Here is a 54,971-nt window from a genome sequence, read left to right as displayed (position 1 = left end):
GAGAAGGGCATGTTGTTCGGGTCGGCGCAGACCCTCAGTTCACGCACATTCGCTGTCGCCGGCAAGAGCAGCAAGGCGAGGGCGGCCATGCCGGTTGCCATCCGCTGGAGCGCCTTTCGCACCTGGCGCGAGGGCCGCTCGAGTGCCTCAGGGGAGCCGGAACACATAGAGCGTGCCTCCCGCCGTTGTCGCGTCCTTGAGATCCTTCATCGCGTTGACGAAACCGAGGGCAGCGGTGGCGTCGCGCGGATCGAGATCGCCGGACACGATGGCGCCGGCCCAGCCGCCTACACCCGACAGGATCGCCACATATTGGTGTCCGTCGGGGCCGCGATATGTGATGGGCTGGCCGATGATGCCGGACGACGTCTTGAATTGCCAAAGCAGCTCGCCGGTCTTGGCGCTGACCGCCTTGAACCAACCCTCCATGGTTCCGTAGAAGACGATATCGCCGGCGGTCACGACCGCGCCGCTCCACACCGGGAAGTTCTCCTTGAGGCTCCAGGCGGGCTTCTCCGCGGCGATGTCCCAAGCGGTGAAGGCGCCCCGGTTCCCACCAGGCCCGGGGATCATGCGCACGTTCATGCCGACATAGGGCGTGCCGGCGATGTAGTTCACCTCGACGCCTTCTTCGTCCATGCACAGATTGTTATGCGGGATGTAGAGCAGCCCTGTCTTCGGCGAGAAGGCGGAAGGCTGCCAATCCTTGAGCCCCGACGCGGTCGGGCAGATGTCGCGGACGACCTTGCCGGTACCGGTCTTCTTGTCCGGATTTTCGACCAGACGGCCGCTGTTGAGGTCGACACCCTTGCTGGAATTGACGGGGCCGTAGGGCTTCGCGGACAGCACTTCGCCGGTGGTCCGGTCGAGAATGTAGAGATAGCCGTTGCGCTCGGGCCGGACCAGCACCTTGCGCGGCTTGCCCTGCCAGTTCATGTCGAGCAGGACCTGCTCGTTGATCCCGTCATAGTCATGAAGGTCATGCGGGCTCCACTGGTAGAACCATTTCGCCGCTCCGGTATCGGGGTCGCGGGCGAAAATCCCTGACGTCCATTTGTTGTCGCCGGGCCGCAGATCCGGGTTCCACGGTCCGGGGTTGCCGGTGCCGTGGAAGATCAGGTTGAGATCCGGGTCGTAGGAAATCCAGCCCCACATGTTGCCGCCGCCGATTTTCCAGGCTTCCGGCGGCCATGTCGTGACGCCAAGGTCCTTGCCCTTGTCCATGTCGTAATGCGGCTTGAAATCGGGGCCGATCAGCACGTCCTTGTCCGGTCCGGTGCCGTAGGCCGTCCAGACGACATGACCGTCGCCGGCGTCAAGCGCCTTGACCCAGCCGCGGACGCCCATCTCGCCGCCTGAATTGCCGACCAGCACTTTGCCTTTCACCACCAACGGCGCCATGGTGATGGTCTCGCCTATGTTGATGTTGCCGATATGGGAGTTCCAGATCGGCTGACCGGTGTTCGCATCGAGTGCGATGGTGTGACCGTCCAGTGTGTTGAAGAAGATGCGCCCGTCCGCGAAAGCCGCGCCGCGATTCACGACGTCGCAACAGGCAACCCCTTGCGCCGCGGGTTCGGGATTGGGTTCGAACTTCCATTTCATCGGCGCGCCTGGCTTGGTGAGGTCGAGCGCGTAGACCATGTTGGGGAAGGGGGTCACGATGTACATCGTGCCGCCGACGACCAGCGGCGCCGCTTCCTGGCCTTTGTTGACGCCGGTGGAGAAGGTGAAGGCCACCTGCAGGTTCTTGACGTTGCCTTCGTTGATTTCCGTGAGCTCACTGTAGCGGGTCGACGCGTAGTTCTTGGCCGGCATCGTCCATTGCCCATCGTCGCGCGGTGCGGCGGAAGCCGGCGGCGAGATCGCCGACGGTGGCGGAGCTTCGGAAGCGCCCGTCAGCAGAGGAGTGCAAGCCAGCAGCAACCCCGCAAGGAAGCTCTGGAGATGTTTTCTAGCTGCCGCCGGGCGGTTTGTGCGTACCGCGTCGACGCAGGGCGTTGCACACCGCGCTGCTTGCTTCATTTCGGTGTCGCGCCTCCGACGCCTGAACCGATTTCCGCTGCGATGTCGGCCTCGGTGCCCGAGCATAGCGGGTGACCCCAGCCGGAGGCGCTTTTTCCGCCGGGATCGAGATCATAGATGATGGCATCCTTACGGTTGGGATTGACGCCTGCCGGGACCTTGTCGAGGCCGAGAGCCGCGCGAACGCGCCAGGCGACATTGTGGTCGGCGCAAGAGGAATCGCCACTGACGCCAAGCGCGCCGACGATCGTTTTGCCGTCGTAAAGGGCCAAGCCCCCGCCAAACACGACGACGCCGCCGATAGGCTTGCCGACCAACGGATCGTTGGCGCTGCCGAAGGTTTTGGGATCGCCCGCATAAGCCGCGGCTTGGTTGACGGGGTTGGTCGCCTGCAGCCCGAACAGCGGCCCACCCGGTTGCACGCCAGCGTAGAGATTGGCCGTCGACAGGGCCATTTGAGCCAGGCTGAGACCGTTGGCGGTGTTGGCTTTCTCCGCTGCGACGAGCCGACTGCCCGGCCATTGCGAATCGACTGCGGGGCCGCTGAACGCAATCGCGCAGACAGTGCCATCGCGGGCAACGATCGCGCCCCATTCGTTGGTTTCAAAGCCGCCATTCGCTGGTCCGCCGCTTGCCTTCACATTGGCTTTGAGGACTGTAAGCAGCCTATCGTGATCGGCCGGACAAGCCTGCTGCGCCATGGCCCTGTCATCGTGGAGCAGGTCGCCCATCAGCAACAGCAAACCAAAGGCAGATACGAAAAGCTGACAGCGATACATTGTCTTGGGCATTCGTTCGAACATCAAAGAGAACCCTGGCAGATCGTGGAACGCGAGCAGGCGTCGTGCCTAACTCGCACAATGCTTCTATGTTCCTGCTTTGGAAAAATTCGTGCAGTTGGATTTGAAGGCTGGTGTTCAGCCATGCTGTCCGTGTCATCCCAAGCCTCCTTTGGCTGGCGATAGAACCGACAACTAATGTGCTGCTTAATCCGGACAACTCATGTCATGTGCTTACGACACAGATCGGAGAGGGACTTGCCTACATCGCACATGTCGTCGATATGAAGGTCGATGAATTCGCCGAAGGGCTTCAGGCGCGCTATACGGGACTTTGTCAGCGTCTCACCATGATCGACTTGGCGTAAATTCGTGTGCACTCGGCAGGTTCTAACGATTTGATGTTAAAGAAAAAATGCTGAAAAATCAAAATCATAGAGTGGCCGTGGCCCCCATGATGGACTGGACGGACCGCCATTGCCGGTTCTTCCATCGCCAGCTGACGACACATGCGCTGCTTTATACCGAAATGGTTGTGGCCGACGCGGTTATCCACGGCGCGCGCGAGCGGCTGCTTGGCTTCGATGAGGTGGAACATCCCGTCGCCCTGCAACTTGGCGGCTCCGATCCGGCAAAACTTGCCGAAGCGGCGCGCGTTGGCGAAGCCTTTGGTTATGACGAGATCAATCTCAATGTCGGCTGCCCGTCCGACCGCGTCCAGTCGGGCACGTTCGGCGCTTGCCTGATGAAAGTACCCGACCTCGTCGCAACCTGCGTCGCGGCGATGAGGGCGGCGGTGACGGTGCCAGTCACGGTCAAGTGCCGCATCGGCGTCGATGAACAGGATCCGGAGCCGGCGCTCGATGCGCTGTCGAATGGGGTTTTCGATGCCGGCGCCGATGCCTTGTGGGTGCATGCTCGCAAGGCGTGGCTGGAAGGGCTGAGCCCCAAGGAAAATCGCGACATCCCGCCGCTAGACTATAACAGGGTTTATCGGTTGAAGGCTGGAAAACAAAGCAAATTCATAGGCATCAATGGCGGTATTCAGTCTCTTGGCGAGGTGCGGCTGCATCTCGATCATGTCGACGGAGCCATGCTCGGCCGCGCCGCGTACCACACACCAGGCATTCTGGCCGGCGTTGACGCCGCCTTCTACGGTGCACGGTCGGAAGCGTTCGATTTCGCGGCACTGATCGATGCTATGGCGGAGTATGCGGCGCGCCATATCGAACAGGGCGGCCGGCTCGGCCATGTCACCCGCCATATGGTCGGGCTGTTTCATGGGCTGCCCGGCGCGCGCCGCTATCGTCAGATCCTGTCCACCGACGCAACCCGACCCGGGGCCGGGGCTGACGTGCTGAAGACTGCTTTCGCGGCTGTCGAACTCGGTGGAGCGACCGCCGAAGCGGCCTGAGCTCAGTCCCTGAGGATCATCCGGTCGCCGCGCACGTCGAAGCCCGACAGCGAACCGATGAAGTTCATGCCGAGCAGGCTTTGGCTCAGCATGCCGGGAGCGGCGATCATCACCGGCATATCCTTGCGCACGATGCCGCCGATCGCCAGTTCGTCGGTTTTGACCGCCGCGGCGCGCGCCATGCCATTGGCGGTCGAAACCGGTATCGTGTAGTTGAGCGCCGCGGGATTGAAGCCTGCGGCCTGGGCGTCCTCCGAAGTCAGAACCGTGCTGGTGGCGCCGGTGTCGACAACGGCGCGAACCGGGTTGCCGTTGACCAGGATGCGCGCTTCGAAATGGCCATTGTCGGCCTTGTCCAAGGTCACGGTGGCGTGGCCGTCTTCGACACCGAGCGCCAGCGGGCTGCCGGGAACGAGGCCGGCGGTCACCCGGCTGGCGACGTCCTGCAGCTCGTAGCGATATTGATAGCCGGCGATCAGCGCGAGCACGATAGCCGCCCAGGCGCCGAGATTGCGGGCCATTACTCCCAGCGGAGCGGACCGCAGCAAGCCGGCGCCGATAAGGGCGCCGAAAGCCCCAAGCCAGATCAGCCGGCCAAAATCGTAATTCTCGACGCCGAACGTGCTGCCGGCGGAATCGTTGAGCATGAGCAGGGCTGCCCCTACACCGATCACCGCCATCACAACCCAGAACAGCCGGCTGCTCACTCGTCCCTCGCTAGAGTGCGTCGCGTTCGCGTGCCATGCGGGTGCGGCGCGTTTCCCGGCGCGGCCGGCGCTCGACGGTTTCGAGCCGGGCCGGCAGTTCGGCCATCACGCCGCGGCGCGTCTCGGGCGTCATCCCCATCCAGGCGCCGATCTCCTCGCGCGTGCGGCCGCAACCGAAGCAGAAGCCGGTTTTCATATCGATCGAACAGACCAGGATGCAGGGAGATTCGATGGCCGTCATGACTTTCTCTCGAGGGACCCGTTCGGAATCCGCTCTTTCATCTCCACATGGTGCAACGGCAAAGCCAATGCAAGCCCTCCCGATCGCGCCTTCCGTGGCTGCCTTTGCGGCAAATCAGGAAGGACGATCGAGGAGGTTGTGCCGGTCACGCAAGACAGCTATTCCGCTCCTCTGTTCCAGGAACGATTGTTCGCGACATGACCAGTGCACTGCCTTTCGACGATTTCCGCGACCTGCTCGGCAATCTGCCATTGGCCGACCTCAAAGCTGAAGCGCGCGTGCGCACACTGTTTGCCAAGGCCGACAAGCCTGGGAATTCGCTTGGCCGCGTCGAGGACATCGCCGCATGGCTCGCAGTCTGGAGCGGTCGCGCTCCGCCTGCCGTGACCAGGCCCCTGATGGCTGTCTTTGCCGGCAACCATGGCGTTGCCAGGCAAGGCATTTCGCCGAGGCCCGTGGCGGCGACCGCTAACGCGGTCGAGCTTTGCGCGGCCGGCGGTGCGGCGATCAACCAGATCTGCATTGCCAACGACCTCGGTCTGAAGGTGTTCGATCTTGCCCTGCACATCCCGACCGGTGACATCACCGAGGACGCGGCGCTCGATGAGCGCGGTTGCGCCGCCACCATGGCCTTCGGCATGGAGGCGATTGCCGGCGGCACCGACCTGCTTTGCCTCGGCGATCTCGGCGTCGGCAATTCCACCGTCGCCGCCGCCCTGCTCGCCGCGCTTTTGGGGGGCAGGGGTGCCGACTGGGTTGGCCCGGGATCCGGCGCCGACGCGGCGATGCGGGCTCGCAAGGCAGAGGTGGTCGATGCGGCGCTGGCCTTTCACGGCCGCCATCTCGAAGATCCGCTTGAGGCGCTGCGCCGGGTCGGCGGCCGCGAGTTCGCGGCGATAGCCGGCGCAATCCTTGCCGCGCGGATGCAGCGGATACCGGTACTGCTCGATGGCTTCGCGGCAACGGCAGCCGCGGCCGTGCTGCATGCGGCGAACCCCGCAGCCCTTGATCATTGTCTTCTCGCCAGCCTGTCGCCCGAGCCTGCGCATGCAAGGGCGGCCGAGCACCTCGGGCTGCGTCCGCTGCTCGATCTGGGGATCGGCCACGGCGAAGGGGCGGGAGCCGCTCTGGCGGCTGGGCTGGTCAAGGCGGCGGCGCTGATCAGTTCGGGTATGGCGGCGGCTGTGCGGGGTTGACTACGCGGCACCAGCGTTTACGGGGTCCTTACCGCCGTCGCGCGGCTACTGCCGCGGTCGGCAGCGCCGGCAGTTCTTCCATCACCCGGCTCAGCGGGAAGATGGCGATCGCCTCGGTGCCTTCGCGCAGCTTGGAATGAAGCTCGAACTCGCCGCCATGCATGGCGAGCAGCCCTTGGACGATCGGCAGGCCAAGCCCGGTGCCTTGCTCGGCGCTCTTGATGGCGATCGAACCCTGGCCGAAGGCTGAAAGCACGACCGGAATCTCGTCCTCGGGAATGCCCGGACCGTTGTCCTTGATCGAAATGTATTGTCCGCCGCCCGCCGTCCAGCCGACCCGGACGCGGATTTCGCCGCCGGTGGCGGTGAACTTGATGGCATTGGACAGAAGGTTGAGCGTGATCTGGCGCACGGCGCGCTCGTCGGCGAACAGCCGCGGCAATGTCTGTTCGAAATCCTGGAGGACGCGGATGTCCTTGTTGCGCGCCTTCAACTCCATCATGTGGCAGCAATCCTCGACGATGTTGAGCAACATGACCGGCTCCTCGTTGAGCTGGTAGCGGCCGGCCTCGATGCGCGACAGGTCGAGGATCTCGTTGATCAGGTCAAGCAGATGCTGGCCTGAGTCATGCACGTCGTGGGCGTAGTCACGATAGGTGGGATTGCTCATCGGCCCGAGGACCTCGTTCGCCATCACCTCGGAAAAGCCGAGAATGGCGTTGAGCGGCGTGCGCAATTCGTGGCTCATCGAAGCGAGGAAACGCGATTTTGCCAGGTTGGCGTCCTCAGCCCGCCGCCGCGCCTCGTCCGACATTGACTTCGCCGTCTCCACTTCGGCGATCAGCGCGTCCTTTTCGGAGCGGAACGACAACAGCAGCAGGGAGAAGCGATTGAGGTGACTGGCAATATAGGCGAAGAAAGGCAGCGACAGGACAAGCAACGCGGCCATGATGGCCTCGACCGGCATCCACGACTTGGTCGCGGCATAGGCGTAGAGCGCCACTGGAACCGCGAAGGTCGCCAGCAGTGCTCCGCCCAGGGACGAGGCCATGAGCGCCGTCCCTGCCATGGCAAACAGCAGCACCACCGCCTTGACCGCCTGGAACTGGTCGACCTCGCAGGCCCCGCAGCCCAGCCAGACGAACCAGGCCCAGCCCAGACCACAAAGGAAGTGGCCGACCAGGAATTCCCTTCGCGTTTGCAAGGCGTTAAGCTCGGAAGCTTCCGTGCGCTCGATGCGCCGCGCCATGAAAACGACGATCGTATAAGAGGTCAGCGTAAACAACGCCCAGAGCCCGATCTCATTGCCGACACCGGCCAGACGACCGGCCGCGGCGATCGCCAGGACGAGCATCGGGATGATGACGACGGCACCGCTGGTCATCGCCTGGGCATGGAGCTTCAGCAGCTCGCGGTCGAAATCGAGATTGCCGGCCTGCTGCGAAAGACGGTCGCGCGTCTTGCGAACCGCGCGCGCGACATCGCTGTTGCGATGCCGTTTCCTGCGGTCCACAATGAACTTGTCCGCCGTGTTCGAGCGTTGCAAGGGCATCAAAAGCTTCAATTTATGCGCGCAGCGATTTCAAGGTGTTAAGCTACGTTCGAATGATTAACCAACCGTTTGCCATATGAGCCGTTCGTGGTCGCCAAGGTCGCGCCCGAGGTACGCGGCAGCGCGCCCGAGAAGTCCGGGGCGAAAGCTGCTGGATTACGGGCTGACCGTCATCATTCTGGGGCTGCTGATCCTGCTTGCGGCGCGTCTCGATCGAGTGGAGACACGCAAGGCGCAAGGTACAGCCATCATCAATGACGGCGATTCGATCACGCTCGGCACCGAGCGCATCCGCATGCGCGGCATCGACGCCCCGGAATACACCCAGACTTGCCACAAGAACGGCGCCGATTATGCCTGTGGCACGCTGGCGCGCCAGTCGCTGGTACGGCTGATCGCCGGCAGGCCGGTCACCTGCAGCGGCTGGCAGCGCGACCGCTATGGCCGGTTGCTCGGCGACTGCAAGACCGGCGGCACCGACCTAAACCGCGCCCAGGTCGAGGCCGGCTGGGCCGTTGCCTATGGCGCTTTCGAAGGCGAGGAAGCAACGGCCCGCGCGGCCAGGGTTGGCATCTGGGCGGGCACGTTCGACCTGCCGCAGGACTGGCGCGATAGTCACCACGGCGAGGTCGTCGAGCGAAAACATGGCACACTGGCGTCGATCGGCGACGCGGCGCGCGAGATCTTTCGCTTCTGGTGAAGCGTGTCTGGCGGAAGGAAAAGGAGGATCGAAATGAAGCTGTTCGACGGCGGCCGGGCACCCAACCCTCGGCGGGTTCGGATTTTTCTCGCCGAGAAGGGGATCGCGGTTCCGTTGGTGCCCGTCGACATGGGCGCGCTGGAGCACAAACAGCAGCCGGTAAGCTCGCGCAACCCGCTGCGGCGCCTGCCGGTGCTGGAACTCGATGACGGCACCATCCTCACCGAATCCGTCGCCATCTGCCGCTATTTCGAGGAACTCCATCCCGAGCCGGCATTGTTCGGAAACGACGCGCTTGGCAAGGCAAAGGTCGAGATGTGGCAGAGGCGGATGGAGTTCAACCTGCTCAGCAGCGTCACGCAGGCTTTCCGCCATATCCATCCCGCCATGAAGGAATGGGAAATTCCGCAGATCCCTGAATGGGGTGAGGCCAACAAGCCGAAGGCGGTGGAGTTTCTCATGCTGCTCGATGCTGAACTCGGCAGCCGTGAATTCGTCGCCGGCGACAGCTATTCCATTGCCGACATCACAGGGCTGATCGCGATCGACTTCATGAAGCCGGCACGCATCAAGGTGCCGGAGGAATGCACCAATGTGTCGCGTTGGCATCAGGCAATCTCCAGCCGGCCGAGTGCCGCTGCTTGAGCGTGGAACTGGACAGATTCGCCGCGACGGTCCGCGCTTGCCGCATCTGCGCGGACGATCCCATCGGCAAGCCGCTGGCGCATGAGCCGCGTCCGGTGCTGCGACCCTCTTCCAGCGCCCGTATCCTGATCGCCAGCCAAGCACCGGGAACCAAGGTGCATCTGTCGGGCATGCCCTTCACCGATGCTTCGGGCGACCGTTTGCGGACTTGGCTTGATGTGACCAGCGACGAATTCTACGACATCGAGAAATTCGCCATCGTGCCGATGGGCTTCTGCTTTCCCGGACAGGATGGCAAGGGCGGCGACCTGCCGCCGAGGCGCGAATGCGCCCCGGCCTGGCGCGCGCCCTTGATGGCGCTGATGCCGCGGATCGACCTGGTGCTGACGATCGGCATCTACGCGCAGACCTGGCATATGGGCGCGGCGCGGCGCGCCTCGCTGACGGAAACCGTGATGGACTGGCGCGCCATCTGGGAGAATTCCGTCGGCCCCAAAGTGCTGCCGCTGCCACATCCATCCTGGCGCAACACAGGCTGGTTGAAGCAGAATCCGTGGTTTGAAATGGATTTGCTGCCTTTCCTGCGCTCGGAAATCCGCTATCGCCTCGGTTAGGCATTGAGCAAGAAAACACTCGCTTTCGACGCAAGCGGCAGAATTTTTTTCTTGTGAATGGCCCAAATAAAAGGGAATATAGCGAAACTATTCCACCAGGAGCCTCCGATGGATCGCCTCGACCGAAAAATTCTCCGCCTGCTGCAGGAGGACGCGACGCTCGCGGTCGCCGATGTCGCCAAGAAAGTCGGCCTGTCGACCACGCCGTGCTGGCGGCGCATCCAGAAGCTGGAGGAGGAGGGCGTCATCAAGCGGCGCGTCGCCATTCTCGACCACGAGAAGGTCAATGTGCGGGTCACCGTCTTCGTGTCGATCCGCACCAATTCGCATAGTCATGAATGGCTGCGCCGGTTTTCCGAGGTTATCCAGGAATTTCCCGAGGTGGTCGAATTCTATCGCATGAGTGGCGACGTCGATTACCTCTTGCGCGTCGTGGTGCCCGACATTGCCGCCTACGACGCCTTCTACAAACGGCTAATCGCCAAGATCGAGATCCGGGACGTGTCGTCGTCCTTCGCCATGGAGCAGATCAAGTACACGACCGAAATCCCGCTCGACTATATGGTGCTGGACAAGGAGTCGGGCGCGAACGCGGCCTGAGCCCTCCGTTCAATTCTTCTTCTTGTTGAGGAAGCTCCAGGGCGAGTTCACCGGCAACACAACGGAGTCCGGAACCGTGTCGACGCCCACGACATCTGCCTTGCGCACGGTATAGCCGGACTGGATGACGCTGACGCCGTCGAGAATGAACAGCTGGCTCTTCTCCATGTCCGGGTTCAGGGCGCCGGTGACGGCAACCGACTGGTAGGCCTCGGACATTTTGTAGGGACGGGCTGGTGTGACCAGCACGATCTGGTTGGGCGGAGGCGTCGGCATGTGGCTGCACGCGCCCGTCCATGGCACCAGCAGGAACTGATAAACGAGATCTCCGTCACGATCGACCGGCAATGCATAGCCGTCTAATTGTATAGTCTTGTCGTGCAGGGCGACTGAGAGTGTCTCGCCATGATCCGGCAGTTTCGCCGCGATCATCGGCAAGCCGGCGTCTTCGGCGATGGCCTGCGTCGCCGGGCGCAGATCCTTCCAGAAGATGTGCGTGGTCTCGGCCGAAGCGCCCGCGGTGGAGAGTGCAAGCGCGGCCGCAAGCGCCAGGATCGCTTTGAAATGGTTCATGGTCGCATCCTTTGCGGGCGAGTAAAGACGCCGCTGTCGGTGGCGTCAATGCCCGAGCCGCGTCACATGTCGGCGAGAACCGGCTGCGGCAATCCCCGCCTTGTCAGGTCTTTCTGGTGGCGAGACGTTCGTGGGTTTTGGCATGCGAGAGTTCTTTCACCGCATCCTTGCCGATCCAGCGCGCCGTCCTGTTCGCGGAGTTGGCAAGTTCCTGCGCCAGGGCAAGGGCAGGGCCATGCAAACCCACCGACCGTTTGCCGATTTGCCGCAGCGCCCAGTTGACCGCTTTCCTGACGAAATTGCGCTCGTCGCGGGAATGAGCCTCGACTAGCGGCAGGTAGGACAGAAACGTCGCGTCCGGCTCCTTTTTCAAATGCACTGACGCCCATGCCAGCATCGCGAAGGCCGTGCGGCGAACGAATTCGCGCTCGTCGGCGGCAAACTCCTCGACCAGCTGGCGCCAGAACAGCGTATCCACGAACAGATCCGAGACGGTGTCGACGATCTCCCAGGAATCGAAATCGCCGGCCCAGCGGCGGCACTCTCCGATGGTGATCTTTTTCGGCTCGCCGGTGAAGGCCGCCATCAGCCGTGCTTCGCGAACGCCGCTGTCCCACAGCGCCAGGGATCGCTCATGGTTGCGTTTCAGCTTGCGCGCCAAAGGCCGCAGATCCGCATTGGCGACACCGAGCGCGGTCGCGGTGTTGATACCGAACCGCCCCATGCCGGCGCGGACTTCCTCGGTTCCGATCGAATGCAGATGAGCGACGATGTCCTGCGCGGTCCAGCCTGGAACGGGCAGGGACACTGCGCCTACTTCTCCAGCCGCGCCAGCAGCGAGGACGTGTCCCAGCGCTTGCCGCCCATCGCCTGCACGTCCTTGTAGAACTGGTCGACCAGCGCGGTCACCGGCAGCCTGGCGCCATTGCGATCGGCCTCTTCAAGGCAGATGCCGAGATCCTTGCGCATCCAGTCGACGGCGAAACCGAAGTCATATTTGCCGGCATTCATGGTCTTGTGCCGGTTTTCCATCTGCCAGGAACCGGCCGCGCCCTTGGAAATCACCTCGATGACCTTCTCAATGTCGAGACCTGCCTTCTTGCCGAAATGGATGCCTTCCGAAAGCCCCTGCACCAGCCCGGCGATACAGATCTGGTTGATCATCTTGGTGAGCTGCCCGGCGCCCGCCGATCCCATCAGTCCAACCATGCGGGCAAAAGCGTCGATAACTGGCCTGGCCCTGTCGAAGGCGGCCTCATCGCCGCCGACCATCACGGTCAGCACGCCGTTCTCGGCGCCGGCCTGGCCACCGGAGACGGGCGCGTCGAGAAATGAGAAGCCGCCCGATTGCGCGGCTTCGGCCAGTTCGCGCGCGACTTCAGCCGAAGCCGTGGTGTTGTCGATGAAGACCGAGCCTTTCTTCATCGCCTTGAAGGCGCCCGCGGGGCCCGTGGTCACAGAACGCAGGTCGTCATCGTTGCCGACGCAGGAAAAAACGAAATCCTTGCCCTCGGCGGCCTGGGCCGGCGTCGCGACAAAGCCGCCGCCATGTTGGGCGACCCACCGCTCAGCTTTGGCTTGGGTGCGGTTGTAGACGGTCACGTCGTGGCCACCCTTGTTCTTCAGGTGTCCGGCCATGGGATAGCCCATGACGCCAAGACCGAGAAATGCCACCGATGCCATGCCTTGTCCTTCCGACGGAAAAGAGATTTCAGCTGCGGAAGCTCTAGGCCATGCGACGAATTCGTCAAGGCGCGCGCTGCGGCATCGACTGGCACAGGCCGATCAGGAACGGCTCAGCGATTGAGGTGGATCGTAATCCTGCGCTCGATCCATTCGACGCCATGGCGCAGGATTTCGACCATCACCAGATAGACGATGGCGACCCAGACATAGGCTTGGAAATCGAAGGATTTGGCGTAGGCAAGCTTCGCATTCCCCATTAGGTCATAGACCGTGATGATGGCGACGATCGCCGAGGCCTTGATCATCAGAACCAGTTCATTGCCGTAGGGCCGCAAGGCCACGATGAACGCCTGCGGCAGGATGACCTTGCGCAGCGTCTGCAGCTTGTGCAGGCCGAGCGAGGCAGCACCTTCCCATTGGCCCCTGGGCACGCTCTCGATGGCGCCGCGAAGGATTTCGGCCTGGTAGGCCGCGGTGTTGAGCGCAAAGGCGAACACCCCGCAGTTGAAGGCCTCGCGGAAGAACCACCACAGCCCGATGGACTCGAGCTGCAGCCGGAAAGAACCCAAGCCATAGTAAACGAGGTAGACTTGGACGAGCAGCGGTGTGCCTCGAAAGAAATAGACATAGCAATAGGCAAGGCCAGACAAGAACCGGTTCTTCGACATGCGGCCATAGGTGACGGGCAGCGAAAAGATCGCGCCGGCCACCATCGAGATCGCCACGAGCGACAGCGTGGTCCACAGTCCCTGCAGATAGGCGGGTGCATATCTGGCAAAGAACTCGCCATTCCAGGCGTAGACGAGATAGGCGAGGATACCGAGGCCGAAGAGGATCCAGAGGCCGACGAGTGCGTAACCGACGATGCGGGTGCGCGGCCAGCCGCGTGCCCGCGGCGGCGGGCGGTCGACCGAGATTGCTTCCGTGACGCTCATCGTGCCTCCCTCCGCCCCAGCGAGCGCAAGATGAACCCGGTTGCGATCGAGGACAGGATCGCCAGGACGAGGAAAACCAGTGCGGCGACGCTGTAGAACAGGAAGGAATGCTTGGTGACACGTGCCGCCACGCCGGCATTGCGCAGGGTTTCAGCGAGGTTGACGACCGAGACGAGGGCGGTGTCCTTGAGCAGGCTCAGCCAGCAATTCTCAAGACCGGGAAAGGCAATGCGCAGCAGCTGCGGCAGGATCACCTTGCGCATGGTAAGCCATTTCGACAGGCCGATTGCGTAGCCGCCTTCATACTGGCCCTTCGGAATGGCGCGAAAGGCGGAGAGGAATACCTCGCTGGCGTAAGAAGAAAAGATCAGCGACAGCACGATCATGCCGGCGATGAAGCTGTCGACATCGATCGTTGCCTCCGGCTTGAAGAGGCGGATGACGTATTGCAGCAGGATGGGCATGCCGAAGAAGAACAGGAACAGCGTCACCAATTCCGGCAGGCCGCGAAACATGGTGGTGTAGATGTTGGCGGCCAGCCGCAGCGACGGTTCTTCGGACTGCTTGGCCCAGGCCACGAAAAAGCCGATCGTCAGGCCGATCGGCAGCGTTGCAAGCGCGAGCGCGATGGTGACCAACGCACCATAGGCAATATCGTCACTCCAGCCCTCCGGTCCCCAACTGAGCAGTGTCCATATGCTTTGGACTGGCATTGACTGGCCTTACCCCACGGCGCTCCCGAGATGAACAAGGCGGCAGGGAAACCCCGCCGCCTTGGCAATGATGATCAGGACTCGGCGCCGTAGACGTCGAACTTGAAGTACTTGTCGTTGATTTCCTTGTATTTTCCGTTGGCGCGGATGGCGTCGATGGCGGAATTCAGCTTGTTGACCAGGTCGGTATCGCCCTTTCGAACGGCGATGCCGGCGCCAGGTCCGAAAATTTCGACAGGTTGCGGCGAGGGCTGGCCGAGAATCTTGCAGCAGGCGCCTTCAGGCGAATCCAGAAACTGCTGCAGCACGACAATATCGTCCTCGATGGCGTCGAGACGGCCATTGGCGAGGTCAGCCTGTTCCTCGGGGCTGCTCGGATAGCCCTTAATGGTGCTGTCCGTGTAGGTCTTCGAGGCATAGTTGAAATGGGTGGTGGTGGTGGCGACGCCGATATTCTTTCCGGCGAGGTCTTCCTTGGTCACTCCCTTGAGCGGCGAATCCTTCGGCACGGCGATCGCCGACGGGGTGTTGTAGTATTTGTGCGAGAAGTCGACCTTCTGCTGCCTCTCCGGCGTGATCGACATCGAGGCCACGATGGCGTCGAACTTGCCGGCCTGAAGTGCGGGGATGATGCCGTCCCAATCCTGGGCGACGAAGGTGCACTTGACCTTCATCTCATCGCAAAGTGCCTTGGCGATGTCGATGTCGAAGCCGACAAGCTGGCCATCGGCGGTGAGGTTGTTGAAGGGGGGGTAGGCGCCTTCGGTGCCGATCCGCAGGGTCTTCTCCTGGGCCTGGGCTACGCCGAGCGTCAGCAGCGCAGCCGATGCGGCGAGCGCGATACGCAGTGCAATACGCATGATAGTCCTCTCTTTATGGTCCCGGCCGTCGTTCCGAAACGGCTCTGTGGGGCGGTGCTTTTTGACCGCCCGCTAGGCCGATACTCCCACTCTTTCCAAGAAAAAAGCAACCGCAAAACCGCCGAAATCGGTAATGGGCTTCTACCGTTACGTTACTTCTCAAGCAACGAGGCCGGTCGTACGCTCGATGAAGTCGGCTATGGATTTTGCGTCATCGAGGTCGAACACCGGCAGGCTCTGGTCGGCGATGGCGAAATCCGCGGCGACGGCGACAATATTGGGATCATCCACCGCAAGCGGCGTCCGGTCCTTCGCTTCCAGCCGCCTCGTTTCGATCTTACGGTGGGATTCGCGCTTGTAGCCTTCGACCAGCACGATGTCGCAGGGGGCGAGCCGCGACAGGATGGCGTCCAGCGGCGGCTCCTGCTCGCCACGCAATTCGTGCATCAGCGCCCAGCGACTGCCCGATACGATCGCAACCTCGGTAGCACCCGCCTGCCGGTGGCGGAAGCTGTCGGCGCCGGGCTTGTCGATGTCGAAATGATGATGAGCATGTTTGACCGTCGAGACTTTCCAGCCGCGCCGCACAAGCTCCGCGACCAGCCTTTCCGTCAGTGTGGTCTTGCCGGAGTTTTTCCAGCCGGTGATGCCGAAGATGCGTCTGTTCATGGCGACATGCTCTGCAACAGCTGTTCAGCCTGGGCAAGATCGTCCGGCACATTGATGTTGAAGAAAGGATCGATTCCGGCGGATTGCGGGACAGGGAATTCCACGTCGACATGGCCGTGTTGTTCGATAAAGGTCGAAACGCGCCTGTTGTCCTCATCGACCAGGAAATGCCGCAAGGCTTCGCGGCATCCGGTTGGCCACAGCGCGAAGGTCGGATGCCGCCGGCCCGCCGAAGAGGCGACGGCGATCGAACCGGGGTGTTGATGCGCCGCCGCCGCAAGACGATCAACGAGATCCGGCGGCAGGAAAGGCGTGTCGCCGGCCGCTGTGACGATCGCCCTGCAAGGCGTGCCGGCGGCGGCCCATTCCAGGCCGGTCAGGATTCCGGCAAGCGGCCCGGCAAAGCCTTCGATGGTATCGGCAAGCACCGGCAGCCCGAACCGGGCGAACCGCGCCGGATCGCCATTGGCGCTGAGCGCCAGGGTCTCGAGCTGCGGGCCAAATCGCGACAGCACCTGGTCGAGCACGCAGCCGCCGCCCAGCGGCAACAACGCCTTGTCGCCACCGCCCATCCGCCTCGACTGGCCACCTGCCAGGATGAGCCCAGCAATATCCCGCTTCATGCTATCCAGCCTGTACGCCAGCCGCGGAAATCGCAAGCGGCTTCAAGGGGGTGCTAGAGTCCTTCCGGCGCCATGGCCGGGCCGGTGCTTTCGGCGACGATCTTTCGCCGGCCGACCATCCGCTCGCGATAAAGCGTATAGAGACCCGAGCCAACAACTATTGCCGCGCCGCCAATCATCGGCACGTCCGGTATGTCACCGAAAATAATCAAGCCAAGCAGTATCGACCAGAGGAGCGCCGTGTAGCGGAACGGGGCGATGAAGGAGATCTCACCCGATCGCATCGCCATGATGATGAATTGGTAGCCGATGAGCACCAGCACCGCGGCCAGCGCCAGCAGCGCCGTGCTTTTGCCGGTCATCGGTGTCCAGCCACCCATCGGCGTCAACAAAAACGCACCGACTACGGTCATGGCCAGCGCGGTGGCGGTCGAGACCAGCATCGTCGGGATGGCCTGGGGGATGCGCTTGGTGGCAAGGTCCCGCACCGTGCAGCAGGCGACGGATGCCAGCGCCACCAGCGAGTAAATGCTGAAGCCCTCGAAACCCGGCCGCACGATGATGATGACCCCGGCAAACCCGATGGCGATCGCCAGCCAGCGCCGCCAGCCGACCGCTTCACCGAAAAACAGCGCCGCGCCCATCGTCACCGCCAGCGGCAGCGCTTGCAGAACGGCCGAAACGCTGCCGATCGGCAAATGGGCGAGCGCGACCAGGAAGGACACCGTAGCGCCCGCCTCGCCCAGGACACGGACCGCCACCAGCGGCTGCAGCATCAGGCGCGGCTGAAAAAGTGCGCCACGTTGCCAAGCCAGCAGACCGACGAACAGCGAGGCGAACGCCCCTCTGATCAACATGACCTGCGCCATGTTCATCGACTCAGAAGAGTATTTGGTGATGGCGTCGTTTGAGCGTGAAGCCAACCATCGCTACCACCATGAACAACGCGCCGCGAAGATTTGGGGAAAGGGGCAAGACATCTACCGGTTGCTTTGGCAAGCAAGGCTGTAACAGCCCGCCACGAGACAGCAACGGCAAAGGGCTGGGCCAGGACCCGATATCCATCTTCGCCGGCGTGAAACCATCCCGGACGAGGTATGAATTCTGTCGGAAGGCGGCAACGCCTCCCGACACGGTGCGGACGAGGGATTGTCTACTTCTTGGGTGACAGCACCTCGGTGCCGTTCCCCTCCTTGCCGGCGATGGTCCACAGACCATGCAGCGACCCGTCATCCTCGACCTTGTAGACGACGAGGCCGATATCCTTGCCCATTTCGTAGCCAGCGGAGAATGCGTTGTCGTTGCGCATGCAGATGCCATCGGAAGAAGAACCGCCGGTCTCCCAGTGGATCGTGCAGGTGGTGCCGCTGGTCAGCGTGATGGTGGCTTCGCCGCCATAGGACGAACCATCGAAATTGGTGCCGGCAACGGTGTAAGTGCCGCCGATCGACTGGGCAGCCGCCGGCAGGGCAGCCAAGCCGAGCAAGGCGAAAGCGAGAAGAAGTTTGCGCATGATGTAATCCCCCAAAAATGCGATGAATCGCTACGGAACGGAGGGTAGGCGGGAAACCATGACCAGTAAATCAGACCGACATTTGCCGACAGAGATTTGTTTGCGGTGTGGCTAAAATACTCTTGGCTCGAACGGTTCATGGCCCCTTGAGGCTGCCAGCGATGGCGCCGACCAGCGGGTCATATTTCGATTTCAGCGCCGGCGGATAGTCGATCCAGATCGTGCGGATGACGCCATCCCCGCCAAACAGCCGCCGCTCGTAAAAAATCTTTCCGTCCTTCACGCCCGACAGCACCGCCCGATCCTTGCCGGCCTTGCCGTAGGTGACCTTGTAGCCAGGCTCCTTGCTCGCCTTTTCGCCGACGACAAAGTCTTTCGGCGTCTCGTGGTCAATGTTGAGGATGCCGGAGCATGTCAGGCTGGCGCCGTCCGCGCTCAGCCATACCTGACCGTCGCCATTCTCAGGCTCGGGCTGGCGATCGGTGAAGATATCGTCGGGGAAGGTGCAAACGGTGCCGAAGCGCTCGTTCACGTAGGTGGATTGCGCGGCAAACGCGGTATTCGCCGAGACCGCGGCAAGAGATATGATGATTGAGTAGAGCCGTCGCATGCCTTGCCCCGAAGCCGATGATTGCACGGCATTCTCGCACGGACAGGAGACAAGGTCAGCCGCCGGTGACACTCATATGCCGAGACACCGACGGACGGCTGGTGCGGCGGTCGATGATGAAGTCATGGCCCTTCGGCTTGCGGCCGATGGCTTCGTCTATAGCGTCGGCAACCAGTTCATTGCCTTCGGACGTGCGCAACGGAGCGCGTAGGTCGGCCGCGTCTTCCTGGCCAAGGCACATATAGAGCGTGCCCGTGCAAGTCAGCCTGACCCGGTTGCAGCTTTCGCAGAAATTATGCGTCATCGGCGTGATGAAGCCGAGTTTTCCGCCGGTCTCGGCGACTTGGACATAGCGGGCCGGGCCACCGGTCTTGAACGGAATGTCGGTCAGCGTGAACTGGCGCTCGAGTGATGCGCGCAGCAGCGACAGCGGCAAGTACTGGTCGGTGCGATCGGCGTCGATCTCGCCCATCGGCATGGTTTCGATGACGGTAAGGTCCATGCCGCGACCATGCGCCCAGCGCATCATTTCGGGCAGCTCGGCGTCGTTGAAATCCTTCAGCGCCACCGCGTTGAGCTTGACTTTCAATCCAGCCGCCTGGGCGGCATCAATGCCCGCCATGACCTTGCCGAGATGACCCCAGCGGGTGATGGCGTGGAACTTGTCGGCATCGAGCGTATCGAGCGAAACATTGATGCGCTTGACGCCGCAATCGGCGAGTTCCGCGGCGAAGCGCGAAAGCTGCGAACCGTTGGTGGTCAGCGTCAGTTCTTCCAGTGCGCCGCTGTCAAGGTGCCGGGAAAGCTGGCGCACCAGATGCATGATGTTCTTGCGCACCAGCGGCTCACCGCCGGTGAGGCGCAACCGTTTGACACCCTTTTCAATGAACACGGTGCAGAGCCGGTCGAGTTCTTCCAGCGACAGCAGGTCTTTCTTGGGCAGGAAGGCCATATCCTCGGCCATGCAATAGGTGCAGCGGAAATCGCAGCGGTCGGTGACCGACACTCTGAGATAGCTGATCGTGCGACCGAAGGGGTCGATCATGTTCATGTTCGAGCGTTTCCGTGGCCGTTAACGGCGCCGTTATATACAGCTATGTGATACGATCCAGCCCGCCATTCAAGATAGCCGACCTCGATCTTTGGTAACATTCCGCGACCGACATTGCGTGTCGGCACGATCCCATACCTTTTCGCTTGGCGCGAAGCAGCGTAGGGAAGGGCAAATTCAGGCAGGATCGATCATGACGGCTCCGAAAGAACTGAGGGTCTCCAAGGACCGCAAGCTGCTCACCGTGACCTTTCCCGGCCACCAGCCGTTCGAGTTGCCGGCCGAGCTGCTGCGCGTCGCCTCACCGTCGGCGGAAGTGCAGGGCCATTCGCCCGAACAGCGGGTGACGGTTCCCGGCAAACGCGATGTGGCCATCCTGAAGATCGAGCCGGTCGGCAACTATGCGGTGCGAATCACCTTCGACGACTTCCATGACACCGGCATCTTCACCTGGAATTACCTGCACACGCTCGGCCATGAGAAGGATGCGCGCTGGAATGCCTATCTCGCGGAACTCGCCGAGAAGGGCCTGAGCCGCGATCGTTAGCCGCCATTGCGTCGTCAAAACGTCACCGATCGGGAGTAGGGCGGCGGAACGGGAGACGGAAAAAAATGTCGGTCATCACCACAGTCGAACAACTCGAAGCCCTTTACGGATTGCCGGGCGAGGCCTCGGTGGTCAAGGAACTCGACCATGTCATTCCCGAATACGCCGCCTTTATCGAAGCCTCGCCCTTTGTCGCGCTAGCCACCAATGGCCCGGAGGGGCTGGATTGTTCGCCGCGCGGCGATCTCGCGGGCTTCGTGCGCATCGTCGATGTGAAAACGCTGATGATGCCGGACCGGCGCGGCAACAACCGTGCCGATTCGCTGAAGAACATCATCAGGGATCCGCGCGTCGGCCTTTTGTTCCTGGTGCCGGGCTCCGGCACGACGCTGCGCATCAACGGCCGAGCCCATATCACCACGGACCCAGCGCTGTGCGCGTCGTTCATGGTCGACGGCAAGCCTGCGCGTTCGGTCACCGTGATCGATGTCGATTCGGTCTATTTCCAGTGCGCTCGCGCCATCGTGCGGTCGGAACTGTGGAACCCTGCCAAGCATGTCGACCCGAAGTCGCTGCCGACACCCGGAAAGATTTTAGAGATCACCAGCCGCAAGAATATCGACGGCGAAACCTACGACAGGGAGTGGCCGGAGCGGGCGAAGAAATCGATGTGGTGATCGCCTGAAAGGGCGATCACGCCTCGTTCAGCACGTCATAGATCTTGCGCATCTGCTCGCCGATCATGTCGCATTGTTCCGGCGTCGACTGGCTCATTGCCTTCTCGATCAGCGCCATATGCACTTTCAGCGCCCGCATCAGCAGCGCCTCGCCGGTTTCGGTCAGCGTAAGCCGCAAGATGCGCTTGTCCTTCTCATCGCCTTCGCGCCGCAGCAGGCCACGCGTCTCCAACTGCGGCAACAGCATGGTGATGTTGGAGCGGCCGACGAGCAGCTTGCGGGCGAGGTCGTGCTGCGACATGCCCGGATGGCGGTAGAGGTTCATCAGCACGTCGAGCTGCGCCGGCTTCAGGTCGAGCGGCGCAAGTTTCACCGCCAGCGTGCGCTCCAGCACATGGCAGGCGCGCGCCACCGCGACCCAGTTGCGAAAACGCGGGTTGTCCCAGGGTAGCTCTTGTTTATTGTTCATCTTTGAACTATTATGTTCATGCTTGAACGTATGGATGGATTCTGACTATGGCATCATTCGGGCTGAAGGTCATCCGAGGTGTGTTTGGTGCGGCCGAACATGTCGCGCCGCGCATCACCGGGCGTGCGGCTTTCGAATTGTTCTGCCGTACGCCAAGCACCAGGACACTGACCGACGGCGAGCGCCGCGCCATCGACCGCGCCGCGGAGTTCATGGCCGAGGCGCGGCATCACCGGCTGAAGACCGCGACCGGCTGCGTCATGGTTCATGAATTCCGCCCCGAGCCGGGCCGCGAGTCCGCCGGCACCGTCCTCGTCATCCATGGCTGGCGCTCGCGTACCGAATATATGCGCGTGCTGATCGAAGGTTTTCGCGCCGCCGGCTACAAGGTCGTCTCACTCGATCTTCCCGGTCATGGCCATTCGCAGGGCAGGCACCTGAACATGGTCAATGCCGTCGAAGCCGCAAGAGTGGCCGGCGAATGGTTTGGGCCGTTCGTGGCTGCCGTCGGCCATTCCTTCGGAGGTGCCGTTGCCGCCAATGCCATCGCCGGCTCCGTCAAGGACATCCCGCCGCTGTCGGCCGCACGTCTTGTGCTGATCGCGGCACCAAGCTCGCTGCCGGCAATCTTCGCCGACTTCAGCCGCATGCTCAATGTCGGTCCCCGCTCGCAGGTCGCCATGGCTGACCGCGTCGAATATCTCTCCGGCCGGCCGTTGCACGAATTCACCGGTGACCGGCAGCTCGCCCAGGCGCCCGTGCCGACGTTGGTCATCCACGCGCCCGACGACCGGGAGGTGCCGGCTGCACATGCACGACGCTATGCCGGCGCCGGCGACCATGTACGGCTGCACTGGGCCGACGGGCTCGGCCATCGCCGCATTCTGGCCGACAAGGGCGTGGTTGAACGCGCCGTCGGCTTCGTGACCATGCAGCAGAACCCGTCGCTGCTCCACTGAGCGGCACTCAGGCTATTTCTTCTTGTCTCCGGGCTCTACAGGCAGTCCGGCAGCCTTCCAGGCCGTGTAGCCGCCGAGGATGTGTTTGACCGGGGAAAGACCCATGTCCTGCGCCGTCTTGGTGGCCAGCGCTGAACGCCAGCCGCCGGCGCAGAAGAAGACGAAGCTTTTTCCGGAAGCGAAGAAGGGCTTGTGGTAGGGGCTTTCGGGATCGATCCAGAACTCCAGCATGCCACGCGTGACGTGCTTGGCGCCGGGAATTCTGCCGTCGCGTTCGATTTCACGAGGATCGCGCAGATCGACGAAGATGGTGTCTTCGTCCTCAAGCAGCCCTGCCGCTTCCTCGGGCGAAACCACTTCGATCTCGGCGTTGGCCTCATCCAGCAGTTCGCGATACCCTTTTTTCACGTGGTTCCCTCCGGCCGCAGGTTTGCTGGCAAGTCGGATTTCGAGCACAACGGATGGTGTTTGTCACGCCTCGACGGTGCCGGCCATGGTCTTCCAAGCGGCCATTGCCCCGGCTACCGTCGCCATCAGGGCGGCGCGGGAAGCGCCGTCACGCGCCTGAATCGACATGCCATGCTGGACCGTTGCGAAAAAGGTCGCGGCTGCAAGGCAATCGAAGTCGGCGGGCAATTCACCCTCGGCCACGCCGCGCTGCAGACGCTTCTTCAGCGCGGCTAGATTCTCGGCGCGCCGGCGCCGCAAATCCGCGCAGATCGCGCCCCGGCTCGAGTCTTCGTGCAGCGCACCCAGCGTAATCAGGCAGCCCTGCGGACGATCGCTTTGCGAATAGGCCTTCGCGGTCCGGCGCAAGAACCGCTCGATCGCAAGCCGCGCCGTTGGCGCCTCTTCCAGCGCGAGCCAGATGTCGGCGCCCTCAACGCGGGAATAGAGATCGGTCGCCTCGAGGAACAGGGCCTCCTTGCTGCCATAGGCGGCGTAGAGGCTCGGCGAATTTATGCCCATTGCCACGGCGAGATCGCTGATCGATGAGCCTTCATAGCCCTTGGCCCAAAACACGTCCATCGCGCGCCGCAAGGCCGCGGTTCGATCGAAGGTTCGTGGACGGCCTCTTTCCGACATGATGCTCTTTTCTGTGTTGATCGATACATAAATGAGTTGACGCGGCCAGGCAAGGCTGGCAGGTATTTATGTATCAATCGCTACATAAATGGAGAAACCGATGTCATCAGGAAATTTGAACGGCAAGGCAGCACTCGTCACCGGAGGCAGCCGCGGTATCGGCGCGGCCATTGCACGAAGGTTGGCGGCGGAGGGGGCCGATGTGGCGCTGACCTATGTGCATGGCGAGGAGCAGGCTCGGTCCGTCGTCGCCGAGATAGAGACCAAGGGCGGTCGCGCCATCGCCATTAAAGCCGACAACCGTGACGCCGAGGCCATAGACCAGGCGGTGGCCGATGCTGTGACTGCCTTCGGCCGGCTCGACATCCTGGTCAACAGTGCCGGCATCTGGCGCGCCGCGCCGATCGATGCGCTGTCGCTTGCCGATTTCGACGAAACCATGTCGATCAATCTGAGAGCGCCGTTCATCGCCTCGAAAGCGGCGGCAAGGCACATGGGCGAGGGCGGCAGGATCATCTCGATCGGCAGCAATCTGGCCGAGCGGGTCACCGACACCAGCCTGGGCGCCTACTCGGCCAGCAAGGCGGCGCTGGTCGGCCTGACCAAGGCATTGGCCCGCGACCTCGGGTCACGCGGCATCACCGCCAATGTCGTCCATCCCGGTTCGACCGACACCGACATGAACCCGGCCGACGGCCCGCATGCCGAGCATCAGCGCCAGAAGATGGCCACCCCGCGATTCGGCGAAGCTGACGATATCGCCGGCATGGTTGCCTGGCTCGCCGGACCGGAGGGCAGGTTCGTCACCGGAGCCGCGCTGACCATCGATGGAGGCGCAAACGCGTAAGCCACAGGGATTCCCGGGCCGGCGCGACAGTTCGGTCGCGCCGGCCGTCACGATGTTGTGAAACCGTTCTGCAACAGCCCTGCCGAAATTTATGAAAGCTTAACGAAATCGGTATGAATCGGTATAGTCGCGCCTTACATCCGCCATGCGGTGAGCGGGACGGTCTAGCGTGCGGAACGGGAACCGGTTGCGACCGGAGCGGGTGATCCATGAAATTCCTCGGTAAAAAAGCAACCGTGATGCCGCTGGTGGCGGTTACGGCGACGCTGGCTTTCGGCATGCCTCAGGCAGGGGCCCAGGGATTTTTCGACATGCTGTTCGGCGGGGGCATCAGGCATGAGCCGAAAGGCGAGTTTCCGCCTCCTCCGCCGAAGCACAAACCCAAGCCGAACGCTCCGGCCGGCGGGGGCGGTGTGAGGATCAGCAGTCCGTCCTACTATACTTACAAGGCCGACAAGCTGGTGCGTGTCGACTTCTCGACGCTGGCGACGGCGCCGCAGCCGGCTACACCGCAAGATGCCGCTTTCGTGCCTTCGGCCACGGGTGCTGCCTTCCATGAAGCCATTGCCGGGCTCGCCGACTATGAACTCTATGCCGAGCCCGACATCGCCAAGGCGCTGATCGCCTATTACTCGGCCAACCCGGATTTCATCTGGGTGACCGGAACCACCCCGAACAACCGCGCCCAGGATGCCGTGCGGGTGCTTGGCGAGGCTGCAAGCTACGGCCTCACGCCTGCCGACTACACGGTCGATGTGCCTGCCGCCAGTTCGTCCTCGGCGGACGAGGCAGCCAAGCTGAAGGAGCTCGTGCGATTCGAGATGGCGCTGTCGGCACGTGTCCTGCGCTATGCCCATGACGCCCAGAATGGCCGTGTCGAGCCCAACCGCATGACCGGCTACTACGATTTCCCGGCCAAGCCGCTCGACATGATGGGCGTGCTGAAGACTCTGGCGCATACCCAGGAGGTTCGCACCTATCTGGAATCGCGCCATCCGCAGAATGCGGAATATCAGGCGCTGCGCGTCGAACTGGAAGCGCTGCAGGCGAGCGCCGAGAACGAAATCGTCGTCGATCCCAAGCTGCTGCTGAAGCCAGGCGAAACCAGCCCCGAATTGCCGAAGCTGCTGTCGCTGATCGCGCGTAATCTCGATGACGAGATGGGCGGCACCTATGGCGAGGTCCTGTCGCGGCTGGCAACCAGCGAAGTCTACGTTCCCGAGCTGGTGCCGCTGATCAAGGCGGTGCAGCAGAAGGAAGGCATGAAGGGCGATGGCGTCATCGGTCCACGCACGGTCGCCACGCTGGCCGGGACGTCGAAGGCCGACAGGCTGCTGAAGGTGGAGGTGGCGCTGGAAGAACTGCGCTGGCTGCCTTCCGATCTCGGCAGCCCGCGTGTTTTCATTAACCAGCCTGCCTTCACCGCAAGCTATATCGACGACGGCCAGGAAAAATTGAAGACGCGTGCCGTCGTCGGCCGCGTCACCAACCAGACCGCCTTCTTCTACGACCAGATCAAGCAGGTCGATTTCCACCCCTACTGGGGCGTGCCGCAGTCGATCATCGTCAACGAAATGCTGCCGAGGTTGCGCGGCGATCCCGGCTATCTTGACCGGGCCGGCTACGAGGTGACGGATTCACGCGGCAAGCGCATCCCTTCGTCGGCGGTGAACTGGGGCGCTTATGGCGCCAACATTCCCTATAATGTGCGCCAGCAGCCGAGCGAGGCCAATGCTCTGGGCGAACTGAAGATCCTGTTCCCCAACAAGCACGCGATCTACATGCACGACACGCCGCAGAAATCGTTTTTCAAGCAGGATATGCGCGCGCTCAGCCATGGCTGCGTGCGCCTGCAGGATCCGCGCGGCATGGCGGCGGCAGTGCTCGGCACCTCGGTCGATTATATCGCGGAGAAATTGAAGCACGGACACTCGACCGAGGATGTGACACGCAAGATCCCAGTCTATGTCGCTTATTTCACCGCCTGGCCCGACATGTCCGGCAAGGTCGAGTATTTCAGCGACGTCTACGATCGCGATTCCCGGCTGAAGCAGGCCCTGGACGCAACCGAGGCGGTGCGCTCACCCTCAAGCTAGTCGTTATCGCTCCGACAGCGAGCGCCTGAAACCGGCGTCGCGCCCGGCGATCAGCCAATAGACCAGCCCAGCAACCAGACCGGCGGCGGCTATGATGCCGATGTCGACCCAGCGCTCCAGATCCACGTCCTCCGCCGCGCCCGGCCAGATCAGGAAGAAACCTCCGGCCGCAGCCGCGGCGCCGAAGACCATGTGCAGCATAGCGTTGCGAAGAGAGAAGAATTCGGCGATCAGCGCAAAAATCAGCGTCTGAGGCGCGGTCACCACGATGGTCAGGAAATAGATGAACATGCCGAGCGGCGGTACCACAAAGGCCGCGATCGGCGAGACCCCCATGAGGTCGAAATAGGCTGGCGCGTTGGGCAGGGAACTCAGCGCGGCATAGATCGCCACGACGGCGATCAGACCAACCAGTATGGCGACGAGATAGCCGGCCAGCATCATGAGGACGCGCTTCATCAAGTGCTTCGCAGCCGACATACCCACCCCCTGAAGCCCGGTCCCTCCACAATCAGCCATCAATGGCGAATTGACGCAAGGGGAGACGGAACACTCCTGGGCCCGCCGGTGAAAATCCCGCCACTCAGGCGCCGCCGCACATGTGCTGCGAATCCGGGAGAGCCCAGGAGCCTTTCGCGACGAGGTCGACGGAATAATAAACCCGGCCACGGTCGTCGTCCTTGGGGCAGTCCCTGGGAATGGAGATCAAGCACATGACGACGGGTTCGCCGACCTGGGCGGCGGCAAGGCCGGCCTCGCGATCGTAGGATACGGCGCCGCCGCCATTGGTGAATGTGGCCGCGCTGCCCGCTTCGGGAGTAGCCGTTTCCAGCGGATCGTCGCCAAGCCGCGTGGTCAGCGTCTCGATATGCGTCGACGCGCGTTGGCCGATCGCCGAGGGCAGGGGCTGGTCCTTATTGCCGGGGTTCCGTGCAGCGGCGTCCAGCGCCTTCTTGCCGACCAGCGCGATGGTGTAGTCCTGCACCCAGGACGGCGCATTTCCATAGGTCTGCAAGGCGTTGTCGAGCGCGCTGACGATACAGGGGGTATCGCTCTTGCAAGCATTGCGATCGGCGATCAGCCCGCGGGCAATCTTGCGCTTGTCGCCGCCGAACGCCGGCTCGAATTCCTTATAGGCCTTCGAAACCAGCAGATCGATCGCCGACAACTGCGGGTCGGCGCAGATCGCCTTTTCCGCCGGCAGGTTTGCCTTGCCGCAGTCGAAGGACGGCCCGTCCGCCAATGCCGGAGAAACGGCAAGGAAGCCGCCGGCTGAGACGATGGCGAATACAGACAGAAGATAGGGTCTAACGAAACATCGCATCATGGCCCCCAAGCCAACAGGATTGCCGAAGGCGCGGCCCCGCGCCCAGCCCAACATACGCCAGGATGGACAATTTTGACGCTCGTTTTGTCGTTGAGAACACGCAGACGCAGCGCATTCGCGACGGGATGTCCGCGAACCTTATTTTGGTTCGGCCGTCACAGGATCGAAGACGATTTCGACCTTTGCCTTGTCCGAGGTATAGTAGGTGACGGTGTAGCCGTCCTTGTCCCAGTCGACCTCCTTCACGTACCGAAACCCGTCACGCTGCTCGACCTTGGCGATGATCTCCGACAGCTTCTTGGCATTGGGTGGCGGCAGTGCAGTTTCATCCGCGGCAAAGGCGGGTCCGGCGGCGAAAAGAACGACGACGGAGGCCGCAAGCAGAAATCTGGACATGGTTTTCCCTCAAGTTTCGACGCAAGGAAACTCGCTGTCATGCAGGTTTGTTCCGCATGTGGGTGTTCCGGCGTTCAGCGCCTGTGCGGAAAGGCAGAGCGCCAAAGGGGAAGGCGGGCTGTAGCTGCCGATGTGATGTTCAGCAAACAGATGGTGGGCGATGCAGGGATTGAACCTGCGACCCCACCCGTGTGAAGGGTGTGCTCTCCCGCTGAGCTAATCGCCCGCTCGTTGCCCGAAGGCCAAGCGAGCCGCGATATAAGGGAGGCCGACCCATTAAGTCAAGGCAGCGTCTGGTGTTGTCACACAGATCGGATTTGCGGTCTCGCCAAGGCCCGTTCCGCAGAGATTTTCATCGTGGCGCTCAGTGTGCGGCGGCGCCGATCAACCTTTGCGCCAGATCGAGCGTCAACGCATCGAAATGCGAGATCACCGCCGAGGGCTCGAACTCGCGCACATGACGGTCGGTGTAGCCGAAATCAACGGCGACGACAGGAATGCCGGCCGCCTTGGCGGTGTCGATATCGGTTTGCGAATCGCCGACCATCAAGGCGCGGTGCGGATCACCGCCGGCGAGTTTGATGGTCTCGATCAGGTGGCGCGGATCGGGCTTGCGGAACGCGAACGTGTCCTGCCCGGCAATTGCCGCGAAATGCCTGGTCAAGCCGAGTGCTTCGATCAGCGCCAGCGAATTGGCCTGGTATTTGTTCGTGCAGATTGCCAGCAGATAGCCGGCCTTCTCAAAACGGGCAATCGCCTCGGTCACGCCGGGGTAGGGGCGGGATTTGCCCGGAATGTTGTCGGTGTAGTGATCGAGGAACAGTTTCAGCAGCCGGTCGTGCTCCTCGACCTTGAGGGATCGTTGCTGCGCGGCATGCGCCCGTTCGATCATCACCCGGCCGCCATGGCCGACGAAGCGTTTGAAGCCGGCTTCGTCGACGGCCGATAGTTCGCTGGCCGCCAGGCTGTGGTTGAGGCTGTCGAGCAGGTCCGGCGCCGTGTCAATCAGCGTTCCATCGAGGTCGAACACGATGATCGGGCGAGTCATGATCCATCCTGCGCAGGTTTGTGCATGGCAGGCGATAACGGCTGCGACGCGTTAAGGCAAGCAGACCGGCGGGGCGGCTGCCAAGGGCTTTGACCCGGCCTGCAAAAATGCTAGGAGCCGAAAACGCTAAAGCGCGTCGCGTCGAAACAGACTCATGCGGCGCGCTTCAGGTCTTTCTTTCATGCATGTCGTTTTCCCAAAGCCGAGGTCATTTTGGGCGACATGCATTCGGTTTCGGGGCAGCAAAGCAGCATGGATGCGAGGCAATTGAAGGTCGAGGCCGCGCGGGCGGCCCTTGCCCATGTCAGCGACGGCATGCGGCTCGGCATCGGCACCGGCACCACTGCCGAGGAGTTCGTGCGGCTGCTTGCCGACAAGGTCGCCACCGGCATGACCATAACAGGCGTGCCGACCTCTGAACGCACTGCTGCGCTGTGCCGCGAACTCGGCGTGCCACTGTCGACGCTGGAGGAAACGCCCGAGCTCGATCTCACCGTCGACGGTGCCGACGAGGTCGACCCGGAGCTGACATTGATCAAGGGCGGCGGCGGGGCGCTGCTGCGCGAGAAGATCGTGGCCGCGGCTTCGCAGCGCATGATCGTCATCGCCGATCGTTCGAAGATGGTCGAGACACTCGGCCGGTTTCCGCTTCCAATAGAAGTCAACCAGTTCGGCCTGCGCGCGACCGAGATCGCCGTGGCCATGGCGGCTGGAAATCTCGGCCTTTCCGGTCCGGTGACATTGAGGATGACGGGAGGCCAGCCTTTTGTTACAGACGGCGGCCATTTTATCCTCGATGCATCTTTTGGCCGCATTCCGGATACAAGAGCGCTTTCGAATGCTCTCCACGCCATTCCTGGCGTGGTCGAGCATGGTCTTTTCATCGGGCTGGCGTCAGCGGCCATCATCGCCGGCGGCGACGGTATCCAAACTGTCCATGCCGCCCGAAAACCAGGGAGTTCTACCGATCATGATGTTGCATAACCGGGTTCGCCGTCTTTCCGTCCTTGTGGCGGCTTCGGCCGTCTTCGCGTTCTCCTCGCCTGTCTTCGCGCAGGACGTCACGGAATCGCATCTGAAGGCCGCACGCGCCGCGGTCGCCGCGATCCACGCGACCGACCCGTTCGACAACATCCTGCCGCAGGCCGCCGCGGCGCTCGAATCGCAGCTTATCCAGAAGAACCCGGACATGCAGGAACTGATCGGCAAGACGATCAACGAGAAGGCGCTGGCGATGGCCTCACGCCGTGCGGATCTCGAGAAGGAGGCGGCTCTTGCCTATGCGAAGGTGTTTTCCGAAAAGGAACTCTCCGACATCGCGGCTTTCTACAGCTCCGAGTCCGGCAAGAAGCTGCTCGACAGCGGCCCGACCGTGACGCGTGACCTCGTCAAGGCCGCCGACATCTGGCAGAACGGCGTCGCGCGCGATCTCGCCCAGCAAGTCGGCGAGACTCTGGCAGCGGCGGCAAAGGCCAAGGCGCCGGCCGCACCCGCCGATGCAACCGCGCCCGCGGACGGTGCTGCTCCTGCGGACGGAGCTGCTCCGGCGGATGGCGCGGCCCCCGCCGACGGTTCTGCGCCGGCGGACGGCACGCAGAACTGATCGTGATCTTTCCGACGGCCTTGCGGCCATCTGTGAAGCCCGGCTTGTCCGGGCTTTTCTTTTGACGGTTTGCGGCCTACCTGTCAGTCGAATTTTGGCGTTCAAGGAGCCGCTTCATGGCCGGTTATGACTACGACCTCTTCGTCATCGGCGGCGGCTCCGGAGGGGTGAGGGCGGCGCGGGTCGCGGCAGCGCTCGGCAAGCGCGTTGGCATTGCCGAAGAATACCGTTTCGGTGGCACCTGCGTCATCAGGGGCTGCGTGCCGAAGAAGCTCTATGTCTATGCCTCGCAATTTCCCGAGCATTTCGCCGACGCCGCCGGCTATGGCTGGACAGTGCCGGAAGCCAGTTTCGACTGGCAGACGCTGGTCGCCAACAAGGACCGCGAGATCAGCCGCCTGGAAGCGATCTACAAGAAGAATGTCGAGGGTTCGGGTGGCGAGACGTTTCACACGCGGGCGATGATCGTCGACCCGCACGTGATCCACCTCCTGAGCGAGGACCGCACCGTCACCGCCGATCAGATCCTGATCGCCACCGGCGGCCGTCCGGCAGCGCATCCGGCGCTGCCCGGCCACGAACACTGCATCTTTTCCAACGAGGCTTTCGACCTCAAGGAACTGCCAAAGGCGATCATGATCGAGGGCGGCGGCTATATCGCGGTCGAGTTCGCCAACATCTTCCATGGCCTCGGCGTAGACACCACACTGGTCTATCGCGGCAAGGAAATCCTCGGCCGCTTCGACATGGACCTGCGGCGCACGCTGCATGAGACGATGGAGAAGAAGGGGATAAAGATCCTTTGCCATTCCGTCTCCGAATCGGTCAGCAAGCGGCCGGACGGACGGCTCGACGCGCAGCTCATCGGGGGGCAGGTGCTGACGGTCGATCAGGTGATGCTGGCCATCGGCCGCATCCCCAACACCGAGAATATGGGCCTGGAAGGCATAGGCCTCGATATGACCGCCGCGACCGGTGCGATCAAGGTCGACCCGTATTCCCGCACCAGCATCGACAATATCTGGGCGATCGGCGATGTCACCAACCGCGTGCAGCTGACCCCGGTGGCGATTCACGAAGCCATGTGCTTCGTCGAGACGGCCTTCAAGGACAATCCGACGGCGCCCGACCACGACACGATCGCAACGGCTGTCTTCTCGCAACCGGAAATCGGCACGGTCGGCCTGTCGGAAGACGAAGCCGTAAAGCGCTTCGCCGATGTCGAAATCTACCGCGCCAGCTTCCGGCCGATGCGGCACACGCTGTCGGGCCGTGACGAAAAGATGCTGATAAAGCTGGTCGTCGATGGCGCTTCGCGCAGGGTTCTCGGCGCCCACATATTGGGGCCGGATGCCGGCGAAATGGCACAGCTGCTCGGCATCCCCCTGAAGGCCGGACTGACCAAGGACGACTTCGACCGCACAATGGCCGTGCACCCGACCGCCTCCGAAGAGCTCGTCACCATGTACAAGCCGACCTATCGAGTGAAGGACGGCGAGCGCGTCTGACGTCGCCTGACGCGGCGCTGCCGCCGCCAGCCACGGCCGGCGGCGGCAGTCGAACCGCTACAGCAAGGTGCCGCGCAGGATGACGAGCGCCACCGAGAAATAGATCACCAGTCCGGTGACATCGACCAGCGTGGCGACGAACGGTGCGGATGCACTGGCGGGGTCGAAACCGATCCGTTTCAGGGCGAAAGGCAGCATCGACCCCGACAGCGAACCGAAGGTGACGATGCCGACCAGTGCGGCACCAACGGTTGCGGCAATCAGCGGCCAGTGCGGGCCATAGTCATAGAAGCCCATATATTGCCAGAGCGCGATGCGGCAGACGCCGACCACGCCCAGCATGGCGCCGAGCACGAGACCGGTAGGCAGTTCGCGCAGCGCCACCCGCCACCAGTCACGAAGGCCGATTTCGCGCAGCGCCAGCGCGCGGATGACCAGCGAGGTCGCCTGCGAGCCGGAATTGCCGCCGGAGCTCATGATCAGCGGGATGAACAGCGTCAGCACGATCGCCTTCTCCAGCTCGCCCTCATAGCTTTGCATGGCATTGGCCGTCAGCATCTCGCTGATGAACAGCGCACAGAGCCAACCACCGCGCTTCTTGATCATGGCGAGAAAGCTCATCTTCATATACGGCTCGTCCAAAGCCTCCATGCCGCCAAAGCGATGCACGTCTTCGGTCGTCTCCTCAATCATCGTGTCGATGATGTCGTCGATGGTGACGATGCCGAGGATCTTGCCGTTGTCGACGACCGGGACGGCGAGCAGATCGTATTTGGAGATCGTCTGCGCCAGGTGTTCACGATCCGTCAGCGGAGTGACCGTCACCGGCAGGCGGTCCGGCGCTACCGACAGGATCGGGTCGTCCGGTTCACCGGTGATGAGCCGACGCAAGCCCGTCGACCGCACCAGGAGATTTGTCCGCGGATCGACGATGTAGATCGCATAGACGGTCTCGCGCGTCCGTTCGACCTTGCGGATGTAGTCGAGCGTGCGTCCGACGGTCCAGTCGGAGGGCACGCTGACGAACTCCGTGGTCATGATCGAGGCGGCGCTGCCTTCGGGATAGCCCAGAATGGAAAGCAGGGTGGCGCGCAGCGGCGGTGCCAGCGCACCGAGCAGCTCGGAGCGTGCCGGCTCGTCGAGCTCGCGCAGGATGTCGGCCGCGCGGTCGACGGACATGGCGGTGAGCAGCTTGCTCGCCTTGGGACGGGGCAGGGCCTCCGCCAGTTCGGGCGCGCCTTCGAGCTCAGGCTGGTCGAAAATCTCGACCAGCCGTTCGAAGGGTACGGCGCAAAGCAGCTCCGTCGCGGTTTCGCGCGATTCATGGTTGAGCGCCTCGACAAGGTCGGCGACGTGATCATTGGCAAGGATGCGGGCGATAGCGACGGCCTCGTCGTCCGCTACGGGGAAAAAATCGTTCATGGCTCACTCCTTGCCGTCCGGCAGGACATGAACCATTCAGGTCACGTCTAGGCGGACGGCGGTTGCGTTCGACTGTGACTGTCGCCAGGCATGGCGCGGTGACCTTTCTGCTTGCGGGTTCGCTTTTGACTGCTGCAAGCCGGCGCAACATAGGAGCGCGCCTTGCCGAGTCAATCGCGGTGAGGAAGGAAAACAGTGCCGAACGGCCCGGATCGCGAGACTGTGATCACCGTGGATCGGTCACCGTTGCAAGCCACGATGACATCAGCGTTATTTCTGCTTCAGCCGGCGCGAGAAACGCGTCCATTTGTCCTCGACCGGCCTTGGCTGGGCCAGGATCGTGGTGAGTTCCAGCGGCAGGCTCGGGGCAAGCGGCTTCTTCGTGGCGACGCCGTCGGCAATCAGGACCATCGAGTGGTAGAACTCGGTCCCGGCAGCAGATCTCGGTGCCACGGCTTCGTGCATGACACTGATCACCGTCACATCAGGGCAGTTGTCCTTGATGGCTTGGTGGAAGGCAATCTTGCCATCAGGGTCGAGAGCCCCGGTCGCCTCGTCGAGGAACAGCAGGCCCGGTTGCTGCAGGATGATACGAGCCACCACCAGCTTCTGCTTCTGGCCGCCCGACAGGACCTGATCCCAGCTCTTGCCCTCGCGGCTTTCATTGGCCATGTGTTCGATGAAATCGCCAAGGCCAGCCTTGTGCAGTGCCGACGCGACCTGGGTATCGCCGTGGTCGCCTTCGGAGCCTGGTAGGCAGACCAGCTGTTTCAGCGACACCTGCGGCAGCTTGACCTCCTGGGCGGCATAGAAGCTCTTGACGCCCTCGGGGAAGACGATGGTGCCGCGGCCATAAGGCCACAGGCCGTTGATCGCCTTGATCAGCGAGGTCTTGCCGCACCCGGATTCGCCTTTCAGGAAGGTCCATTCGCCGCGCCGGAAGCGCAGGTTGGCGGAACTGAGGAATGGTGTCGCATCCTCACCCTGATGCGCCAGCTCCAGCTTCTGGATGGTCAGACCGAAGACCGGATTCTGGCTGGCGTAGTGGAAGTCGGAACGGCCGCTCTGGCTGTAGAATTCCTGCGGGTGCTGGACTTTCTCGATCGCGTTGGCGAGCTCCGTCACGCGCTGGCTGTTGGCGCGCAGCGTCGCGATGGCGGGCATGACATGAATGAACCAGGAACACTGGCTGATGAGCTGGGCGACCATTTCGGAGCCGGTGATGTAGCCTTTATAGTCCAAGCGGCTGTGGATGAACGGCACAAGGCCTGGAGCATAGGCGACGATACGGGCGCCGACGAAGTTGTAGATCAGCTCGAACGACATATAGCTGGAGTTGACGACATTCAGCCGCCCCCAGGTGCGATCGATGTCGACATAGAGCCGGTCGTGCATCCTCTTCTGCACGCCCTCGCCATGCGAGGCGGCGACATGGAAGCTGCGGCGCAGGAACGTCGTCAGTTCGCTACGATAACTTCCCTCGGCCTTCTGCATGCGAATATTGAGACGTTCCAGCAGGCTGCCGAGCTTGACGGCGATCCAGGTGTTGAGGGGGACGTACGTGGCAACAGCGAGAAGGGCGAGAACAGCGCTGCCATAGCTGCCAAGGAACTCCAGGCCTTTGACCTCCACTGACGACTGCAACAGGTTCTGGCCTATGAAGTAGAGCGAAGTCGCCAACCCCAGCACGCCCATGGCGAGGCCGATCGCACCGCCGGTCATGTCCTTGATCGATTCCTGGATGCGCTGGTCGACATTGTCAGGCGCAACGATGCCGCCGTCCGGGGAGCCATGTTGAGCGTGAAAATGGGTATGGTTGCCGTCGAGCAAGGCCTGGTTGAATTGGTCGTTCAGCCAGCCGCGCCATTTGCGATGCAAGGTTGCCGAGACGAGATTGCGCACGCCGGTGAAGCCGACGTCCTTGAGCATGACGAGCAGCACCAGTATGCCGGCGTTGGTCAGGATTGTTTCCAAGGGCCTGGTGTTGGCGGCATCGTGCAGGAAGGCGATCGAATTCACCAATTCGCCCGACGCCATGGCGAACCACACGCTAGCCTTGCTGGACAGCGCGGTGAGCAGGGCTATCACCAGCGTCAGCGCCCAGGCTTCCTTCCAGCGGTCCGAGATCCAGTAGGCTCGCACGAGCCCCCAGAAATTGCGCATCGAGGATACCGGCGTCAAATGCGACCGCCCTGCGGCGTCGCTGCGTAGTCCATCCGGTACTGACTCTTGCGATCGCCTGCCGATCCGAATCACGATCCCGCCCAAACCTTTTTTGTTTTGTTACGGATGGTAACACCAATTGATCATTTTCCATTAATTTTTAAACCAGGCCTGTGGGATTGCTCTCGCGGCCGTTGCACTGAAGCAACAGATTGAAGATCGAATCGCCAGCAAAACGGTGGGCAGCGATCAGGAAATTTTGATTGGTTTCAGCAGCTTGGACGCGGCGAACGGGGCTTTTGCCGATCTTCCCCTGGGGAAACCTGGTACACGGTTTCGTGACTCAAAAAATCATGAGGGCCGGGGTCGACGCCGCTTCCTTGCCGCGGCGAAGTCGCCAATATCGCATTGGAACAGCGGGAGTGCAGGATCGTCTCTTGCCCATTCGTCAACCAAAAGGGTGATCCGCACCGGCCCAATGGCAAGCGGCTGTTTCATCAGCAAAGGCAAATTGGGCCGAAGTGGCGTCCGCTGGCCCTCAGACAACCTTCTCCAACTCGCCACGCGCCTTGGCCGCCGCGACCTGGCGGATCGCATCGGCCAACGTGTCGGCATCCTGCGCGCCCATCACGGCATATTTGTCCTCGAGCAGGAAGCACGGCACGCCTGTGATGCCCATGCGCGACGCGGTGGCGATTTCCGTGCGAACCGCCTCGACATCAGCGTCACTCGGCAAGAGCGTTTCGACAACAGCGGCGTCCATGCCGGCCTCGCGGGCAGCTTCGACCAAGACGGTGTGGTCGCCGATATTGGCCCCTTCCTCGAAATTCAGCTGGAATAGGTGGCGCACCAGTCGGTTCTGGACGTCCTCGCCGGCGGCACCGGCCCAGCGGATCAGCCGATGCGCGTCGAGTGTGTTCGGCGCCACCTTGATGGCGTCGAAGGCAAAGGAAATGCCTTCAGCTTCGCCAAGCGGTTCGATGCGGGCATGAATTTCGCGAATGCGCTCGTCGCTGCCGAACTTGGCCAGCATGTAGTCGTGGCGGTCCTTGCCTTGCGGCGGAATGGTTGGATCGAGCTGGAACGGCCGCCAGCGTATATGCACTTCGACATCGCCGGCCGCGGCGATCGCCTTGTCCAGCCGCTTCTGACCGATGAAGCACCACGGGCAGACGACGTCCGACACCACGTCGACGGTTATGGCGTTCGCTTCGCTCATCTCGATCTCCGGACTTCAGTTCGGTTTGCGCCACCATGTTGGCAGCTGATAACCGAATATGGGCGTCTTGCGCGGATGTTCCAGATAATTCCAGTAAGCAAGCCACTGCTGCGTATTGTACTGCATCGGCACCATGTAATTGCCGGAGATCAGCAGCCGATCGAGAACGCGAACCGCCGCGACGTAATCCTCCTTTGAACGGGCTCGCAGCATTGCGTCGATGGCCGCATCGATCGCCGGATCGGCGACGCCGGCGAGGTTGAACGATCCCTCGGTCCTGGCCGCGGCGGACGACCAGCGCCCGATCTGCTCGATGCCAGGGGACAACGAATTGTTGAAGCCGCTGGAGCCGATCAGGACCTCGAAGTCGAAACGCTGCTTGCGCGACTGGATCTGGTCGCCGTCCAGGCTGCGGATGCTGACATTGATGCCGATCTTCTCAAGCGTGCGCTGGTAGATGCCGGCCAGACGTTCTTCATCCTGCGAGGCGGTCAGAATCTCGAAGCCGAAAGGTTTACCGTCGGGATCGATCATCGTGCCGTCCTGCACATGGTAGCCGATGCTTTTCAGAAGATCGAAAGCTGTCTTCAGCACCTTGCGGTCCTGGCCCGAACCGTCCGTCACCGGCGGTTTCCAGGTGCCGTCCATGACGTCGGCCGGCACGCGGCCGGGGTAGGGCGCCAGCAGCGCCTTTTCCCTGTCATCAGCAGGATGGCCGAGCGCGGAAAGCTCCGAGTTCTGCCAGTAGCTCATCGTGCGGGTGTACTTGCCGCCGAACAGGTTCTTGTTGGCCCATTCGAAATCATAAAGCATGCCGAGCGCGCGCCGAACCACGGGGTTGGAAAACTTCGGCAGCCTCGTGTTGAACAGAAAACCCGTCACGACGGGTGGAATGCCGGTATCGAAGGTTTCTGAGACAACGTCTCCCCTATGAAACGCCGGAAAGTCGAGATCGCGCTCGCGTTTCACCGGATCGCTGTCGTCGTCGATGGCGCAAAGACCCTTCTTGAAAGCTTCGAGCTTGGCGTTGGCGTTGAGAAAATACTCGATGGTGATCTGGTCGTAATTGTCGAAACCGCGCTTGGCGGGAACGTTCTTGCCCCAATAGTCGGGGTTGCGCTTGAAGACGATGCGCTGGCCGGGCGTCACCTGCGCGATCCTGTAGGGACCGCTGCCGATCAACGGCTTCAGCGTCGTCCTGTCGAAAGTGTCGATGTCGAAAGCGTGCTTGGGGATGATCGGTGTCAGCGCGATGATCAGCGGAAACTCACGATCGGCCTTGTCATTGAAGGTAAAGCGCACGCTATGGTCGCCCGTCTTTTCGAGCTTGGCGATCCTGGCCATGCGGTCGCTGTAGGGCGGACGGCCTTTCTGCGTATACGCATCGTAGGTGAACAGCACGTCTTCCGGCGTCACTGGCTGACCATCCGACCATTTGGCATTCGGGTTGAGATGGAATTCGATGGTCTTGCGCTCGGGATCCATGTCGGCGGTGTCGGCCAGAAGCCCATAAAGGGTAAAGGCCTCGTCGGCACTGCGCTGCATCAGCGGCTCGAAGACCAGATTGCCGTAAATCGTGTCCATCATGCCGCGCGCGGTCGTGCGCAGGCTTTTCAGGATGAAAGGGTTGAGATTGTCGAAGCTGCCGACGACGCAATAGGTAATGCTGCCACCCTTCGGCGCGTCGGGATTGACGTAGCTGAAATGGGTGTAGTCCGGCGGCAGGGCCGGTTCGCCCTGCATCGCAATCGCGTGTTTCGGCTCCGACAGCGCCGGTGGCGACGACAGGCTGAAAAACGATAATGCGGTGACCAGCCAAACAAGAACGCGGCCCATGACCGTCTCCTTAACAGGTCGGCTTGATGATTCGGTCCGCACCCTAGCATGGGGCACCTGCGTGGCGGCCAATGGCGTCGTCAAGAATTACCGGTCGGCGGGCTGGATTCGACGCCGCTTGCAGTGTAACACGCCGTCCGAAGTCATTCTGTTGCCTCATTTTGGCAACAGGTAGCTGGACCACACGGCACGAAGAAGCCGGTCCCGGGATCATTGAGAGGAAGTGCACGACATGACGAGCCTGAACAGCAACGCGTACCGCCTGTCGGTCATGGCCGCAGGCGTGGTTGGCTTTCTCGGCGCAGGACTTCCCTCTGCTTCCGCGCAGCAGCAGCCGCAGATTCCGCAGGGCTGGTTCAAGGCCTGCACCAAGCAGGAAGACGTCGACATCTGCAATGTCCAGAACATTGTCACTGCTGGCAATGGCCAACTCGTCACCGGCGTCAGCCTGATCGAGCTCAAGGGCAAGGTGAACCGCAAAGTGTTCCAGGTGACGGTCCCGACCGGCCGCCTCGTGCCTCCCGGCATCGGCCTGCAGATCGACACCGGCAAGGCGCAGAAGCTCGACTATGTCATCTGCTTCCCGGATCGTTGCGTGGCGGAAGTGCCGCTGACCGATCAGCTTGTCGCTTCGTTCAAGAAGGGTCAGGGGATCACGCTGACCTCGATCAATTTCCAGAACCAGGCCAACCCGATCAAGATCGCGCTGCAGGGCTTCAGCGGCGCCTATGACGGCCCGCCGCTGCAGCAGTCGGACATCGAGGACCGGCAGAAGAAGCTTCAGGACTTCGTCGCCAAGAACAACCAGGACTTCGCCAAGAAGCTCAAGGACGAGCAGGACAAGGCGAAGACCGCCAACTGATCCGGCGTCGGGAATATAGCGAGTCAAAAAAGCGGGGTCATGCCCCGCTTTTTTCATTTCTGGCCATACTCAGCATGCCGGAAGTCAGTGCCTGGACTGCCGTTTCGGCGCATAGCGCCCATCCGGCTTCTTGTCGAACATTTCCTTGATTTGCGGATGGCGGACAGGTTCTCCCGATTGGTCCTCGAGCAAATTCTGCTCGGACACATAGGCGATGTATTCGGTTTCCGAATTCTCGGCGAGCAGGTGGTAGAATGGTTGGTCCTTGCGCGGCCGTACGTCGGCGGGGATGGCCTCGTACCATTCGTCGGTGTTGGCGAATTGCGGATCGACGTCGAAAATGATGCCTCGGAACGGGAACAGCCGGTGGCGAACCACCTGTCCGATCGCGAATTTGGCCGTTTTCATCGCACTCACCACTGAATTCCTTGGCTTTATTTGGCGCAGACTCCGCATCAATTCAATCCCGAGCGTCTGAGCGCCTTCAAGATACGCGGTATGCGCAACAAAGGTTTTGATGAACGTCGCGATACCGCGGCAAAGTCCGCAAAATCGCTACCGCTGCCGAGCCGGCTTCCGAAGGCCGCCCGCAACTGCCGCAAAGCCGCTGCCCGGGCGAAGCCCTTCCCGCATGAAGAAGGCGCGCAGCGGCGTAAAGCCGCCAAGTACACCCAGGCCAACGCCACGCGCCATCTGCGCCGGCAACATGTCCGAAAGCAGCGACATGTTGAGCAGATTGACTGCGCTGCTGCGCGCCAGAATATCGGGCCGGCGCTTGAAATCGTATGCAGCAAGGGCCGCAACAGCCCCCGGATCCTCACGATTTTCACGCGCGATTCCAACCAGATCGTCAATATCCCTGATGCCTAGGTTGAGGCCTTGCGCGCCGATCGGCGGGAACACGTGCGCCGCCTCGCCGACAAGCGCCACCCGTCGCGCCGCGAAACGCAGGGGGGTCACCGTCGACAATGGATAAATCTGGCGACCCAGCTCGACGGATACCCGGCCCAGCATCGATTGCATCTTTTGCTCGACGCGGAGCGAGAGCGTTGCATCGTCCAAAGCGGCAAGCTCCTTGGCGGTCTCTGGCTTGACCACCCAGACAAGGCTGGAGCGATTGCCCGGCAGTGGAACCTGCGTGAACGGGCCGGTCTCTGTATGGAATTCCGTCGAGGTGAAGCCATGTTCGCGGTTGTGGCCGAAATTGAGGACAAGCGCCGCCTGAGGGTAGGCGCGCGCCGCCGTCGAGATGCCCGCGGCCTCGCGGGCCGGCGACAGGCGGCCGTCGGCGGCGACCGCAAGGGACGCATCGATCTCGCTGCCATCAGCCAGCGTGGCATGCGCTTTGCCGGCGCCGAGATGCCATGCCTTCACCATGGATCTGCGCCACTCGATGCCGGAATGCGCGGCCACCTTGCTGGCAAGCGCCGGGCCAAGGACGCCGTTGGGCAGGTTCAGGCCGAACTGTTCCTCGCCGATCTCGCTGGCGCGGAAGGTGACGACGGGGCTGCGGATCAGCCGGCCGGTCGCATCGGCAATGCGCATCACCTTCAAAGGCGCGCCCTTGGACCTGATGTCCTCGAGCACGCCCAGCCCTTCGAGCACCTTCAGGGCAGGCGTCATGAGCGCCGTGGTGCGACCGTCGGGAGCCGAGGTTTCCGGCCCGGCAATCGTCACCGGAAAGCCGGCATCGGCGAAGGCAAGCGCGGCGATCAACCCCGCCGGCCCCGTGCCCGCAATCAGTATCCGCGCTGTTTCCTGATGCTCCAAGATCGGCTTCCGGTCTGCAGTTGAGAGGCGGCCACCAGACCTGCCAGTCCAAACAGGCATATAGGGCAGATCATGCGGCTTGATCAACGCGGCGATTCGGCCCATTCGGATGTCATGACCGGCCAACAGGACGACTTCAGCCATCTCGACCGCGCCGGCCGCGCCACGGCAAATGTCGCGCGCGACCCGCGTTTGACGGTCAACGTCGTCGTCTGTGCAAGCATCGCGTTGGCCTGGCTGCTGCTTGCCGCGATGGCGATACGCGGCGCCGAGGCGCGGATCAGCGCGCCGGGTGACGCTCTCCTGCGCAACCTGCCACAGCTGCCGCTGCCCGATTTCCTGGACCATTTTTTCGTTCTTTGCCTTTCGCCAGCGCCGCTGGACGCAAGCATCGGCCCGCGTGCTTTGGCACTCATCCTCATGTGGTTCCTGATGGCGATCGCCGCGATGCTGCCGTCGGCGGCACCGATGATCCGCACCTATTGCGAGATCGCCGATACGGCGCGGATCAAGCGGGCGCCGGTCGTCCATCCGCTGGTGCTGGTTGCCGGCTACCTCTGCGCCTGGCTCGCCGCATCGCTGCTGTTTGCGGCACTGACACTTGCCGTCCACGCAGTCGCCGCGTCCGCGGGGGTATTCGATCCGGTGCTTGGCGTTGCTGGTGGGCTGGCCTTGCTGGTTGCCGGCCTCTACCAGTTCAGCGGCCTCAAGGAGGCCTGCCTGACGAAATGCCGGAACCCATTCTCGACCTTGTTTTCAAACTGGAGTGCCGAGACCTTCCGCATCTTTCGGCTGGGCATCGTGCAAGGTATCTGGTGCCTGGGATGCTGCTGGGCATTGATGCTGGTGATGTTCGCCGTCGGCGTCATGAACGTCTTCTGGATGGCGCTGATCGGCGTGTTCACCCTAATTGAAAAACAAACGATGGGCAGTCTTCCAACCCGGCTGGCCGGTGCGATACTGCTTGTCTGGGCAGCCGTGCTGCTAGTAGTCTCACTGTGATTGGGGGGAATTCGATGACTGACCCGGGCTGGGCAATGAAAGGAGAGCTCGTACTCTCCTGCAATTGCACGGTTTTTTGCCCTTGCGTCTTGTCGCTCGGCAGTCACCCACCAACAGAAGGCTATTGCCAGACATGGGCGGGTTTCCGTATCGATGCGGGTCACTTCGGCGAAGTCGACCTCTCCGGCCTCAACCTTGGGCTGATCATGGAAATCCCCGGTTACATGAGCCGCGGCAATTGGACCGCGGGCCTGTTCATCGACATCAGAGCCTCGGTTTACGCGGTCAAGGCGTTGACCAGGATCTTCACCGGCAAGGCCGGCGGGACCACGTCGCTGCTCTCGATCCTCGTCGGCAAATTCCTGGGCGTCGAACAGGTGCCGATCACCTACGAGACACGAGACAAGACGCGCATCTTCCAGATTCCGAAGATGATCGACGGCGCGGTCACGCCAATCGCGGGCAAGAACCGCGACAAGGATACGGTGATCACGAACTCGGAATACTGGATCGCGCCGGAGATCATCGTGGCAAGGTCCGACAAGAGCAAGATGCGCGCCTTTGGCCGCAACTGGAATTTCGCCGGCCGCTCGGCCGAGATCTGCAAGCTTGATTGGCGGGGCCCGTGAGCAAGAACACAAAAGCCCGCAAGATCGCCGGGAAGATCACCGACCGGATTCCGCGGCCGAAGAAGAAGGTCACCTGGCCGCAGGCGCGTGCGTTTTCGGTGCATCTGCTGACCGCCTCCGGTTCGTTCCTGGCTTTCCTGTCGCTGGTGGCGGCGAGCGAGGAGCGCTGGACGGCCATGTTCTGGTGGCTAGGCTTGGCGCTGTTCGTCGATGGCATCGACGGGCCGATCGCCCGAAAGCTGGAGGTCAAGGAAATCCTGCCGACCTGGTCCGGCGAACTCCTCGACAACATCATCGACTACGTGACCTACGTGCTGATCCCGGCCTTCGCGCTCTACCAACGGGGCTTCATGGGCGAAGGCCTGTCGTTCCTTTCGGCGGCGATCATCGTCGTCTCCAGCGCGATCTACTATGCCGACACCGGCATGAAGACGAAGGAGAATTTCTTCAAGGGATTCCCGGTGGTCTGGAACATGGTCGTGTTCACGCTGTTTGTCATCGAACCGGGACAATGGGTCTCGTTCGCGGTGGTGGTGGTGGCCGGCATTCTGACTTTTGTCCCGATAAACTTCATCCATCCGGTGCGGGTGAAGCGGCTGCGGCCGATCAATCTCGGCATGACGCTGTTGTGGTGTGCTTTCGGCGCGCTCGCGCTTGCGCAGGCCGCACTCGCCGCTTTCTACGACCAGATCGGCGTGCTTGGCGAACAAGTCGGCACTTTCACCAAGATCGGAATCACCGTTACCGGGCTCTATCTCGCAACCATTGGTGGCCTCATGCAGTTCTTTCCGAACCTCGGCGCCAAAAAGGCCTGACCAGCCGCTCTTCAAGGAATCCTCTCCATGTCCAAAGCCATCCGCATCCACGCCAATGGCGGTCCGGAAGTCCTGATCCATGAGGACGCCGATCCTGGCCAGCCGGGTTCGGGGCAGATCCTGATCAGGCATACCGCGATCGGTCTCAATTTCATCGATGTCTATCATCGCTCGGGTCTTTATCCGCCGCCCGGCGGATTTCCGCTCATTCCGGGCAGCGAAGCCGCCGGCGTGGTGCTGGAAGTCGGCGGGGGCATCGACTGGCTGAAGCCGGGCGACCGGATAGCCTATGCCGTGACGACGGGCGCTTACGCGCAAGAGCGCGTCATCGATGCCAGCAAGGTCGTCAAGGTACCGGACGGCATCAGCGACGAGCAGGCCGCCGCCATGATGCTGAAAGGCATGACCGCGGAATACCTTCTGCGCCGCACCTTCAAGGTGAAGGCGGGCGACACCATCCTGTTTCATGCCGCGGCCGGCGGAGTCGGCCTGATCCTCGGCCAATGGGCGAAGCATCTCGGCGCGACGGTCATCGGCACCGCCAGTTCCACCGACAAGATCGAACTCGCCAAGGCGCACGGCTTCGACCATGTCATCAACTACAAGGAGCAGGATTTCGTCGCCGGCGTAGCCGCCATCACCGGCGGCAAGAAGTGCGATGTCGTCTACGATTCGGTGGGTAACGACACATTTCCGGCCTCGCTCGACTGCCTGAAGCCGCTCGGCATGTTCGTCAGCTTCGGCCAGTCCTCGGGACCCATCCCGCCGTTCTCGATGTCGCTGCTGGCGCAGAAGGGCTCGCTGTTCGCAACCAGGCCGACGCTGTTCGTCTACAATGCCAGACGTGAGGACCTCGATGCCTCCGCCGCCGCACTGTTCGAGGTCGTGCTCAGCGGCGCCGTCGAGATCAAGATCAATCAGCGCTATGCGCTGAAAGATGCCGGCAAGGCACATGCGGACCTTGAAGGCCGCAGAACGACAGGTACGACCATCCTGGTTCCCTGACGGCAATCTGCCTGGGTTTTCAGCGCGCTGCCGCAGCCGCGAGCATGGTTTGCCCGAAAAGCCGGCCCGCCATATGCTTGTGCGAAGGAAGGCTGATCTTTGCCCTTGAGTTTCCGCTGAAATTCTTGAAGCTCTTTCAAGTTGGGTGCTGCTTTCGCACGAGAGCCGGCCGCGCATACGATGCTTGCGGGAACACAGAACATGTCCGGTAATCCGGATGGGAGGCACTGTGAGTGCAAATCATGATGGGGCGAACCTGCTCGAGGTTCGTGGCCTGACCAAGATATTCGGCACGCTGACAGCGTGCGATCATATCGATCTCAACATCGCCAAAGGTGAAATCCACGCTTTGCTCGGCGAGAACGGCGCCGGCAAATCGACGCTGGTCAAGATGCTGTTCGGCTCGCTGGAACCCAATTCCGGCGAGATTTTCTGGAACGGCCAGGCAGTGCGGATCACCAGCCCAGGCGTTGCCAAAAAGCTCGGCATCGGCATGGTTTTCCAGCATTTTTCCCTGTTCGAAGCCCTGACGGCCGCCGAGAACATCGCGCTGTCGCTGGATGACGGCTCGCCGATCGGCAGCATCGCGGCCAAGGCGAGGGCGCTTTCCTACAGCTACGGCCTGCCGCTCGATCCGGAATCGCTGGTCGGCGATCTGTCCGTCGGCGAGCGCCAGCGCATCGAGATCATCCGCTGCCTGCTGCAGACGCCGCAGCTCATCATCCTGGACGAGCCGACATCGGTGCTGACGCCGCAGGAGGCGGACAAGCTGTTCGAGACGCTGGAGCGCTTGCGCGCGGAAGGCAAATCGATCCTCTACATTTCGCACCGGCTTGAAGAGGTCAAACGCATCTGCGACCGCGCCACGGTGTTGCGGCACGGCAAGGTGGTCGGTCACTGCAACCCGCGCGAGGAGACAGCCTCATCGCTCGCCCGCATGATGGTCGGCAACGAAGTGCAGGCCGTGGTGCGCGCGCCGGTCGAGGGGATCGAAACCGCGCAGCCGCTGCTCGAAATCCTCAACCTCAACCGCAAGCCGGCAACGCCGTTTTCCATTCCGCTCAAGAACATCAGCCTCAATGTCCGCGCTGGCGAGGTGATCGGCATTGCCGGTGTCGCCGGCAACGGCCAGGGCGAGTTCTTCGAATCCGTCTCCGGCGAGGTTTTGCAGCAGGATGCCGCTTCGGTGCGCATCCGCGGCAAGAACGCCGGCAGCCTCACCATTACCGGGCGGCGCCTGTTGGGGGCCGCGTTCGTGCCGGAGGAGCGTCTCGGCCATGGCGCCGCGCCGCGCATGAAGCTCTCGGAAAACCTCCTGCTGTCGCGCCATGCCACGGATGGCAAGGCTTTTGTCGGCACCGGCGGCATGGTCAAGAGCGGCGCCGTCTATGCCGCATCGCAACGCATCATCGAGGCGATGGATGTGCGCAAGAGCGCGCCGGATCCTGAAGCGGCAGCACTTTCGGGCGGCAATCTGCAGAAATTCATCGTCGGCCGCGAACTCGACCGCCGGCCAAGCGTGATGGTGGTGAACCAGCCGACATGGGGTGTCGACGCAGGAGCCGCAGCGCACATCCGTCAGGCCTTGATCGAGCTCTCTCGCAGCGGATCGGCGGTGCTGGTGATCAGCCAGGATCTCGACGAGCTGTTCGAAATATCGGACGCGATCGCCGTCATGCACAATGGAGAATTGTCCAGGCCGATGCCGATCGCCGAAGCGACTTTCGAGAAGGTCGGCTTGCTGATGGGTGGCGCCGAGCCCGGCCACGCCGAACATACGCTGGAGACGGCATGATGCGCCTCGAACTTGTCAAACGCCCGCAGCGCTCGGCGCTGTTTTCGATGCTGTCGCCGTTCATCGCCTTCGCGCTGACCATCATTGCCGGCGCGGTTCTGTTCGCGCTGCTCGGCGTCAACCCGCTGAATGCCTTCCATATCTATTTCATCGAGCCGATCAGCCAGGTCTGGCAGTTGCATGAGCTGGCGATCAAGGCAGCGCCGCTGATCCTGATCGCTGTCGGCCTGTCGGTCTGCTACAAGGCCAACATCTGGAACATCGGCGCCGAAGGCCAGTTCATCTTCGGGGCAATCTTCGGCTCGATCATTCCCGTGCTGTTCCCGCAATTCGATGGCCCGCTGGTGCTGCCGCTGATGCTTCTGCTCGGCATGGTCGGCGGTGCGGCCTACGCGGCGATCCCGGCCTTGCTGAAGACCCGGTTCAATACCAACGAGATCCTGACCAGCCTCATGCTGGTCTATGTCGCGCAGCTCTTCCTCGACTGGCTGGTGCGGGGTCCCTGGCGCGATCCGCAGGGCCACGGCTTTCCGCAGACGATCCAGTTCGGCGACGCGGCCGTGCTGCCGGAACTGATGCCCGATGCCGGGCGCGCCAATTGGGGGTTTGTGTTCGCCCTGGTGGCCGCGGTGCTGATCTGGATCCTGATGGGCCGCATGCTCAAGGGCTTCGAGGTCCGCGTGCTGGGCTCCAGCCCAAGGGCAGGGCGCTTCGCCGGCTTCGGCCTCAACCGGATGGTGTTCTTTGCCTTCCTGCTATCGGGAGCGCTGGCCGGCCTTGCCGGCATCTCCGAGGTTTCCGGCGCCATCGGGCAACTTCAGCCCGTGATTTCGCCCGGGTATGGCTTCACGGCCATCATCGTGGCGTTCCTCGGCCGCCTCAACCCGCTCGGCATCGTCGCCGCGGGCCTGGTGCTGGCCCTGACCTATCTCGGCGGCGAGGCCGTGCAAAGCGCACTCGGCATTTCCGACAAGGTGGCGAGGGTGTTCCAGGGCATGCTGCTGTTCTTCGTGCTCGGCTGCGACACGCTCATTCATTACCGCATCCGCTTGATCGGTCTGGCGCTGACGAAACAGGAAACGCCCGCGAAGCTCGAGGCCGCACCAAAGTTGAAGGAAGCCCGCTGATGGACATCACCGTCAACATCCTCCTGACCATCGCCACGGCGGCGACGCCGCTTTTGATCGCGGCGATAGGCGAACTGGTGGTCGAACGTTCCGGCGTGCTCAACCTCGGTGTCGAAGGCATGATGGTCATGGGCGCCGTCGGCGGCTTCGGGGCCGGCTATCTGACGGGATCGCCCTGGATCGGCCTGCTGGCGGCGATCGTCGTGGGCGCGCTGTTCTCCTTGCTTTTTGCCGTGATGACGCTGTCGCTGGCCACCAACCAGGTGGCAACAGGCCTGTCACTGACGCTGCTTGGTCTCGGCCTTTCCGGCATGATGGGAACAAGCTTCGTCGGCCAGCCCGGCGTCAGGCTGCCCAATCTCGATATTCCCGGCCTCAGTTCCATACCGGTCGTGGGCAGGCTTCTTTTTGGCCAGGATCCGATCTTCTACATTTCGATCGCGCTGACGGCCGCGGTGATGTGGTTCCTGTTCAAGACGCGTACCGGCCTCACGCTGCGCTCGATCGGCGACAGCCACACGTCGGCGCATGCGCTCGGCATCAAGGTCATCCGTTACCGCTATCTCTCGGTCATCTTCGGGGGTGCCTGCGCCGGTCTTGCCGGTGGGCATCTGTCGCTCGTCTATACGCCACAGTGGGTCGAGAACATGTCCGCAGGCCGAGGCTGGATCGCGCTCGCACTGGTGGTGTTCGCGTCCTGGCGGCCATGGCGGGTACTGGCCGGCGCCTACATCTTCGGCGCGGTGTGGATCGGCCAGCTTCATGCACAGGCTTTTGGCATTCCAGTGCCCTCGCAGATGCTTTCTTCTCTGCCCTATCTGGCAACCGTCGTGGTTCTCGTTCTAATCTCGCGCAACAAGCGTCTGACGATGATGAACACGCCGGCATCCCTGGGGCAGCCATTCGTTCCGGATCGTTGACAACAAGAACAAGACGGGAAGCTCCAAGGCTTAACTCAGAGAGGTAACACAATGAAAAAACTGCTTATTGCCCTGATGACGACGACAGCGGCTTTGTCGCTGGCCGTGTCTGCGGAGGCCGCCGACAAGTTGAAGGCCTGCTGGGTCTACACCGGCCCGATCGGCGATTTCGGCTATTCCTACCAGCACGACCAGGGCCGCCTCGAGGTCGAGAAGGCGCTCGGCGACAAGGTCGAGACTGCTTACCTGGAAAACGTCTCCGAAGGCCCCGATGCTGACCGTGCTTTCGAGCGCCTGGCGCGCGAAGGCTGCAAGATCATCTTCGGTACCTCGTTCGGCTTCATGGACGCCGAAGTGAAGGTGGCCAAGAAGTTTCCCAAAGTGATGTTCGAGCACGCCACCGGCTACAAGACCGGGGACAATCTCGGCATCTACAATGCCCGCTTCTATGAAGGCCGCTATGTGCTCGGCCAGATCGCCGCCAAGGAATCGAAGTCCGGCGTCGCCGGCTACATCGTCTCCTTCCCGATCCCGGAAGTGGTGATGGGGATCAACTCCTTCATGCTCGGCGCGCAGTCGATCAATCCGAACTTCAAGGCCAAGATCGTCTGGGTCAATTCGTGGTTCGATCCGGGCAAGGAAGCCGACGCCGCCAAGGCGCTGTTCGACCAGGGCGCCGACATCATCGTCCAGCACACCGACTCGACCGCGGCCCTGCAGGTGGCCGAGGAGCGCAAGCTGCACGGCTTCGGCCAGTCGTCCGACATGATCAAGTTCGCGCCCAACGCGCAGCTGACCTCGCTGACGGACGAATGGGGTCCGTATTATATCAGCCGCGTGCAGGCGGCCATCGACGGCACCTGGAAGCCGGACAATGTCTGGCTCGGCATCAAGGACGGCGCGGTCAAGCTCGCGCCCTACACCAACATGCCCGACGACGTGAAGGCGATGGCCGAAGCGACCGAAAAGAAGATCGCCGGAGGCTGGAACCCCTTCACCGGGCCGATCGCCAAGCAGGACGGCTCGGCATGGCTGAAGGACGGCGAGGTCGCCGACGACGGCACGCTGCTCGGCATGAATTTCTACGTCAAGGGCGTCGACGACAAGTTGCCGCAATAGGCAGCACGCCACGTCTCTATGGGAAGGGCGCCGCGAGGCGCCCTTTTTCATTTGGATGGTGAACTTGACGGAAGGCTCAGACAGCCGAGCCGTAGAGATCGTAAGCGTCCGCGCGCTCGATTTTGACGGTGACGATGTCGCCGGCGCGCATCGGGCGGCGCGACTGGATGTGGACCGAACCATCGATCTCGGGCGCATCATATTTGGTGCGACCCTTTGCCGAAGTGCCGTGCGCCTCGTCGATCAGCACCGGCAGACGCTTGCCGACCTTCCTGGCCAGCTGCGCTGCCGAGATCTTCTGCTGGCGCTGCATGAAACGATGCCAGCGCGCTTCCTTGATCTCCTGCGGCACTTGCTCAAGCCCGAGCTCGTTGGAGCGGGCGCCTCTGACCGGCTCGTATTTGAAGCAGCCGGCGCGATCGATTTTCGCTTCATCCAGCCAATCGAGCAGCATCTCGAAGTCGTCATCCGTTTCGCCGGGGAAGCCGACGATGAAGGTCGAGCGGATGGCGAGATCCGGGCACACGTCGCGCCAGCCGCGAATGCGCTCCAGCGTCTTTTCGCCATGGGCGGGCCGGCGCATGTTCTTCAGCACCTGTGGCGAGGCATGCTGGAAGGGGATGTCCAGGTAGGGAAGGATTTTTCCTTCGGCCATCAGCGGGATGACGTCGGCGACGTGCGGATAGGGGTAGACATAATGCATGCGCACCCAGATGCCGAGCTTGCCCAATTCCTCCGAGAGATCGAGGAATTTCGCCCGCACTTCGCGGTCGCCGAACATGGACGTCTGGTACTTGATGTCGATGCCGTAGGCGCTGGTATCCTGCGAGATGACGAGCAGTTCCTTGACGCCGGCCTTGGCCAGTTTCTCGGCTTCGCGCAGCACATCGGCGGCCGGCCGCGAGACGAGATCGCCGCGCAGTGCCGGAATGATGCAGAAGGTGCAACGGTTGTTGCAGCCTTCCGAAATCTTCAAATAGGCATAATGGCGCGGCGTCAGCTTGACGCCTTGCGGCGGCAGCAGGTCGATGTAGGGATCGTGTGCGGGAGGGGCGGCCTCATGGACCGCGGCCATCACGCTCTCATAGGCCTGCGGGCCGGTGATCGCCAGCACGTTGGGGTGCTTCTCGCGGATCACGTCCGGCTCGGCGCCCAGACAGCCGGTGACGATGACCCTGCCGTTTTCCGACAGTGCCGAGCCGATGGCGTTGAGCGACTCGTCGCGGGCGGAGTCGAGAAAGCCACAGGTGTTGACGACAACGAGATCGGCGCCGTCATGCTTGCGGGCGATCTCGTAGCCCTCGGCCCGCAGACGCGTGATGATGCGCTCGGAATCGACAAGGGCTTTGGGACATCCGAGACTGACGAAGCTGACGCGTGGGGCGGACATGGGCAATTTTCCAATGGACGCGAACCGGAAACACCGATCCGGCCCGCAGTCTCAACATATGATGGCTTGCATGGCTCCTGGCAGGAGCTCAATTTGGGCGGCGCAATAGCACGGCTTGCTCAATCAGGCAAACGGAGCCCTGCGGCCCGACATTTGCGTCAGTGCCCGCTTGACCCGAACCAGGGTGACAGGAAGGCGAAATGATCGGGGAATTGCTGCACGGCTCCGTCCAGCAGCATCTTGACCGCGACATAGAGGATGATGACCAGGCCGATATAGGCAATCCAGCGGTATTTGTGCAGCAAGCGCGCGACGAACGACGCCGCAAAGCCCATCAACGCGATCGACAGCGCCAGTCCGACAATCAGCACCGTCGGATGGTTCATAGCCGCTCCCGCGACGGCCAGAACATTGTCGAGCGACATCGAGACGTCGGCAATGACGATCTGCCAAGCGGCCTGCGAGAAGGTTTTGCTCGGCCCCTTGCCGCCAATGACGCCGTCCTTGTCGAAGTCGCCGTTCGACAGCGCTTCGGTGGCGTCGCGCTCGTCGTCGTGGCTGACACGCAATTCGCGCCACATCTTCCAGCAAACCCACAGCAAAAGCAGGCCGCCGCCGATAAGCAGCATGGGACCAATGGTCAGCAGCCATTGCGTGATCAGGGCGAAGAAAATGCGAAGAACGGTGGCCGCCGCGATGCCGACAAGAATGGCTCGCTGGCGCTGGCTGGCCGGCAGGCCGGCAGCGGCAAGGCCGATAACGATGGCATTGTCGCCCGCGAGCGCAAGGTCGATGGCGATGACCTGAAGGAGAGCCGAAAAGCCCGCGGCGGTAAATATTTCCATCGACCTGGAAGCCCTTCGTCGAGTGTTCGTCGTCGATCGTCCGAACGGGCCTAAAGGCATGGTCCGCTGGCGTCAAGTGCGGCAACGGGCAACGCTGGAAAACCATTTTCGTGGCGGTGGAATTGCGGGAGGTTCTCGACAGCCGCCGGCACCAGCCGGAGGCGGGCGCAAGCCCGCGAGAACCTAATCGTAGAGATTGTATTTCGCCCAGTCGGCTTCCGGAATCTCGTCCCCGATCCGATAGCGGAGCTGGAGAACTTCCATATGGTCCGGTCCCGTCTGGCATTTGAATTTCAGCCGGTACCATTGCCCCTTGCTGCGGAACGCCGCACCGGGACTCCGGATTGCGTCGGCGCTCATCTCCGGCGTCGCGAAGGCGTAAGCGACGACGCGGTCGGCCTTGAACTTGCGATCATCGTGGGTGATCCGGTCCAGGATTTCGGCATCGCAACGCTGTTCGAGGCGGGTTTGCGGATCAAGTTTCATCAGCCCGGCGCGCAAAGCGTTGTCCATCGCACTGGCCGGAAAGGCCAGCGTCAGGGACGCAATGGCCATCATGCAGAGTGTCTTCATGGGCGGGACAAGCAACATGTTTTGTCTGAAAAATCAACCAATAGCGGCGGTTCATGCTCGGCAAACCCCGGCATTCAGAGGTCCGGCGCAATCAAAATCTCGTGTCGGGCTTCATCGTGCGCGACCTGCGGCCAACGAACCAGCGAAGCTCGGCCGGCATCCGTGAGATCATAGAGACCACGCTCGACCCTTGCGAACCAGCCATAGACATTGTGCTGAAGAATCTTCGGCGCGATCGACGTCAAGGCTTTCAGATCGCGCGGCCGTTTGGGGCCGTCCGCAAGCGCGGCGGCGCAGGCGAGGGCGCTCTGCCGGTAGGCGGTCATGATCGGAGTGCGCGATCCGCCGCCAGCGACAGGATCGCCGCGGCGGCGCTGATGCTCATCGACAAGGCGAGAACGCCGTCGCGCATTTTTGCGCGGTGCCTGGGCGACCGGACTGAGAAGCACTTCGACCCTGTCATTGGCGGTCACCGCGAGCAGGCCGAAGCCAAGCCGACGGCAGAGATTGCGGAACCTGGCATCGCTTTCGCGCCCCTTGCCCCGCGCCGACATGCGCGCTGCCAGCCAAACTTCATCGCAAGCAGCCGCACGGTCGACGCCCTGCAGAACCAGTTCGAGATTGAACTGCAGCTTCAGCTCGCAGATGACGACGATCGGCGGCTCTCCCTCGCGCAGCGCGACGATGTCGCAACCGCCGATTTCCCCTTTCACGACGAAGTCGAGGTTTTCGAGGAAGCGCTTCACCGGCGCGTAGAGTGAGGTCTCGTTCATGCCTCGAGGCTTAGCCGATTCGCCATGAAAGGCCTCGGCACCGTGGCCCCGAACTCATCTGTCGACATGCTCGATGCCCGGCGTGTCCGGCAACCAGCCTGCTTCGACGCTCGGCGCTGCCCGTTTCGACGGCTTCCTGTGAGGCAAGAACGGATAGCCGAGCTGGCCGAAATAGCTGGAGGGGATGGGATCATCGACGCCGTATTTCTCGGGCAGCTTGTTGCCGGTGGCATTGTAGGTGCCGAATATCACGTCGAGGAACGGCAATTGGCCGGCGAAGTTCTTGTCGTAGGCTGTGCGCTGGTTGGCATGGTGCCAGCGATGGAACTGCGGGCTGGCAATCAACCACTTGAAGGGGCCGAACGCAATCCGCAGGTTTGAATGAACAAGCATCGTGTGGCCGAAGTAGATAAGCGAAAAGACGGCGAGTGAGGCGTCGGAGAAGCCAAGGAGGTAGATCGGCGTCAACGATATTGCCTTTGTGACGATCGCGTCGACCGGGTGGGAATGGAAAGCGCCGAGCCAGTCCAGCTCCTCAATGCCATGGTGTATCGCATGGAATTTCCAGAGAGCGGGGATTTTATGGAAGGCCCGATGCGCCCAATAGACGCCGATATCGGTGATCAGGATCATTTCCGCAACCTGCAGCCAGATGGGCTGGCCGCTGACGGCCCGCGTTACCGATTGCGGGACAAGGATCGCGGCGGCTTCGAGGGTGCCGAGCGCCATCATGGCCATGGCTGCCTTTATGACGAAGGTGTTGAACAGCACATAAATCAGATCGACATCCAAGCCTTTGCGGAGGACCTTCTGCGGCTGCTCGGCAAACAGATGTTCGAACGGAATGAAGATCAGCGCACAGATCAAAAGCGCCTTGATGCCAAAGATGTCCATCTATCGCCCAGCCTGTCGCCGGCACGCCGCCAGCGCTTCAACTCCTCAGCAGAACCACATCTCCCTTTCCAAAGGCTGAAGGGATCTCCGATAATGCTTATGGCCGGCATGTGATCGCCACCGATGTCGCAAGACCGCGAGACGCGTACCGATCGTCCTTGCGAAGGGCGTACGCAGCCATCTGTCCTTGTGTCACATCGGTGTCGCAACCGCGCGATATCTGGACAATGCGCGCTTGTCGAACGCAGCGCAACGCGCGTCCTTCCAGGACTAACCCCTCCGGTCCCTGCCGGCGGGGTTTCTCATTTTCAGAACCATATTGTCGGTCGCGAGTTGTCCTTGCTATTGTGGCATTGCGGTCAGCAGGGACGCCCATCATGGATGCAAGCGAAATGAGTGCGATCGGCGATACCCTCATGAGGATCGTCACGCCCGACATGTCTCCCAAGCAGCTCGTCAAGGCTGCCCGGAAAGCGCACCCCAAGGCCTCCAAGAAGGATATCGCCAGAGCAGCCTTCTTTTCGATCATCGCGAACGCCGACC

At 62.2% G+C, this 54,971-nt stretch carries 60 protein-coding genes, 1 tRNA gene and 1 pseudogene (2 of these 62 running past the window's edge); 25 read left to right on the top strand and 37 right to left on the bottom strand.

Annotated elements, in window-relative coordinates; all coding sequences use genetic code 11:
* The 3 genes in view from FJ527_RS26830 to FJ527_RS26820 are tightly spaced (at most 58 nt apart) and all read right to left on the bottom strand, a layout consistent with a single transcriptional unit that may run on beyond the window.
* On the bottom strand, positions 1–89 hold the start of the coding sequence (locus FJ527_RS26830) for a substrate-binding domain-containing protein (RefSeq protein WP_224621993.1). The gene continues 703 nt to the left of window position 1, outside the view; the window shows 89 of its 792 coding nt (coding positions 1–89); its start codon is at positions 87–89; its stop codon lies beyond the left edge, outside the window.
* A 58-nt stretch (positions 90–147) separates the two neighbouring features.
* A complete protein-coding gene (locus tag FJ527_RS26825; RefSeq protein WP_140824462.1) occupies positions 148–2,025 on the bottom strand; it encodes a methanol/ethanol family PQQ-dependent dehydrogenase in 1,878 nt (625 codons plus the stop codon).
* On the bottom strand, positions 2,022–2,828 hold the full coding sequence (locus tag FJ527_RS26820; RefSeq protein ID WP_181166501.1) for a heme-binding protein: 807 nt from the start codon (positions 2,826–2,828) through the stop codon (positions 2,022–2,024). The genes FJ527_RS26825 and FJ527_RS26820 overlap by 4 nt, the downstream gene beginning before the upstream one ends.
* 110 nt (positions 2,829–2,938) lie before the next feature.
* Here FJ527_RS26820 and FJ527_RS29455 point away from each other — a divergent pair, with 110 nt between their 5' ends.
* Both FJ527_RS29455 and dusA read left to right on the top strand, forming a co-directional pair.
* Positions 2,939–3,172: a hypothetical protein gene (locus tag FJ527_RS29455; protein WP_181166500.1), complete on the top strand. Its 234-nt coding sequence runs from the start codon at positions 2,939–2,941 to the stop codon at positions 3,170–3,172.
* A 47-nt stretch (positions 3,173–3,219) separates the two neighbouring features.
* Positions 3,220–4,218: a tRNA dihydrouridine(20/20a) synthase DusA gene (gene dusA, locus FJ527_RS26810; RefSeq protein WP_140824461.1), complete on the top strand. Its 999-nt coding sequence runs from the start codon at positions 3,220–3,222 to the stop codon at positions 4,216–4,218.
* 2 nt (positions 4,219–4,220) lie between these two features.
* On the opposite strand, the gene FJ527_RS26805 is transcribed toward dusA, so the two are convergent.
* Positions 4,221–4,898 (bottom strand): TIGR02281 family clan AA aspartic protease, encoded by a 678-nt coding sequence (locus tag FJ527_RS26805; RefSeq protein ID WP_041163451.1) that lies wholly within the window; start codon positions 4,896–4,898, stop codon positions 4,221–4,223.
* A gap of 37 nt (positions 4,899–4,935) precedes the next feature.
* Positions 4,936–5,166 carry a DUF1289 domain-containing protein gene (locus FJ527_RS26800; RefSeq protein WP_140824460.1) on the bottom strand — a complete coding sequence of 77 codons (231 nt, stop codon included), beginning with the start codon at positions 5,164–5,166 and terminating at the stop codon, positions 4,936–4,938.
* A gap of 197 nt (positions 5,167–5,363) precedes the next feature.
* Between FJ527_RS26800 and FJ527_RS26795 the strand changes: the two genes are divergently transcribed.
* Complete coding sequence (locus FJ527_RS26795; RefSeq protein ID WP_140824459.1) at positions 5,364–6,362, top strand: nicotinate-nucleotide--dimethylbenzimidazole phosphoribosyltransferase; 999 nt, start codon at positions 5,364–5,366, stop codon at positions 6,360–6,362.
* A 28-nt stretch (positions 6,363–6,390) separates the two neighbouring features.
* Here the strand turns inward: FJ527_RS26795 and FJ527_RS26790 are convergent, their stop codons facing one another.
* Positions 6,391–7,914, bottom strand: coding sequence for a HAMP domain-containing sensor histidine kinase (locus tag FJ527_RS26790; RefSeq protein ID WP_140824458.1), 1,524 nt, complete (start codon positions 7,912–7,914; stop codon positions 6,391–6,393).
* A 76-nt stretch (positions 7,915–7,990) separates the two neighbouring features.
* Between FJ527_RS26790 and FJ527_RS26785 the strand changes: the two genes are divergently transcribed.
* From FJ527_RS26785 to FJ527_RS26770, 4 genes are all read left to right on the top strand, one after another.
* Entirely contained in the window at positions 7,991–8,614 is a 624-nt protein-coding gene (locus tag FJ527_RS26785; RefSeq protein ID WP_140824457.1) for a thermonuclease family protein, read from the top strand.
* 33 nt (positions 8,615–8,647) lie between these two features.
* Positions 8,648–9,259, top strand: coding sequence for a glutathione S-transferase (locus FJ527_RS26780; RefSeq protein ID WP_140824456.1), 612 nt, complete (start codon positions 8,648–8,650; stop codon positions 9,257–9,259).
* Positions 9,199–9,873 carry a uracil-DNA glycosylase family protein gene (locus FJ527_RS26775; protein ID WP_140824455.1) on the top strand — a complete coding sequence of 225 codons (675 nt, stop codon included), beginning with the start codon at positions 9,199–9,201 and terminating at the stop codon, positions 9,871–9,873. Before FJ527_RS26780 ends, FJ527_RS26775 begins: the two co-directional genes overlap by 61 nt.
* A 108-nt stretch (positions 9,874–9,981) precedes the next feature.
* Positions 9,982–10,473: an Lrp/AsnC family transcriptional regulator gene (locus tag FJ527_RS26770; protein WP_006205209.1), complete on the top strand. Its 492-nt coding sequence runs from the start codon at positions 9,982–9,984 to the stop codon at positions 10,471–10,473.
* 9 nt (positions 10,474–10,482) lie between these two features.
* Here the strand turns inward: FJ527_RS26770 and FJ527_RS26765 are convergent, their stop codons facing one another.
* The 12 genes and pseudogenes from FJ527_RS26765 to moaA form a co-directional block, all read right to left on the bottom strand.
* Positions 10,483–11,046, bottom strand: a complete 564-nt coding sequence (locus FJ527_RS26765; protein ID WP_140824454.1) for a DUF3299 domain-containing protein — start codon at positions 11,044–11,046, stop codon at positions 10,483–10,485.
* 103 nt (positions 11,047–11,149) lie between these two features.
* Complete coding sequence (locus FJ527_RS26760; RefSeq protein WP_140824453.1) at positions 11,150–11,854, bottom strand: DNA alkylation repair protein; 705 nt, start codon at positions 11,852–11,854, stop codon at positions 11,150–11,152.
* A 5-nt stretch (positions 11,855–11,859) separates the two neighbouring features.
* Positions 11,860–12,729 (bottom strand): NAD(P)-dependent oxidoreductase, encoded by an 870-nt coding sequence (locus FJ527_RS26755; protein WP_140824452.1) that lies wholly within the window; start codon positions 12,727–12,729, stop codon positions 11,860–11,862.
* A gap of 113 nt (positions 12,730–12,842) precedes the next feature.
* Positions 12,843–13,667 (bottom strand): ABC transporter permease, encoded by an 825-nt coding sequence (locus FJ527_RS26750; protein ID WP_140619685.1) that lies wholly within the window; start codon positions 13,665–13,667, stop codon positions 12,843–12,845.
* Complete coding sequence (locus FJ527_RS26745) at positions 13,664–14,380, bottom strand: ABC transporter permease (protein WP_015317854.1); 717 nt, start codon at positions 14,378–14,380, stop codon at positions 13,664–13,666. The genes FJ527_RS26750 and FJ527_RS26745 overlap by 4 nt, the downstream gene beginning before the upstream one ends.
* A gap of 74 nt (positions 14,381–14,454) precedes the next feature.
* Positions 14,455–15,240, bottom strand: coding sequence for an ABC transporter substrate-binding protein (locus FJ527_RS26740; RefSeq protein ID WP_015317855.1), 786 nt, complete (start codon positions 15,238–15,240; stop codon positions 14,455–14,457).
* Between the two features lie 159 nt (positions 15,241–15,399).
* Positions 15,400–15,909, bottom strand: coding sequence for a molybdopterin-guanine dinucleotide biosynthesis protein B (gene mobB, locus FJ527_RS26735; protein WP_140619683.1), 510 nt, complete (start codon positions 15,907–15,909; stop codon positions 15,400–15,402).
* Complete coding sequence (mobA, locus tag FJ527_RS26730; RefSeq protein ID WP_140790821.1) at positions 15,906–16,532, bottom strand: molybdenum cofactor guanylyltransferase MobA; 627 nt, start codon at positions 16,530–16,532, stop codon at positions 15,906–15,908. The genes mobB and mobA overlap by 4 nt, the downstream gene beginning before the upstream one ends.
* Before the next feature lie 53 nt (positions 16,533–16,585).
* Positions 16,586–17,507: pseudogene (locus FJ527_RS26725) on the bottom strand (DMT family transporter).
* Positions 17,508–17,685: 178 nt separating this feature from the next.
* Positions 17,686–18,045: a hypothetical protein gene (locus tag FJ527_RS26720; protein WP_015317859.1), complete on the bottom strand. Its 360-nt coding sequence runs from the start codon at positions 18,043–18,045 to the stop codon at positions 17,686–17,688.
* 136 nt (positions 18,046–18,181) lie between these two features.
* On the bottom strand, positions 18,182–18,655 hold the full coding sequence (locus FJ527_RS26715; protein WP_140824451.1) for a hypothetical protein: 474 nt from the start codon (positions 18,653–18,655) through the stop codon (positions 18,182–18,184).
* Positions 18,656–18,710: 55 nt separating this feature from the next.
* Positions 18,711–19,706, bottom strand: a complete 996-nt coding sequence (moaA, locus tag FJ527_RS26710; protein ID WP_140824450.1) for a GTP 3',8-cyclase MoaA — start codon at positions 19,704–19,706, stop codon at positions 18,711–18,713.
* 193 nt (positions 19,707–19,899) lie between these two features.
* Here moaA and FJ527_RS26705 point away from each other — a divergent pair, with 193 nt between their 5' ends.
* The gene (locus FJ527_RS26705) at positions 19,900–20,253 is read left to right on the top strand and encodes a DUF971 domain-containing protein (RefSeq protein WP_140619676.1); all 354 of its coding nucleotides are present in this window, start codon (positions 19,900–19,902) and stop codon (positions 20,251–20,253) included.
* 65 nt (positions 20,254–20,318) lie between these two features.
* Entirely contained in the window at positions 20,319–20,930 is a 612-nt protein-coding gene (locus tag FJ527_RS26700; RefSeq protein WP_140664523.1) for a pyridoxamine 5'-phosphate oxidase family protein, read from the top strand.
* A 16-nt stretch (positions 20,931–20,946) separates the two neighbouring features.
* Here the strand turns inward: FJ527_RS26700 and FJ527_RS26695 are convergent, their stop codons facing one another.
* A complete protein-coding gene (locus FJ527_RS26695; protein WP_023773737.1) occupies positions 20,947–21,399 on the bottom strand; it encodes a MarR family transcriptional regulator in 453 nt (150 codons plus the stop codon).
* Between the two features lie 47 nt (positions 21,400–21,446).
* Here FJ527_RS26695 and FJ527_RS26690 point away from each other — a divergent pair, with 47 nt between their 5' ends.
* On the top strand, positions 21,447–22,358 hold the full coding sequence (locus FJ527_RS26690) for an alpha/beta fold hydrolase (RefSeq protein ID WP_140664520.1): 912 nt from the start codon (positions 21,447–21,449) through the stop codon (positions 22,356–22,358).
* A gap of 12 nt (positions 22,359–22,370) precedes the next feature.
* On the opposite strand, the gene FJ527_RS26685 is transcribed toward FJ527_RS26690, so the two are convergent.
* Both FJ527_RS26685 and FJ527_RS26680 read right to left on the bottom strand, forming a co-directional pair.
* Positions 22,371–22,766: a rhodanese-like domain-containing protein gene (locus FJ527_RS26685; protein WP_015317866.1), complete on the bottom strand. Its 396-nt coding sequence runs from the start codon at positions 22,764–22,766 to the stop codon at positions 22,371–22,373.
* A 63-nt stretch (positions 22,767–22,829) separates the two neighbouring features.
* Positions 22,830–23,444 (bottom strand): TetR/AcrR family transcriptional regulator, encoded by a 615-nt coding sequence (locus FJ527_RS26680; RefSeq protein WP_140824449.1) that lies wholly within the window; start codon positions 23,442–23,444, stop codon positions 22,830–22,832.
* 100 nt (positions 23,445–23,544) lie between these two features.
* Here FJ527_RS26680 and FJ527_RS26675 point away from each other — a divergent pair, with 100 nt between their 5' ends.
* Both FJ527_RS26675 and FJ527_RS26670 read left to right on the top strand, forming a co-directional pair.
* Complete coding sequence (locus FJ527_RS26675; protein WP_140619669.1) at positions 23,545–24,291, top strand: 3-oxoacyl-ACP reductase family protein; 747 nt, start codon at positions 23,545–23,547, stop codon at positions 24,289–24,291.
* A gap of 209 nt (positions 24,292–24,500) precedes the next feature.
* Positions 24,501–26,387, top strand: coding sequence for a murein L,D-transpeptidase (locus FJ527_RS26670; protein ID WP_140824448.1), 1,887 nt, complete (start codon positions 24,501–24,503; stop codon positions 26,385–26,387).
* Between the two features lie 3 nt (positions 26,388–26,390).
* On the opposite strand, the gene FJ527_RS26665 is transcribed toward FJ527_RS26670, so the two are convergent.
* The 5 genes from FJ527_RS26665 to FJ527_RS26645 all read right to left on the bottom strand — a co-directional run bounded on the left by FJ527_RS26665 (position 26,391) and on the right by FJ527_RS26645 (position 29,158).
* Complete coding sequence (locus tag FJ527_RS26665) at positions 26,391–26,867, bottom strand: hypothetical protein (RefSeq protein ID WP_140664511.1); 477 nt, start codon at positions 26,865–26,867, stop codon at positions 26,391–26,393.
* A gap of 103 nt (positions 26,868–26,970) precedes the next feature.
* On the bottom strand, positions 26,971–27,714 hold the full coding sequence (locus FJ527_RS26660) for a lysozyme inhibitor LprI family protein (RefSeq protein WP_246677812.1): 744 nt from the start codon (positions 27,712–27,714) through the stop codon (positions 26,971–26,973).
* Positions 27,715–27,852: 138 nt separating this feature from the next.
* Positions 27,853–28,110, bottom strand: coding sequence for a PepSY domain-containing protein (locus tag FJ527_RS26655; RefSeq protein ID WP_015317872.1), 258 nt, complete (start codon positions 28,108–28,110; stop codon positions 27,853–27,855).
* Positions 28,111–28,261: 151 nt separating this feature from the next.
* Positions 28,262–28,336, bottom strand: a tRNA-Val gene (locus FJ527_RS26650).
* Between the two features lie 138 nt (positions 28,337–28,474).
* Positions 28,475–29,158: a phosphoglycolate phosphatase gene (locus tag FJ527_RS26645; RefSeq protein ID WP_015317873.1), complete on the bottom strand. Its 684-nt coding sequence runs from the start codon at positions 29,156–29,158 to the stop codon at positions 28,475–28,477.
* Positions 29,159–29,410: 252 nt separating this feature from the next.
* Between FJ527_RS26645 and rpiA the strand changes: the two genes are divergently transcribed.
* The 3 genes from rpiA to gor all read left to right on the top strand — a co-directional run bounded on the left by rpiA (position 29,411) and on the right by gor (position 32,269).
* Positions 29,411–30,142: a ribose-5-phosphate isomerase RpiA gene (gene rpiA, locus FJ527_RS26640; RefSeq protein ID WP_140664506.1), complete on the top strand. Its 732-nt coding sequence runs from the start codon at positions 29,411–29,413 to the stop codon at positions 30,140–30,142.
* Positions 30,129–30,761: a DUF2059 domain-containing protein gene (locus tag FJ527_RS26635; protein ID WP_140619662.1), complete on the top strand. Its 633-nt coding sequence runs from the start codon at positions 30,129–30,131 to the stop codon at positions 30,759–30,761. The genes rpiA and FJ527_RS26635 overlap by 14 nt, the downstream gene beginning before the upstream one ends.
* 116 nt (positions 30,762–30,877) lie before the next feature.
* Complete coding sequence (gene gor / locus FJ527_RS26630) at positions 30,878–32,269, top strand: glutathione-disulfide reductase (protein WP_140824446.1); 1,392 nt, start codon at positions 30,878–30,880, stop codon at positions 32,267–32,269.
* A gap of 57 nt (positions 32,270–32,326) precedes the next feature.
* Here the strand turns inward: gor and mgtE are convergent, their stop codons facing one another.
* The 4 genes from mgtE to FJ527_RS26610 form a co-directional block, all read right to left on the bottom strand.
* Positions 32,327–33,691, bottom strand: coding sequence for a magnesium transporter (mgtE, locus tag FJ527_RS26625; protein ID WP_140619658.1), 1,365 nt, complete (start codon positions 33,689–33,691; stop codon positions 32,327–32,329).
* A 270-nt stretch (positions 33,692–33,961) separates the two neighbouring features.
* Positions 33,962–35,854 (bottom strand): ABC transporter ATP-binding protein/permease, encoded by a 1,893-nt coding sequence (locus FJ527_RS26620; RefSeq protein ID WP_181166502.1) that lies wholly within the window; start codon positions 35,852–35,854, stop codon positions 33,962–33,964.
* A 538-nt stretch (positions 35,855–36,392) separates the two neighbouring features.
* Positions 36,393–37,073 carry a DsbA family protein gene (locus FJ527_RS26615; protein WP_140824445.1) on the bottom strand — a complete coding sequence of 227 codons (681 nt, stop codon included), beginning with the start codon at positions 37,071–37,073 and terminating at the stop codon, positions 36,393–36,395.
* Positions 37,074–37,088: 15 nt separating this feature from the next.
* Entirely contained in the window at positions 37,089–38,909 is a 1,821-nt protein-coding gene (locus tag FJ527_RS26610) for an extracellular solute-binding protein (RefSeq protein WP_140619652.1), read from the bottom strand.
* Positions 38,910–39,141: 232 nt separating this feature from the next.
* On the opposite strand from FJ527_RS26610, the gene FJ527_RS26605 reads away from it, so the two are divergent.
* Complete coding sequence (locus tag FJ527_RS26605; protein ID WP_015317881.1) at positions 39,142–39,771, top strand: invasion associated locus B family protein; 630 nt, start codon at positions 39,142–39,144, stop codon at positions 39,769–39,771.
* Between the two features lie 84 nt (positions 39,772–39,855).
* On the opposite strand, the gene hspQ is transcribed toward FJ527_RS26605, so the two are convergent.
* The gene (gene hspQ / locus FJ527_RS26600; protein WP_027142695.1) at positions 39,856–40,179 is read right to left on the bottom strand and encodes a heat shock protein HspQ; all 324 of its coding nucleotides are present in this window, start codon (positions 40,177–40,179) and stop codon (positions 39,856–39,858) included.
* 147 nt (positions 40,180–40,326) lie between these two features.
* Positions 40,327–41,541 (bottom strand): UbiH/UbiF family hydroxylase, encoded by a 1,215-nt coding sequence (locus FJ527_RS26595; RefSeq protein WP_140824444.1) that lies wholly within the window; start codon positions 41,539–41,541, stop codon positions 40,327–40,329.
* A gap of 72 nt (positions 41,542–41,613) precedes the next feature.
* Here FJ527_RS26595 and FJ527_RS26590 point away from each other — a divergent pair, with 72 nt between their 5' ends.
* The 8 genes from FJ527_RS26590 to FJ527_RS26555 all read left to right on the top strand — a co-directional run bounded on the left by FJ527_RS26590 (position 41,614) and on the right by FJ527_RS26555 (position 49,953).
* On the top strand, positions 41,614–42,543 hold the full coding sequence (locus FJ527_RS26590) for a DUF2182 domain-containing protein (protein ID WP_140619648.1): 930 nt from the start codon (positions 41,614–41,616) through the stop codon (positions 42,541–42,543).
* Positions 42,544–42,557: 14 nt separating this feature from the next.
* On the top strand, positions 42,558–43,172 hold the full coding sequence (locus FJ527_RS26585) for a DUF1326 domain-containing protein (RefSeq protein WP_140824443.1): 615 nt from the start codon (positions 42,558–42,560) through the stop codon (positions 43,170–43,172).
* Positions 43,169–43,987: a phosphatidylcholine synthase gene (pcsA, locus tag FJ527_RS26580; protein WP_015317886.1), complete on the top strand. Its 819-nt coding sequence runs from the start codon at positions 43,169–43,171 to the stop codon at positions 43,985–43,987. Before FJ527_RS26585 ends, pcsA begins: the two co-directional genes overlap by 4 nt.
* Before the next feature lie 27 nt (positions 43,988–44,014).
* On the top strand, positions 44,015–44,992 hold the full coding sequence (locus FJ527_RS26575) for a quinone oxidoreductase (protein ID WP_140824442.1): 978 nt from the start codon (positions 44,015–44,017) through the stop codon (positions 44,990–44,992).
* A gap of 217 nt (positions 44,993–45,209) precedes the next feature.
* Positions 45,210–46,787 carry an ABC transporter ATP-binding protein gene (locus FJ527_RS26570; RefSeq protein ID WP_181166499.1) on the top strand — a complete coding sequence of 526 codons (1,578 nt, stop codon included), beginning with the start codon at positions 45,210–45,212 and terminating at the stop codon, positions 46,785–46,787.
* Positions 46,784–47,914 carry an ABC transporter permease gene (locus FJ527_RS26565; RefSeq protein ID WP_140824441.1) on the top strand — a complete coding sequence of 377 codons (1,131 nt, stop codon included), beginning with the start codon at positions 46,784–46,786 and terminating at the stop codon, positions 47,912–47,914. The genes FJ527_RS26570 and FJ527_RS26565 overlap by 4 nt, the downstream gene beginning before the upstream one ends.
* Entirely contained in the window at positions 47,914–48,834 is a 921-nt protein-coding gene (locus tag FJ527_RS26560) for an ABC transporter permease (protein WP_140824440.1), read from the top strand. Before FJ527_RS26565 ends, FJ527_RS26560 begins: the two co-directional genes overlap by 1 nt.
* Before the next feature lie 51 nt (positions 48,835–48,885).
* Complete coding sequence (locus FJ527_RS26555) at positions 48,886–49,953, top strand: BMP family ABC transporter substrate-binding protein (RefSeq protein WP_015317891.1); 1,068 nt, start codon at positions 48,886–48,888, stop codon at positions 49,951–49,953.
* Between the two features lie 76 nt (positions 49,954–50,029).
* On the opposite strand, the gene rimO is transcribed toward FJ527_RS26555, so the two are convergent.
* From rimO to FJ527_RS26530, 5 genes are all read right to left on the bottom strand, one after another.
* Positions 50,030–51,343 carry a 30S ribosomal protein S12 methylthiotransferase RimO gene (rimO, locus tag FJ527_RS26550; RefSeq protein WP_015317892.1) on the bottom strand — a complete coding sequence of 438 codons (1,314 nt, stop codon included), beginning with the start codon at positions 51,341–51,343 and terminating at the stop codon, positions 50,030–50,032.
* Between the two features lie 158 nt (positions 51,344–51,501).
* Positions 51,502–52,188, bottom strand: coding sequence for a TerC family protein (locus FJ527_RS26545; protein WP_023773709.1), 687 nt, complete (start codon positions 52,186–52,188; stop codon positions 51,502–51,504).
* Between the two features lie 183 nt (positions 52,189–52,371).
* Entirely contained in the window at positions 52,372–52,779 is a 408-nt protein-coding gene (locus FJ527_RS26540) for a DUF930 domain-containing protein (RefSeq protein ID WP_041163455.1), read from the bottom strand.
* A gap of 56 nt (positions 52,780–52,835) precedes the next feature.
* Positions 52,836–53,534, bottom strand: coding sequence for a DUF2161 family putative PD-(D/E)XK-type phosphodiesterase (locus FJ527_RS26535; protein WP_015317895.1), 699 nt, complete (start codon positions 53,532–53,534; stop codon positions 52,836–52,838).
* Positions 53,535–53,588: 54 nt separating this feature from the next.
* Positions 53,589–54,428, bottom strand: coding sequence for a sterol desaturase family protein (locus FJ527_RS26530; protein WP_015317896.1), 840 nt, complete (start codon positions 54,426–54,428; stop codon positions 53,589–53,591).
* A 377-nt stretch (positions 54,429–54,805) separates the two neighbouring features.
* Here FJ527_RS26530 and FJ527_RS26525 point away from each other — a divergent pair, with 377 nt between their 5' ends.
* On the top strand, positions 54,806–54,971 hold the 5' portion of the coding sequence (locus tag FJ527_RS26525) for a hypothetical protein (RefSeq protein ID WP_023784107.1). 68 nt of this gene lie beyond the right edge of the window; only the first 166 of its 234 coding nucleotides appear in the window; the start codon lies at positions 54,806–54,808; its stop codon lies beyond the right edge, outside the window.

The organism is Mesorhizobium sp. B2-4-18, assembly GCF_006441385.1.
In the GTDB taxonomy this organism is placed as follows: domain Bacteria; phylum Pseudomonadota; class Alphaproteobacteria; order Rhizobiales; family Rhizobiaceae; genus Mesorhizobium; species Mesorhizobium australicum.
This window is presented reverse-complemented; position numbering and strand designations above follow the sequence as displayed.

Coding starts and splice junctions, on each gene's coding strand:
- FJ527_RS26820 (WP_181166501.1), bottom strand. CDS start 2,828: ATGTTCGAACGAATGCCCAAGACAATGTATCGCTGTCAGCTTTTCGTA.
- FJ527_RS26530 (WP_015317896.1), bottom strand. CDS start 54,428: ATGGACATCTTTGGCATCAAGGCGCTTTTGATCTGTGCGCTGATCTTC.
- FJ527_RS26585 (WP_140824443.1), top strand. CDS start 42,558: ATGACTGACCCGGGCTGGGCAATGAAAGGAGAGCTCGTACTCTCCTGC.
- mgtE (WP_140619658.1), bottom strand. CDS start 33,691: ATGAACGATTTTTTCCCCGTAGCGGACGACGAGGCCGTCGCTATCGCC.
- FJ527_RS26825 (WP_140824462.1), bottom strand. CDS start 2,025: ATGAAGCAAGCAGCGCGGTGTGCAACGCCCTGCGTCGACGCGGTACGC.
- FJ527_RS26675 (WP_140619669.1), top strand. CDS start 23,545: ATGTCATCAGGAAATTTGAACGGCAAGGCAGCACTCGTCACCGGAGGC.
- rimO (WP_015317892.1), bottom strand. CDS start 51,343: ATGTCCGCCCCACGCGTCAGCTTCGTCAGTCTCGGATGTCCCAAAGCC.
- FJ527_RS26670 (WP_140824448.1), top strand. CDS start 24,501: ATGAAATTCCTCGGTAAAAAAGCAACCGTGATGCCGCTGGTGGCGGTT.
- FJ527_RS26575 (WP_140824442.1), top strand. CDS start 44,015: ATGTCCAAAGCCATCCGCATCCACGCCAATGGCGGTCCGGAAGTCCTG.
- FJ527_RS26795 (WP_140824459.1), top strand. CDS start 5,364: ATGACCAGTGCACTGCCTTTCGACGATTTCCGCGACCTGCTCGGCAAT.
- FJ527_RS26665 (WP_140664511.1), bottom strand. CDS start 26,867: ATGTCGGCTGCGAAGCACTTGATGAAGCGCGTCCTCATGATGCTGGCC.
- FJ527_RS26785 (WP_140824457.1), top strand. CDS start 7,991: ATGAGCCGTTCGTGGTCGCCAAGGTCGCGCCCGAGGTACGCGGCAGCG.
- FJ527_RS26620 (WP_181166502.1), bottom strand. CDS start 35,854: ATGCGCAATTTCTGGGGGCTCGTGCGAGCCTACTGGATCTCGGACCGC.
- dusA (WP_140824461.1), top strand. CDS start 3,220: ATGCTGAAAAATCAAAATCATAGAGTGGCCGTGGCCCCCATGATGGAC.
- mobA (WP_140790821.1), bottom strand. CDS start 16,532: ATGAAGCGGGATATTGCTGGGCTCATCCTGGCAGGTGGCCAGTCGAGG.
- FJ527_RS26695 (WP_023773737.1), bottom strand. CDS start 21,399: ATGAACAATAAACAAGAGCTACCCTGGGACAACCCGCGTTTTCGCAAC.
- FJ527_RS26745 (WP_015317854.1), bottom strand. CDS start 14,380: ATGCCAGTCCAAAGCATATGGACACTGCTCAGTTGGGGACCGGAGGGC.
- hspQ (WP_027142695.1), bottom strand. CDS start 40,179: ATGAAAACGGCCAAATTCGCGATCGGACAGGTGGTTCGCCACCGGCTG.
- FJ527_RS26570 (WP_181166499.1), top strand. CDS start 45,210: ATGGGAGGCACTGTGAGTGCAAATCATGATGGGGCGAACCTGCTCGAG.
- gor (WP_140824446.1), top strand. CDS start 30,878: ATGGCCGGTTATGACTACGACCTCTTCGTCATCGGCGGCGGCTCCGGA.
- FJ527_RS26540 (WP_041163455.1), bottom strand. CDS start 52,779: ATGTTGCTTGTCCCGCCCATGAAGACACTCTGCATGATGGCCATTGCG.
- FJ527_RS26690 (WP_140664520.1), top strand. CDS start 21,447: ATGGCATCATTCGGGCTGAAGGTCATCCGAGGTGTGTTTGGTGCGGCC.
- FJ527_RS26750 (WP_140619685.1), bottom strand. CDS start 13,667: ATGAGCGTCACGGAAGCAATCTCGGTCGACCGCCCGCCGCCGCGGGCA.
- FJ527_RS26615 (WP_140824445.1), bottom strand. CDS start 37,073: ATGAGCGAAGCGAACGCCATAACCGTCGACGTGGTGTCGGACGTCGTC.
- FJ527_RS26700 (WP_140664523.1), top strand. CDS start 20,319: ATGTCGGTCATCACCACAGTCGAACAACTCGAAGCCCTTTACGGATTG.
- FJ527_RS26765 (WP_140824454.1), bottom strand. CDS start 11,046: ATGAACCATTTCAAAGCGATCCTGGCGCTTGCGGCCGCGCTTGCACTC.
- FJ527_RS26535 (WP_015317895.1), bottom strand. CDS start 53,534: ATGAACGAGACCTCACTCTACGCGCCGGTGAAGCGCTTCCTCGAAAAC.
- FJ527_RS26605 (WP_015317881.1), top strand. CDS start 39,142: ATGACGAGCCTGAACAGCAACGCGTACCGCCTGTCGGTCATGGCCGCA.
- FJ527_RS26705 (WP_140619676.1), top strand. CDS start 19,900: ATGACGGCTCCGAAAGAACTGAGGGTCTCCAAGGACCGCAAGCTGCTC.
- FJ527_RS26555 (WP_015317891.1), top strand. CDS start 48,886: ATGAAAAAACTGCTTATTGCCCTGATGACGACGACAGCGGCTTTGTCG.
- FJ527_RS26770 (WP_006205209.1), top strand. CDS start 9,982: ATGGATCGCCTCGACCGAAAAATTCTCCGCCTGCTGCAGGAGGACGCG.
- FJ527_RS26755 (WP_140824452.1), bottom strand. CDS start 12,729: ATGGCATCGGTGGCATTTCTCGGTCTTGGCGTCATGGGCTATCCCATG.
- FJ527_RS26780 (WP_140824456.1), top strand. CDS start 8,648: ATGAAGCTGTTCGACGGCGGCCGGGCACCCAACCCTCGGCGGGTTCGG.
- FJ527_RS26800 (WP_140824460.1), bottom strand. CDS start 5,166: ATGACGGCCATCGAATCTCCCTGCATCCTGGTCTGTTCGATCGATATG.
- FJ527_RS26740 (WP_015317855.1), bottom strand. CDS start 15,240: ATGCGTATTGCACTGCGTATCGCGCTCGCCGCATCGGCTGCGCTGCTG.
- FJ527_RS26635 (WP_140619662.1), top strand. CDS start 30,129: ATGATGTTGCATAACCGGGTTCGCCGTCTTTCCGTCCTTGTGGCGGCT.
- FJ527_RS26560 (WP_140824440.1), top strand. CDS start 47,914: ATGGACATCACCGTCAACATCCTCCTGACCATCGCCACGGCGGCGACG.
- FJ527_RS26790 (WP_140824458.1), bottom strand. CDS start 7,914: ATGCCCTTGCAACGCTCGAACACGGCGGACAAGTTCATTGTGGACCGC.
- FJ527_RS26565 (WP_140824441.1), top strand. CDS start 46,784: ATGATGCGCCTCGAACTTGTCAAACGCCCGCAGCGCTCGGCGCTGTTT.
- rpiA (WP_140664506.1), top strand. CDS start 29,411: ATGGATGCGAGGCAATTGAAGGTCGAGGCCGCGCGGGCGGCCCTTGCC.
- mobB (WP_140619683.1), bottom strand. CDS start 15,909: ATGAACAGACGCATCTTCGGCATCACCGGCTGGAAAAACTCCGGCAAG.
- FJ527_RS26715 (WP_140824451.1), bottom strand. CDS start 18,655: ATGCGACGGCTCTACTCAATCATCATATCTCTTGCCGCGGTCTCGGCG.
- FJ527_RS26655 (WP_015317872.1), bottom strand. CDS start 28,110: ATGTCCAGATTTCTGCTTGCGGCCTCCGTCGTCGTTCTTTTCGCCGCC.
- FJ527_RS26660 (WP_246677812.1), bottom strand. CDS start 27,714: ATGATGCGATGTTTCGTTAGACCCTATCTTCTGTCTGTATTCGCCATC.
- moaA (WP_140824450.1), bottom strand. CDS start 19,706: ATGAACATGATCGACCCCTTCGGTCGCACGATCAGCTATCTCAGAGTG.
- FJ527_RS26720 (WP_015317859.1), bottom strand. CDS start 18,045: ATGCGCAAACTTCTTCTCGCTTTCGCCTTGCTCGGCTTGGCTGCCCTG.
- FJ527_RS26545 (WP_023773709.1), bottom strand. CDS start 52,188: ATGGAAATATTTACCGCCGCGGGCTTTTCGGCTCTCCTTCAGGTCATC.
- FJ527_RS26610 (WP_140619652.1), bottom strand. CDS start 38,909: ATGGGCCGCGTTCTTGTTTGGCTGGTCACCGCATTATCGTTTTTCAGC.
- FJ527_RS26645 (WP_015317873.1), bottom strand. CDS start 29,158: ATGACTCGCCCGATCATCGTGTTCGACCTCGATGGAACGCTGATTGAC.
- FJ527_RS26775 (WP_140824455.1), top strand. CDS start 9,199: ATGCACCAATGTGTCGCGTTGGCATCAGGCAATCTCCAGCCGGCCGAG.
- FJ527_RS26805 (WP_041163451.1), bottom strand. CDS start 4,898: ATGGCGGTGATCGGTGTAGGGGCAGCCCTGCTCATGCTCAACGATTCC.
- FJ527_RS26590 (WP_140619648.1), top strand. CDS start 41,614: ATGCGGCTTGATCAACGCGGCGATTCGGCCCATTCGGATGTCATGACC.
- FJ527_RS26680 (WP_140824449.1), bottom strand. CDS start 23,444: ATGTCGGAAAGAGGCCGTCCACGAACCTTCGATCGAACCGCGGCCTTG.